Origin of the sequence: Dehalobacter sp., assembly GCF_030063005.1 — a bacterium.
Classification (GTDB): Bacteria; Bacillota; Desulfitobacteriia; order Desulfitobacteriales; family Syntrophobotulaceae; genus Dehalobacter; species Dehalobacter restrictus.
The window spans coordinates 57,672-101,849 of record NZ_JAPDHR010000009.1 but is presented as its reverse complement, the minus strand read 5'-3'; the positions used below and the strand labels follow the sequence as shown (position 1 = coordinate 101,849).

Here is a 44,178-nt window from a genome sequence, read left to right as displayed (position 1 = left end):
GTAACTTTTTCCGTTGTTCTCTTCTCTCGGGACTGATTCTCCTCTTTACCATTAATAAAAAACCTCCATGTGATGCTCTTATCTTACATTACTCTGGAGGTTTACACAAAATCTGAAACGGTCTCTTAAACATGGCTACCTGTACTGCACGATATTTAGAAGTTATATACTTCTGGTTCTTCTGTAAATGAACAAATACTTGCTGTTACATCTTTTAAATAGAACGGCGCCATAATATCCGCTGGGAACATGGTTGCGATTTTCTCGTCCATCCCTAGGAATGTGTTTACTGTTTCTTCTGAGTCTTCAAGTACTGCAGTGCCGTAAAGTCTTAAGAATTTCTCTCCGTCATAAGCAGAAATAGATACTTTATTATCTGCTTCTAATTGCTTAAATACATTCATTGGTTTAGCTGCTACAAAGTATAATTTGTCATTATATGGAATTGCAATTCCCATTGGTCTTACATCAGGTGCTCCTTCACTATTTGTAGCTAAATAAAACACCTTACTCTTGTTTAAAAATTCTACTATTGCTTTCATAAAAAAATCCTCCTTTTGTCTTATGCAACATATTTTATTTATTCTCAATATGATTATAGCATTCACAGCTTTTTTTGTCAATACATCTATTTTTAATAGGTACTATCATTTTTGATACTGACTTAATGAATTGAAAGCCTTTTGTTTTATCTGTTAAAAAAGAAATTTTTCTCTTTACTTCCGATAAAAAATCAAAAATTTGTTTCATTTATCGTTGTTGGCACATTATTTTTAACTGCTTCAATGACATTTACAAATGCTTCAACTGGTTGCGCACCATAAATAACTTCCTTTTCATCAAAGATGAAATACGGCACACCATTGATTCCTTTTGAATGAGCATTCTGTTCAGCTGTCCTTACTTCTTGACTATAAGCCGACGAAGTTAGAATGCCTTTTGCTTTCTCTCTATCTAACCCCACTTCAACCGCAAGGTCTAACAGTGTTTCTAGATTGGAGATATCTAAAGCTTCAATAAAATAGCTTCTCATGACAGCTTCAGTAAATGCACTTAATCTACCCTTTTCTTTTGCATAATAAGATAAACGGTGGGCATCAAATGTATTTGTCCGTTTTAAGTCATCAAAGTTAAACACCAACCCTACTTCTCTTGCACTTCTAACAATGTTGTTATTGGTTTCAATTGCACGTTCAATACTTATGCCGTATTTCTTTGCCATCAATTGATGAATGTCTCCCTCATATTGTTTTTGCGCATTAGGATCTAATTCGAAAGATTTAAATATAATCTCAACGTCATCTGTCATCTTTAATTGTTCAAGCGCTTGTCCAAGCTTTCTTTCACCAATATAACAAAATGGACATACATAATCTGACCAAATTTCTATTTTCAATGTTATCTCCCCTTTATGAACATTATTTTATCTATTATATTGCAATAAAGACATCAATCGCCTCTATAAAAACTGATAATCTATGAACCTTTAGTTTAGAAAGTAATTCATCTGAATGAATCATTCTTCCTACGCATTTTGTAACTCAAACGCTTGAATTTTATAACCTGTTTTTAAAGCATTCTTTGTAGTACCTCTCTTTGCCTGAATTTCAACATCTTTTACTAATACATCTGATAATTCCTTTGATACTTTCTTTAAATTTTCTTCCTTTAACTTTGCTAATTCACGATTTAAACTCATGGTATCTTCCTTGTTATTCACTATGTTTAATACATATCTTTCTTGCTTGTTATTTCATCTCTCAATAGAGTTATATCTCATTTAGTCTTTTAACCTTACAATTTTTTCAGCTAATTTAACCATATGGTCATCATCTATATCAGGGTCCGAATAAAACGGATTATAAATGACGTCTTTACGCTTGATATAAGCTGTTTTCAACCCAGCACTTTTAGCACCAAACAAATCCCAATCATGAGAAGCCACCATTACGACTTCAGAGACATCCAATAGTTCTTCATTTGCTACGAATTTATATATATCTTCAAAGGGTTTGTAGCGGGCTACTGCATCTACTGAATAATACCCATCAAAATATTTGATAATCCCTGCATTTGTCAGCTGTTCTTCCATCATCGTTAGTGATGAATTGGATACTGCAATAACTTTTAAATTATTATCTTTAAGCATCTTCAGCGCTTCAGGGACATCTTCAAAAGCTGGCATACTTCTAAAAGTATTCAATATACTTGCTTTTTCATCTTCTGATAAGGATTTTCCACCTTCATGGAACACACTTTCTAACACGACACCTGCTAGTTCTCCAAAATTCTTATACGCGTTCATGCTAGCCATTACCAGAGACGTCTGAAGCAACTTTGTAAACCAATACTTTAGGACATACTCATCTTTAAAATGCTTATCAAAATGCGTTTTAAGGGGTTCCAGATTAAGTAACGTTTCATTCATATCGAAAAAAACTGCTTTAATCATTTTTTACATCTCCCATCTAAATAATTTGATTATAAAGTTTCACTTGCATAGGACTTCTTTTTTTGTGCTTCAAATTGTGAAACAAATATTGCTGCTAGTATACCAACTATTAAAAATAAATATGATGCAATATTAAAGATAATCGTTGTGTTAATTGTTTCCATTACCCAACCATTGATTGACGTACCGACACCTGCTCCTAAAAACATGTTGAATGCTGCAAGAGCCATTGCTGTACCCTTCATATGAGGTAATTTCTCCTGTGCTGTGGCAATAATTGTCGACTGCATAAAGATAAAGGCTACACCAAACCCAAATAATCCCAATGACTTGATTACTACCTAAATTCCACGTTGTTTTACGAAAACCATTAAAAATCGATATTTTCGCTGAACCTACGAAGAATTCAAGTAGTTACTCCTACATTTTAACATTATTCACACCCCTTCCTCAACACATTTGAATAAGATATACCCATTATTCTCAATTAAGTTGCAAATATCACAATTCTAGGTTCAATTAATAAACCACTCGATTCATTCAAGCGATTCAAGCGCCAATTTATCAATCGTTACGACTCTAAGCAGATACATTTTTTATACACCTCTTGATAAGGATATTTGCTTGAGAGCTTCATAATCACAGACCTAGCTGTTTTGATAATTTTGGCCGCAAGAAAAACGTATTTCAAGCGAAATGTCTTTATCTGCTGCCTATATTCAGACACATCCAAGTAGTCAAATTTGAAGAGTAAAAACAGATTGTATGAAAGCATCATCATTTGGAATACTGCTTCATTTGCCCAGAATGATTTCAAAAGCAAGTGGCCTACTGACATGTCGTATTTTGCTTCTTTGATATAGTTTTCAGCATTGCCACGCTTTTCATAGGAGAGAACCACCGCTTCTGACTCTAGGTCTGTATTGGTGACAAAGAAAAAATAGTCGTACTCTGAACCTTCTAACAGGCTTAACTGAGCTCTTTCTTTTTCGGGTTTCAGAACGCGAGACACGACAAATCTTCTTTTTTTCTTCCACTTATCCAATTTTATAAGCAGCTCAGCGGTTTCTCTGCCGTCTATACCTTTAAGAAACACAGCAGAGGAAGCGGTCACTTGGGAGACAAGTGTTGCATAAGCTTTAGCTTTAATTAAGTATTTGCAACCAAGAGACTCGATTGTTTCAATGATTTCTTCATCGAAGTAGCCACTATCCATACGGAAAAAGATTTCCAAGTTTTGAGCTTTAAGAGTGGCAACAATCTCTTTAATCAGTTCAGCAGCACCATTTGCGGTGTATGCATTACCACTTCTAACAAAACCAGTGACATAGGCTTTGAGTTCATCACAAAAGGCAAACTGGACATTGTAGCATCGATTGCCCAGCTTTTTAGGATTGTAACCTTTAGTAGCGCCTTCTTGGTGGCCTTCTACATTAATGACACTGCTATCGATATCAATAGTGATGGATGTCAATCCACTTTTAGAAAGTAGCTTTTTAAACACTTTGAAGTTGATTTCTCTGAACATTTGCGTCGTTTTGAAGCTGAAGTTGCTTAAAAAACGCGACACGGTTTCAGGCTCTTTAACAGAAATATCGAATTCACGAACAAGGGGATCATTCTTTAAAAGTTTTAAACGTTCGAGCTTATCTATGCCTATAAAATGACCAGAGAGCATGGTTTTAACATGATTCATTTTAATCTTGTTTACAGAAGCGCTTTCAAAAGTGAGGTCATTTTCAATCATCTCAAAAATGCCGTTATTTTTAGTGTTCTCTAGCATCAGAAAAAGTCCTGCATTTGAGGTAAGATTTTTAGCCTTAAACTCGATTTTATTTATCATAAGCCATCTCCTTCACAACACCTCTATTTGTTACATTTTTACCCATCAAACAAGACAAAAAACATACAAATAGATGTTAATTTGCTGCAATTTTCTTTCACCCATTGGGTGAAAGAATGGTTTTGGCTTAACGATTATAAATACTTGCTTAAAGGGTTATATGAGTAGATTGCACGTAGAATCTAGGTACTATCAATCCCGATATCCGCGTTAATTGCCTAACGGCAGATTCAGAATGTACAGAAGGCAATTGTCTTGAATTGCCAGTATGGGCTTTAAGTGCTGATGATTGGGCAGTGCTGTTGCATGCATCGGAAAAAACTCAAATTCCTATCATAAAGAGAGCAATAGATATTGCCAGAATATTTTATGATCCGGAAAACACCGACAATATTCTTAAAAATCATATAGTTGCTTCGACTATTATCGGTATTTTGAACAGCTCAGAATCATCGCCATCAAGCAGTGATAAAATCAAAACTATAATTACCACATTTGGAACTGATGAAATTAAATTAGATAGAAATATCGAGGCAACAGGCAAAAAAGTTAGAAGTCTCTTGAACGTAAGTTATGGACAATTTACTGATATCGAAGGTCTCCAAGTTTTTTGTGAAGACTTTCTTTTGAATGATGTTAATGAGCGTATCACACGTTCGAACAATGTGGTATATGACATTGTTCAATTCAAAAATGCGGTTGATTTTGCTATACTTTATGAGGGGAGTATAAGTTCTCAACGGATTCAAGAATATACAGCTACTCTTTCAACACGTTTACAGGCGCTAATAGATAGTGATCAGGGTAGAATATTGACTAAAACGAGTTTTTCAAGGATAGATGATTATGTTGAAAGTATTCTTGGTACGAATCAAATTGTAAATATTGATATTAGTAGTTTAGATGACTCTTCAAGCGAAGTTGTGGTGAAGGTCATTACGAAACTCTTTTTTGATCATCTAAAGAAAATGAATAAAAAAGCTGATATGCCAGTTAATCTGATTATTGAAGAAGCTCATCGATTTGTGCGAAGTGAAAACCATTCTGGCGCTCTTAATTACAATATATTTGAAAGAGTTGCTAAAGAAGGAAGAAAATACGGCCTGCTTCTTGGAATTTCCTCACAGCGTCCGAGTGAGTTATCGAAGACAGTAGTTTCACAATGCAGCAACTTCATTATTCACCGGGTACAGAATCCAGATGATTTGAGTTATATTTCCAGAATGGTACCTTACATTAGTGAGGGAATCATTAATCGACTTACTTATTTGCAAACAGGGAATGCGCTTATATTTGGGACAGCAATCAATTTGCCAACGCTTGCAAAATTTGAAAGAGCAAATCCACCGACGGATAGCCATAATGCGAGGATTTCTGAAAAGTGGTATACAACGATGTTTACTAATGAAAATCCAGTTGAAGAACTTGTATATGAACCATGTTGATTCTTGATCAAACCGAAAGAACAATCTAGTGAAATCAATCAATTACAAAGCTGGTTGAGCGATATTGAAATTAATAGCGTCTATGATGCTGGACATGTCGAAGACCTTAAAGCGCAAATTAATACATTGAAAGAGAAATCACTTTTAGAAGAACTGAAAGAATTTTAAAAAGTAGAAATGTTGTTAAAGGATATTGATGAGCATAGAAAACAAATTGATTACTTTTTTGGAGAAGTCAAAGCGTTCAATTTGAAAAATATTCATGACAGGAAAAAACAGCTAAATAATTATTAAACTTCTTTACTTAATAGAGAAAATATCTTTTCAAATATGCTTAACGAATTTCGCAGATTAGAAGCATTAGAACGAAAATTAATGAAGCCAGAATATCAACGAGATAAAGATGGAATGGTAACGGTCGAATTTGCTCTATGGTCAAATTCAGACCTTGAATCGCTTGCAGTATATGATGTGGATAATTATTTGGCGCTTGAACAATTATATACAAGTATCGAAAGTATTGCTGTGCCGATTTGAGATTTGAAAAAGCTCCGTGATAAGTATAGTTTTATTGACAAAGAAATCAAATCAAGATTAGATAGCATTATCGAGCTATTAAAGAAATCCTTAAACCAGACTAACTGGCTATTTAAAGGCGTGTAAAACTTCAGCTAACACGGCATCTGATGCAAGGGCTTCGGGCTGCTTTGGTGCAGATTTGGACGGTGGCCCGAATCCACACCCCTTCGTCGGGGAGCAAGTCCCTCTTTGGGGTCATTCTTCTCCTGTCTGGCTCAAGGGCGTCGGAAATGCGGAACGTTGGGTGAAATTGTTATGATAGTTTTGTTCAAAACGGGAACACGATAAGGAGAAAAAACATGGCATACCTATACTCAGATGAAGAGCTTGAAAATTATGAGATTGAAGACATCTTGATAATAATGGATTCAAATGTTTGGCTTGATCTATACACATACCCACCTGCATCAATAGAAAATATTATTGAGTGCTTCAACGAAAACATGGGCTCCTTTTGGCTACCTTATCAGGTTTACATAGAATTTAATAGGCATGTAACGAAAAGCCGTGATGAAGCATTATACCGTTATCAAAACATCAAAGCTGAAGTCTGCAGACTGATATCAGATTCTTCAAATAAAATAAACGCCGAATTTAACAAACATAAGAATAAGGGATTTGCAGATGCGATTGAATTACAAAAGCATCTTCAGGATGAACTCAGCGAAACGATAAAAAAATCAAAATCAGAACTTGATAGCCTGTATGATAGCTACAAAGAGGAAATTGCGTGTGTTGAAAAAGAGAATGACATAATTGCCGGTTTAATTGAGAACCTTAATCAACAACGTGGAGACAGCGGCTTCTTAATAATGGAGCTTCTTGGAATATATGAAGAAGGGGAACGACGATATAAATATAAAATGTCTCCGGGTTTTTCTGATGAGAAGAAGAAAGATAACGTGGAGTCAGAGCAACAATTTTTGCTAAGAAAGTATGGCGACTTAATCATTTGGAAGGAAATTATTAGAAAAACTCAAAACCAAAAAGTTACTTTGATATTTGTTGAGAATGAAAGGAAGTCAGACTGGTGGGATTTGAGTGGAATAAAAAAGATACCACAAGTTCTAAAAGAAGAATTCAGTAATGGAACTTCAGAGGGTTCCAAACTAATTATGATAGATTTTGACGAGTTTCTGCATCATTTTGGGGGGAAGTTCAACATGCTTGCTGGATCTGTATCGGAAATAACAAATAGAGCTAAGTTTAGTAAGCAAGTGCATGCATACATTCAGAACTCAAAACATAATATTGTTGAAATCATGGTTAATGAGTACATGGAGAACAATGGTTATGGAAACGAGCTAACAGATTGTTTGACAGAAATCAGTATATTTGGTGGTTCGGTTGATTCAATTGATGATGTAGAAATTACTCGCATACAAGTGCGTGCATGCGAACTGATTCAAGATAATGATTGGGATACATTGACTATTGCAGCGGTTGTTGAAATAGAATTCGACGCTTCAATATCTGAATATGTACAAAGAGATGTTAGCCATTCGGGTAGTGTACATGCAACAATGCAATTTTCTTTGAATCTGGATTTGTTGGTAGACATAACCGACACAAATATAAGTGAGCGAGACGCTTGCAAAATTACAATAAACTACTTTGAAGACATCGAAATTCTCGCAATTGATCATGATGAGTTCTCAATTGATGTTTCGTTCGATGAAGATATGTTTAGGGACAGATAAGACATTTTTAACGTCATCTGTCGTTAGACTTCTGGCAGCTCTGGGCGGATTCTGACGGTCGTTCGAATCGACACCCATTCGTCAAGGAGCAAGTCTTTCTTTGGTGTCATTCTCCTTCTTTCCGGCTCAATTGAGTCTACAATGTGAGCCTTTATCTTAAATAATTCTTAGTCCTCTGTTGCTAGTTAAAATCCATACGTGGGATTGCCACCATTTCTATCACATCCTAAAATGACTGATTCATTCTGTGGATCACGTTCAATTGTATAAAAGCTACCATCCGTTATCCATTTTTAACAGAGCAGAAATTCATAAAGCGAAAAAATCCTAGGGGGGCATTAAGCCTCTCCTAGGATTATTACCTTACACATGTGATATTTCATTGATTTCGGTGACGCTAACCTTGTGATTAGAGAAATTTTTTCAAAAACTTTTCAATTGAACATAATCCTCTTTCAATAGATTCAGCAACTGATACTTTACTAACTCCTTCAGCCCGTGCGATTGCGGTTTTGCTCATGCCTAAGAAGAAATGGGCATAGATTCGCTTTGCTTGCTTGTCGGGCAATGATGCTATTGCTGCATGGAGCTGTTCTTGCGTCAACTTGCGTTCGTAAAGCTCATCAGGAGAGAGGGAAACGAAAAGAATATCCCGTTCAATACCATCTTCACGGTCAAGGGAGTACGTAGCTTTATAGCGACGCTTTGTTCGTTCATAGGTTTCCTCTGCCTTAGCGTATTCTTTAAATACTTGTGCCAACTCTTCCGGCACGTCAATCAATTTATCTTCTGTGAAGTAATAAGGGTAAATTTCCTTTAGGTTTATGGTTATCATATTTGACCATCCTTTCAATTTTTAAAAATCTGATTGAAAGGACAGTGGGCGGAGATCGCCCGGATTTTAATCTGAAAAACCTATAAATCTGAAGAATAAAAAAACGCACCGAGCCAGAATGGTTCGATGCGTAAAGCACAATAAACAATTTCACCTTAAATTTAGGGCAAAAAGACACCATAACCCTCCTATGAGTTATGGTGTCTTTATTTTTTGGTATATGACGTTTTCCATGGAAGTGCGGAATTCGGCTATATGTTTTGTTTGAGTAAACTCCATTTAGAACCATAGGTATGATGTTTACAAGTGATATAGCTCATTGTGTTACTGACCTCTTTCATTAACACATTGCTCTCCATGTTTTTCACTCCGTTTCTATTGAATGTTTTATTTATCTTCTGCAATACTGCCAGTTGGAATTGCTGAGCAAATATCGCCAATGTCACAGTGTAAAACTTCACAAATTGATAGCAATACGGCAATAGAAACAGGCTCATTTTTATTCAGCTTTGTGATTGTTCCTGCCGATAGTCCGGTTAATTTTCTCAAATCACTTTTCTTAATATCTCGCGTAATAAGCTCAATCCATAATTTCTTATAACTAATATTCATATCTATCCCTCATTTATCGCCGACTTCGCTTTGCAAGCATTGTAATAAGCATTATAATAACAATTACATTATAGATCAAATCTCATAGATTTACAAGATTTTATAACAAATAGGTAAAGAAAATCACACGTTTTTGAGATAAATGCATATTGTTTGATAAAATCAAAGGAATATGAGAGAGGGTACTGTTTGTTTTCTTTGAAACATTCGTGGCAAGCAGGGCAAGGTGGTACACACCTTGCGATTTTGCTTGTTGGGGACTCTCCCCAATCCCCACTAAACACACAATAAATTGTGTGGCTACGCTCCCTTTGGGAGCTGAAAACCATAGGATGGGTTATCTCTGTTCCAGTGGTTTTACTTTCTCTTTTTCAGGCATTTCACTTTGTAAAAGTCGATCAATATTAGCCTTCGCAGTCAACACTTCCTGCATTTCTTTTTTTGCATTGTGGTATGATCCATAGGCTTTTTTCTTTTTGGCAAGTAGCTCAGCATACTCCGCTTGTAAATCTTTAATCGTTGGTAGCTTTTTCATCCCAAGTTCATCGAAAGTCGCTTTAGCTGCCTTGTGTAAAAGCAGGTCGGAAGTGTGCTCTTCATAGAATTTTTTGGAGTAGCCTGCCTTACGGTAGGCAGTATAAACATCACGGGTTTTTGCGTAATTGATGATATGAGCTTTGAGTATGGCGATCTCTGCCATGCGCTTTTCCGCAGTCTTGATTTCTGAAGAGAGCTGATTGAAATTGCTAGTGGCAGTCTGCGATTTTCCCTCTAAATCCTCATAGGCAAGAAGCTTGTTTTCCGTTAAAAAGTTGATAGTATGTGCCATTTGCTTGAGGTTGAAGATTTTTGCCCACTGCTCATAGCCTGTACCCTTGCCGGCTTGCAATTTTGCCTGTATATCTACAAGTAAATTAACACGAGGCTGTGGCTTTTGGCTGGGGTGCTTTTTATTAGTTTGAGATTTCTCGCCACTGATAACCGACTTGATTTCTTCTTCCGAATAATCATTACCGAGAGAACGCAGGCGAATGAATTTCTTTTGATTCTCTCCCTTGAAGGACAGATGGCTGCCTTGTTTAATTTCATAACCTGATTGTTTTATTTCTTCTAAGAACACTGTGAAGTCCACAGGCTTTTTTGCAAGGATTTCGTCAATAATTTGACGCAGTCTTTCAGAGTAGGAAAGTTGTTTCTTATCACCTAACCACTTGCCATAATGGCTTTTCCCACGCTTTGGATTTTCGATAATAGACAGTCTGTTTTCGAGACAAAGGCGATCAGATATTTTGCGGACTGCTTTTCCAGAGCCTAAAAAATCCCTGAACTTTTTTGTGCAGTCCAAGGAAGTGGAATTAAAAATAATATGATTGTGAATATGGGCTTTGTCAATGTGGGTTGCAACAATAAAAGCATGGTTTCCTTTGGTAAAACTCATGCCCAATTCATAGCCGATTTTGTTTGCAAGATCCGGTGATATTTCTCCCGGCTTAAAGGACTGACGTATCTGATAAGCTATCACATCATTCTCTTGCTGCCTGCCTGTAATATCAGAATACTGCCTTTTTGAAAGGAGAAATTCACCCTGTATGGTTTTGGGGTCGCACTCATAAGAGCTGATGAATTCCCCATCGTTTGTCTTGCTTGGGTTTTTCGCATAATCAGTACGATCAGCAAGGCAATCTGCAATGGATTTGCCTTTGTTTTGGTGCATGGAAATTAAACGTGTGGTAGCCAGGATAACACCTCCTTTTTATGAAAAATAGCACTTAGAAATGGAAATCTAAGTGCTAAACTATTTATTTGATACCTGCATGGTATTAAATAGATTTGAGGCGCTCATTTATCCCGCCCATCGTACCAAGGAGCCATGCGGCGAGCATGGGGATTCCATAGGGACTGATGAGGTAGGCAATGAACATTGCTTTTAATCCTTCTTCCATTTCGCCCAAGAATACCATTGCAGCAAAGCCCAGAGCAAACAAGAAAAAGGCTAAAATTGAAAGCAGCATCGAGCTGAATACGCAGAAAAACTGGCACACAAGTAAAATGATAGATACCATAAGTGTTATAGGAAACAACAATATTTTAAGTAGTATTCTCATAAGAACGACCTCCATTTCTTTGGGATAAGCGTACCAAACCTTTTTCTGTATGTCTATGATGTGGATTTCAAATGGCAGAAAGGCGGCAGAGTATTTCATCTGCCGTATCCCAAAGTTTGTCATAGCTTTTTCGTAATTCCTCAATGTCATCGCTGTAAATATTGCCTGTTTCATGCACTCGCTTTGTAAGCTGATTTAAGCTGTTACTGGTGCGGCGAAGGAGACTTACCAGCTCTCGTATATCGGATAAATCAAGCTGTATGACATAGCCGTCCACCGCCATCTTGCGAAGATAGGCTCCTAAATTTTTTGTGCCGAGCTGTTCCATTTTTTCTGTTATAAAACTGCGTTCCTGTTCGCTCACCATAAAGTGGAGTTGAATATTTCGTACTCGTTTTGCCATTATCGCGCCTCCATTTGCTTCTCGTGTTTTACCTTTTGCTCCTTCCCTGCTCTTGGATGCTGCTTTAAGCTGTCTAAGATAGAAGGGCGGTCTTTTTTGCAAAGAGCATCACTAGAAGGGGAATGACCGCCTGCGTCCATATTAAGCTCGGCATCGAGGGTAGAGAGCCTTACAGTTTTCTCCTTAAGCTCTTGTTCTTGTAGGAAAGGCTTGCCAAGCTCTGCTTTTGCAGCCGCTTGTTGATTGTAGAGATTTTCGAGCTGATCTGTCACTGCTTTTAAGCGTTCAGGCATAGCAGCAAGAACGTTGTCTATACGAGTAAGATTGCCCCTGGAATCCGTACCGAGCTTAGCAGGATGGCTCATTGCTCCCTTTAGGGAGAGTTGAAACTCCCTGTTAAAGCTGTCAAAGGATAGATGCATGGAAAAGCCACGGTAACTGCCGATTTCCACGGATTCACTGCCTTTTACTTCTTTGCAGGCTTCTAAAAGTGCTGCGCCTGCGTTGTCCTTATCAGTTAAGGCATCGCTCTTAATAACCATCGGCAGAAATTCGCCATCTTTGAGGGTATGCCCTTTAAGGGTCTGTAAATCCTGCTCAAAGCCTTTAATGTAGCCTTTATTTCTTTCTATGTTCTCAGGAAAGTATTTCAGTAAATTATCTTCAAGGCGATACTGGCTGCTTTGGTGGTTTGCCTTTAATAACTTGAGCCTTGCCACATCAATATCTAAATCCATCTTTTCCTTGATTTTGGGGTTGCCTGCACACAGAGCCTTGATTTCCGCATAAGAGAGAGCTGCCTCGTCTACATCCTCGCAGGAACGGACGGGACTTTTGGAGGTCATGATCTGCGAGATGAATTTCTGCTTGTTTTCTACGGTTTGCCAGAGGTATGCATCAAAGGTTGCTTCGGTTACATAGCGATAGATCCCGACTTCTTCATTAAGGTTGCCTTGCCGCTCAATTCTGCCTGAACGCTGGGTTAAATCTCCCGGACGCCACGGGCAGTCAAGGTCGTGGAGAGCGACAAGGCGGTCTTGGATATTCGTGCCTGCGCCACATTTAGCGGTACTGCCAAGCAATACACGGACATCGCCACTGCGTACCTTTGCAAACAGCTCTTTTTTACGCACTTCGGTATTTGCCTCATGGATAAAGGCTACCTGTTGTTTGGGCATTCCCATTTCCACCAGTTTGTTACGAATATCATCATAAACATTAAAAACAGCAAGAGGTTCAGTCACACTATCCGGAAGACTGTCCTCAAGTGCTGCAAGCTCAACACCGTTAATGGTTTGTGATCCTGCCTTTGCCGCTCGCTCGTCCGGTGACATGATTCTCCCCTTTGGAGTAGAGATGTCGCAAAAAACAAGCTGTGTCAGCTTATCCGCAGAACCTTCTTGCCAAATGCGGTAGATGTTATTTACACAGGCATTGACTTTGCTTGCTTTATCATCGGGGAGGAGTGGGTTAATAATGCGTTGATCTAGCCCAAGTTTTCGACCGTCAGAGGTGATTTTGAGCATATTGTCGATGGAAGGGTCAACTTTATTTGCATGGACTTCGGCAGCTCGCTTTGATAGATCCTTAACCATATCTGATTGAATCTCCGTAGGTTTTACTGCAACTGTTTCATAAATCACTTTTGGGGTTGGTAAATCTAACTGGTCAGCGGTTTTAATATCCGCCACTTCTTTGAACATCGCCATCAGCTCCGGCAGATTAAAGAACTTGGAAAAGCGTGTTCTTGCACGGTATCCGGTGCCTTCGGGAGCAAGCTCTATGGCCGTTACCGTTTCGCCAAAGGTGCTTGCCCAACAATCAAAGTGGTTAAGCCCGTTTTTTTGTAAAGTGCCGTACTGCAAATATCGCTGCATGGTATAAAGCTCCGTCATGGAATTGGATACCGGCGTGCCGGTGGCAAAAACAATGCCTTTGCCGCCCGTTAGCTCATCCATATAGCGGCATTTGAGAAACATATCACTGGATTTTTGTGCATCGGAGGTGGATAGTCCTGCCACGTTTCGCATTTTGGTATAGAGAAACAGATTCTTGTAGCTGTGTGCTTCGTCAACATAGAGCCTGTCAACACCAAGCTGTTCAAAGGTCACGACATCATCCTTGCGCTCTTGAGCCTCTAATTTTTTTAGCCGTTCCTCCAGCCCTTTTTTTGTGCGTTCAAGCTGTTTGACTGTGAAACGCTCGCCACCGCTTGCCTTGATTTCCTCAATGCCATCAATGATTTCATCGATCTGTTCATGGAGTAAGCGCTCCTGCCGCTCTATGGACATGGGGATACGCTCAAATTGGCTGTGGCCAATGATGACTGCATCGTATTCTCCCGTTGCAATCCTCGCACAGAACTTTTTACGGTTTCTCGATTCAAAGTCTTTCTTCGTAGCTACCAAGATATTGGCAGCAGGATATAACCTCAGAAATTCGCTTGCCCATTGTTCAGTCAAGTGATTGGGGACGGCAAAGAGTGGCTTTTGGCATAATCCCAGCCGTTTACTTTCCATTGTGGCGGCTACCATTTCAAAAGTCTTGCCTGCACCTACTTCATGAGCAAGCAAGGTATTGTTGCCATAAAGAATATGAGCAATGGCGTTTACCTGATGAGGTCGTAGGGCGATTTCTGGATTGATACCGCTAAACTTAATGTGCTGACCGTCATATTCACGTGGTCGAATAGAATTGAATTTCTCGTTGTACTCCCTGACAAGGGTTTGCCGCCTGTCTGCATCTTTGAAAATCCATTCCCGAAAGGCGTCTTTGATGGTCTGCTGTTTTTGCTGCGCCAGGGTGGTGGCATCTTTATTGAGAACTCGCCGTTCCTTTCCGTCAGGATCGGTTACCGTGTCGTAGATACGAATATCACGAAGGTTTAAGGTGTCCTCTAAAATGCGGTAGGCATTTGCTCTGTCCGTGCCGTAAGTTACATAAGCAGCCACGTTGTTATAGCCGATACTGTTTTTATTGGTGATGTTCCATTCGGCAGTAAAAGGGGCATATTTCACTTCAATATCGCCTTGATGCCGCCAAGGGGTATCAAACAGCTCATACATGAACTGCTCAATATAGCCTTTGTCAATCCATGTTGCACCAAGACGGACATCTATTTCCGATGCCTCAAGGTCTTTTGGCTGTGCCGCCTCCAATGCGGATACGTTTGAACTGTAAATATCCGATAGCCTTGCTGCCAGTTTTGCAGTGCGGAGCTTTTCACGGACATTCCCAGAGAGATATTCATCGGCAGTCACATAGGTGGGTTTATCCTCATTCTGAAAATCAGGCAGGAGAAAGACAACACCCGTCAATTCCTGAGAAAGCTGTTCTTCCGGCAAACCTGTGAGTTTTGCCATGTATGCCATGTCAACTGCCGCCTTTTCTCCGATGGATACCGCCAAAGCCTCACTTGCAGTATCCACAGAAGTTATGTCAGCACGTTTTTTGATGGTGCGTTTGGTGAACATATCGGCTTTGGATTTCAGGTTGCCGTTTTCGTCTACATCTTCAAGAGAGCATAGGAGATAGTAAGAATTGTCCTCTGAAAAGGCAAGGCTGTTGCCACGGCTGTTAATCAGCCCATATTTTGAGGTAAAGCTTTCATAGAGGTGGTTTAGGCGCGACTGTTCCTGTTTTATCGTATCATCACCATAATCCTCAAGCTGATAACGGATAAGATCATTGACACATTCCCTGAGATTCACCAATCCTACAATGCGTTCTTTGGCAGTTTGGTTAAGTTCGGGACGCACCATGCGGCTATTTTCACGGTAGTAGACCTCGCCATCAACAAGGGTATAAGAAAAGTTTTTTACCGTTGGGTCAGCAGGCAGGGTGGTTGCAGTGGCTACCTCCAAATCGGGCAGCTCTGCTTCAGGGATATTTCCATCAATGTTTGCCATAGCTGTCTTTAACAGCGCAGCAAGGTCGGCATTAGGAACAGGTGTGCAAGTGCTTTCCATGCCGAACTGACCGCTTTTCATCTCCATAGTACCGAGTATCATTTCAGGATGCTCGGCAAAGTATCTGTTTAGGGTAATATCATTTTCGTTGGTATCAAGGTAAATCCAATCCCGATCCACATCAATCGGTCTGTCACGCTTTTGTAGAAATAAGATATCACTTGTGACTTCTGTGCCTGCATTTTTCAAGAAAGCATTATTCGGGAGCCTGACTGCCCCTAAAAACTCGGCTCTCTGAGCAAGATACCGCCTGACTTCGGAAGATTGCTTATCCATTGTACCTTTGGAGGTAATAAAAGCGACCACACCGCCAGGGCGTACTTTATCCAGCGCCTTAGCGAAAAAGTGGTCATGAATGAGAAAGCCTTGGTTGTCATATCGTTTTTCACTGAGCCTGTAATTACCGAAAGGTACGTTGCCGATGGCAAGGTCAAAAAAATTGTCGGGGAACTCGGCTTTTTCAAAGCCTGTGATAGCGATATTGGCATCGGGATAGAGCTGTTTTGCAATTCTTCCTGTGATGCTGTCAAGCTCTACGCCATAAAGCCGTGAATCTGTCATGCTGTCAGGAAGCAAGCCAAAGAAATTGCCTGTGCCACAAGCAGGCTCTAAAATATTGCCTGTGGTAAATCCCATGCGCTCTACGGTGTCATAGATTGCCTTGATAACCGTAGGACTGGTGTAATGAGCGTTTAATGTGGAGGCTCTTGCCATTTCGTACTCATCTTCTGACAATACGGATTTAAGTTGTGCAAACTCGCCTGCATAGCTGTTGTTGTCCTTGTCAAACACCTCCGGCAATCCGCCCCAACCGATGTACTTTGACAAGGTTTCCTGTTCTGCTTTGGCGGCATGGCGTTTTTCCTTTTCAATGCTTTGCAGGGTGATGATAGCGGCGAGGTTACGCTGAAACTTCTCACGCTTGCCACCTTCTCCTAAATGCTCATCGGTAATGCGGAAGTTTTCGCCTTTTTCCTGTGCTGCTTCAGGCTGTGGGTATCGCTCCAAAAGCTGCAAAAAGTTCTCTCGGCTTTCGGCTCTCAGGATGGGGTAGAACAGTGACGGATCACGCAGGGTAATGTCATGCTGCCCGATTTTCTCAATGATAAAGACTGTATTATTTTCTAAATAAACAGTATCGCCTTTGCTGTATGGGATAGGGGACGGATCTGCTATGGTCAGAAAATTATCCTCGGCAATGAGTTGCGCTATACGCCGCTGCACCTTTACCCAAGGCAGCTCTACCGACATATCACCTTGGGTAACGGAAAATGTTGAGGAATTGCCGTCATACTCATCTTTAAGCCATTCGGCTGTGCCACGCTCACGGCTGTGGTCTTGCATATACGACACTACATTTCGCTTGCTCTCTGTATTGCCATTCCAAGCCAGCAAAGCGGCGTCAATGTCTGCCTGTGCGATTTCTTGTGCTATGGGTGCAGGCTGTGGAGACTGTGGTGACTGTGACGATTCATGCTCATGGAAGGTGGTATCCAGTCCGGCGGAGGATCTTTCACGGCTCACAAACTCGTTTTTTTCTTCGGTGGTTAAATAGCGGTCAGCTGCAACCAAAGCACGAAGATGTTTTTCTACATCTGCCCATTTCAAAGTGATATCCTTTTTGGCGGTGTAGTTTTGAATGACCATGCCTTTCGATGGCTGATAATCAATAAATCCGCTTGTACCATCTGTAAAGGTGTGGCTATGTCCATAAAATCCATATTCCAGTTTCAGAAAATTAATGGCAGTTTTGCTATCAGGCATGGATTGATAGAGCTGATGGACACGGAATTTTCCATCCTGCGTGCCTGTACCACGAAAAAGTTCGTGTTCTATCTCTACCAAGGGCAAGGAAAAAGCAGAGGGCATTTCGCTCTCTGCTATACGCTGTATTTGTTCTTGTTCAGTGGGGAAAAGATTTAGCTGTATATAAGCTCCGTCAGTATCATTTCCTCCGCCTGCGCTTTCAGGCTGTTCATGTAGCCTACCCATTCCATCTGCTGCGTCATCTTGTCGGGTGGGGTCTGCGTTTTCTGCAAGTCGGTCATTATCTGAGTGAGTCGCCTGTTCGCTGTCTGATCTATCTCCAGCAGGTGTGGATAAAGTTTCTCGCTCAGGAGCATGGAATTGAATAAGGCTGTCCGATGTTCCTGAAGGTAGGTTTTCCGCATCCTCCCGTATTTGCCCAAGGATTTCTCCGGTGAGGTTATGCTCAGGTTGGGTATCTGATATTCCCCGTTCTTCTGATAGGTGATGCTGTTCATGTTTATCGCTCCTTTCACGTTCCGTTTTTGTAATGGTTATGGCAATCTGCCTGAAAACTTGCTCTGATTGCTCGCTGACAGCCGTACCCAAAAGGCAAACAGCATCAGCGGTATTGAAATCGAAAATGGGGAGAAAGTCCTCATGGCTGAAATATTTTTCGGTATCCAGTCCGCACCGTTTCATCAGGGTGTAAGCTGTGCTAACGGTGACGGCATCCACAAAGGCGGATCGAAGGTTGTCCTCGTCATATTCCGCTAAAAAGCTGTTTTCTGTGAGGTAACGAATATCCTCCCTGTGATTGTCATAATACTCCCTCGAAAGATTTCGTGCAATGATGTCAAATCCTTCGACTAGGGGATTTCCTGTTACATCAAATTTGTCTGTGAGCATTTCTAAAAGCGGCTCGATGTGATGCTCCGTCATTTGCCAGAGGAAAGGGCGGCGCGAATTTTCTCGGCCGCCCGTATCGGAAACGTCAAACACATATTTCAGTTTTGGAGTATCACCTGTGGCATCGAGTAAGGCAATGCCCGTTGAGCCACGGCGGACAAATCGGTTCATCTTGTCATTCCAAAGCTCATAATCGGCACAAGCCGTTGCATCGGGTCTTTGTGCGTGAATCATAAGTTGTTCATGGTAAGGGTATTTATACAGCCGCCCTACGGTAGTAAGAAAGCCAGTCCAGTTGGTGAGGCTACTTGTTAGGTGGGTGGCGGTATCCTCTGCAAGTTGTGCAAAGGCTTGTGCTTTTGTTGGCATTTTTATTCCTCCTGTTCCTCGAAATCGGGGATAAGTTCTGCTGAAAGGCTCTCAAACTCTGTGTCATTCATGGTTGACAGCTTATCCATAACCGTCTTGGTCAGGTCAAGCAGTTCGGTTTCATCTGCCTCAAGGTGTTTTTGCATTTCAGAAAGCTCGGACAATAGGTCAGCCCTTGAGCCTATGTTGTAAATGCACATCAAATTGGTTTCTTCTACGGTAAATTTACTCATAATCATCGCTCCATTTCCGCACCTATAGAGGGTGCCTTTTTTGGTTTTTCTTTCTCTTGTGATGGCTTGGACTTTAGCTGTTCCACTACGGAAGTCCGTTTGTCCTGCTTTTCTGCCTGCACAGCCGTGGCAAGGTCTAAAAGGGAGATAGTACCACCTGCTTTTACGGTCGCCTCAAGCCCTGCCACAGTTGGTTGATTGTTTAAGACATCGTCAATCTGATTGTAGTTCTGCTCAGTTGACATTTCGGCAGTACGAAGGGGATTAGCCTCATTTCTAATGGCAAATGCACGAGTCCCGTTTCCCATGATATGATAGTTGCCATTATCAGAAGCATGGTGAAAACCATACCCGGCTGCTTCCATCTGTTCTTTTGTCATGGAGGCCAAGGAAAAACTTCCCCGTGGTGTATCAATCCGATCTCCGGTTAGGTAATTATCCGGAACAAGGGGGGAAGGCTCTAAAAATTGAGGCAGTTCCTGAAAGCCAAAGCTATCTACATAATGAGAGGATACAACATCGTTTATCTTTAAGGCAATGATGTCGCTGACGGATAGGGAATGTCCTGTAAATCCGTTTGGATGATTAATATTGAACTGTTCATAAATCTGGTTCAAGATGCTGTTTACATTGCCATTAAAATCAGTAAGGGATGCGGAATAGATAAAGTCATAGTTTTCATGCTCTGCTTCAAGTCCGGCATTTTGTAAACGCTCCAGTCCTTCAAAACGATAATCCCGGAGTTCTTCGCCACCTTTTAGCTGATAAATGGCAAAGGCATCATAGGTGCCTTTTATAAAGAGCTGTTCTCGTATTTCGGGAGAGAGTTTGCCATCGCCTTTCATTTCCTCATAGTCCTGGAGGGCAGACCAGTCGGCTTTTTCTATCCCAAATAATCCGCTGTGATTGTCAATGTCCTCACGCTCAAAAGCCATTGCCTCGGTATTGTCCTCATAAAGCAGATACACGGTTAAGTCCTGTTCGAACAGCTCGGCAGCCCGTTCTTGGGAGAGAGGGAGCATTTCATCATCTAAGTAGCCGTAAGAATTGCGGTCTGCAATACTAACACAGGAGTCGGGCATAGGATAGCTGTGTTCCTCGGAAGGTGGCTCCGGTAAGGGGTCTTTTGCAGTATCAACCACAACTTCAAGACTATCAAGATGTTCCTCCAAATCATTAAATCCATTCCAAACATCATCTAAAACAAGCTCGCCCTTAGCATTTATAATTACACTTGCCGCCTCATCGCCGTGCTCCTCATGCTCAAGGAGAAAGTATTCCGTTCCGGTTATTTCGGTAGTATCAATAACATACCAAGTACCGGTATGCCCATTCACCTCAATATTGGTGCTGTTTTGAGAAATAGTCGGTTTTTCCGTTGCTCTCATGCTTTCTTGCCAAACCTGATCCGCTTTGGCGGTCAACTCGTCATAGTCAATGGAGGTCGCATTTTCTCGGTCTGCAAGAGCCGATATGCCACTGATGGGGTCATCTTCAACAATCTGTTCGATTGCCTCATAGATGGTAATGTCGGGATTGTCGTAGACACCACCGTCAAGGAGGTTATAGTCCTTATCATAAATGGAAAAATCATAACCGCCCTCAGTTTCCTGAATGGAGAAATATAGCTCGCCTACCTGATAGGCTAAGTGTTCGGGAGCTTGCTCCAAGTCTTGTTCCTTGGCGAGTTCGAGAAAATGACGGTCAATATCCCCAATGAGGGCAGAGGATGTTTTGTTGATAAGTTCAAGGGAAGAACGCAGCTCGGAAAGCTCTTTTCCCATACTCCACGAGGCGATATATCCAAAACTATTGTCGTCGGTTTTGATACCGTAGTAGGTACATACAGCGAAGGCAATACTTTCTGCTTCGACTTCCTCGGTGCGACGGTCTTTAGGTATGGGAGGTGGTGCGGCTTCATCCTCTTTGACAGCTTGTTTTTCTTTTTCATAATTATGCAGCTTAGAATGGGCAATCTCATGTATCGCCGCCGACACGGTCCGAACCTCGCTCATGCCCTCACGCAGAGCAATTCGCTGTTCACGGCTACTGAAATAGCCATCTTTTCCTGCTTCCATGTGTTCAAAGGCGATGGGAACAGGGGAGGAACGTTTCAAAGCCTCCATAAATATTTTGTACTGACTGACATCACCTGTCAGGTCAGCTGCGAGAGCAGGTAATGGCTCACCCTCGGTTTGGGAGAGATCAAATACGGAAACCACCTTAAACATTGGTATCTTGATTTCAACTTCTTCGATCTGTACTTTGCCGTGTTCATCAAGCATCGGGGCATGGGTTACAGGATCAACCTTTTCCTGCTCCTTTTTCATCTTATAGGGGGTAGGGGCAATGATTTTTATGCCACGTTCACCTTTTTTCACATGGCGGGAAAACTGGTCACGCCACTTGTTGAAGCCTGCCACAAGGGTGGCATCGGGTTTTTGCATAGCAATGAGCAGGGTGTTGTTAAGGGAATAGCTATGAAATCGTGACATGGTACGAAGGTATTGCATGTATCTGTCGCTTTCAAACAGCTCATTGATACCAGTCTCTATGCTGTCAGTAATCTCTTTCAAGCGTTCTTTTGTTGTATTGTTGTCTGCCATAGGGCATTACTCCTTTCGGTTTTTCAAAATGAGGGGGGAATTGGCATAGCGCTTAGGCCTTATTTCTTCTTCACCTCAAACTCCATCGTGAAATTCACATATTTATCGCCTGTATCATCAAGCGAAACAACCGCATCATAGGTCTTACCTGTCTTTTCTGAATAACAGCCTGTGAGCTTTACTTTGCCGTTTTTCAGTAGCTCTGTTGCAACGGATTTGGTAAGGCTTTTTTTCTTTGCGGTAAAAAACTTGTTATCTTTCCAAAGGGCAAAGCCGCAGGTCTTGTTCAGGCAACAAAAGCCTTTCTTATTTTCAACTACATCATTGCCACAGCGAGGACATTTGCCTAAAATTTCCTGAGTGGACGGGAATAGGACATCAGCCCCCTTGATTACCTCATAGATTTTGACAAGACTCACGGTCATTTCAGAAATCTCTTGTAGAAAGCTGACGGGAGAGAGATCCCCATGCTCAATCAGCTTTAGCTTTTCCTCCCATTCGGCAGTAAGCTGTGGAGATTGGATCGTTTCTGGCAATACAGTAATCAGAGAAATCCCCTTTGTAGTAGGCAAAAGGTACTTCACCTTTTTAACGCCTTTACGCTCCAATAATTCGGTTTTAATGAGCTTTTCTAAAATCCCTGCACGAGTGGCAGGGGTGCCAATACCCTTACGGTCAGTGTCCTCCAGTGCGTTGTTGGCATTTTCCATAGCGGCAAGAATGGTATCATCCGTAAAATGTTTTGGTGGACTGGTCTTTCCCTCCTTTACAGCTGCTTTTGAGGTAAAACTATCGCCCTGGTCGATTTTCGGAAGGGCTTTTTCTTTATCTTCCTGCGGCTTTTCTTTTTTCATGGTAAGGTAGAGCTTTTCAATGCCACGAAAGCCGTCTGCAAGGATAGTTTTGCCCTTGGCAGTAAATTCTGCACCGCCTGCATTCGCCTTTACAATGGTTTCTCCATAACGGCAGCTCTCGCCCACAGCACACACCAAACGCAGGGCAATGAGCTGTAAAACTTCACGTTCCCCAAAGGGCAAGGAAGCAATGTCACAGCATTGCAGGTTCATCGTGGGGATAATGGCATGGTGGTCGGATACCTTGCTGTTATCAGTCACTTGCTCCAGAGAAATAGAAAGTTTTATGTTTTGGGGCATAAAAAAGCCTGCGGCGGCTTTTACCACAGCAGGGGTGTTTGCTGACATATCCGAAGTCAGGTATCGGCTATCCGTACGGGGGTAGGTTACGAGCTTTTTCTCATAGAGGCTTTGAGTGTAGGAAAGGGTCTGTTCAGCGGTAAAGCCGAGCTGCCTATTTGCTTCTCTTTGCAGGGTGGTAAGGTCATAGAGTTTGGGTGGATTTTCGGATTTTTCTTTGGTTTCCACACTATAAAGGGTAATGCTCTGACCATCACAGGTTTTGCACAAAGTTTTTGCCGCCTGAATATCTTGGAGCTTTTCGCTGGAGAGCGTGAAACCGCCACAATCAAGTTGTACCGTGTAAAACGGCTCCGACTTAAATACTGAGATAGATGCTTCACGCTCCACAATCATGGCAAGGGTGGGTGACATGACTCTACCCACGTTTAAGGTTTGCCCATAGAGAACGGAAAACAGTCTTGTGGCATTGATGCCCACGATCCAATCGGCTTTCGCCCTGCAAAGAGCAGAGTGGTAAAGATTATCGTAATCTTTACTGTCACGCAGGTTCTGAAAGCCCTCCTCAATGGCCATTTCCTCCATAGAAGAAATCCACAAGCGTTTTACTGGTTTTTTGCAGCTGATTTTTTCGTACACCAATCGAAAAATCAGCTCGCCTTCACGCCCTGCATCGGTAGCGGATGTGATAACTGTTACATCCTTTCGATTTACCAGGTCTTTCAATACTTTCATCTGTTTTTCCTTGCCCTTAGAAATGCTGAATTGCCAGTTTTCGGGAAGGATAGGTAAATCGGCATATTCCCACTTTGCGTAGCGCTTTTCATAGGTATCGGCGGTGGCAAGCTCAACCAAATGTCCTACGCACCACGATACGATAAAGCCGCCGCCCTCCATATATCCGTCTTGTCTTTTGTTTGCGCCGACAACAGCAGCAATGCTTTGTGCTACTGATGGCTTTTCTGCTATAACTAAATTCATTCGCCTGTTTTCCTTTCCTTTTGGAGGAATATAATGCCACGGTAGTGCTGTGACTTATCCTCTTTTTTTGGATGCTTTACAGTAGTAGGGGCAGTAGGGGCAGGTGATTTTTGCCCCTGCCCATAACGTGGATTTTGGTTCGCAATTTTCTTATTGTCGTTGTTAGTAAATAGGCTCACTTTGCATCAGCCTCGCTTTCTGAATCGTTTTCAGTTTCGTATTCTTCCTCGCCAGCATTGTTCTCGTCCTCATCCTCGTCATAGTCATAATCATAATCAAGCGGGTCAGTATTTCCCTTGGTTTTTGACTTGTTCTTTTGTACTTTGAAATAGTAAAATGCACCACCTCCTAAACCACCAGCAAGGAGAAACATAAGGAGAATACTGCCTGTGTTACTCTTTTTCTCAGGTGTTGTCTCAATAGGCGCTGTTACCTTGCCGGTACATTGGTTTAGGTCACTCATGCAGACCGTGCAATCGCTTTTAACATGGCCTGCCTCGCATTTCTCGCTACAACTGCATATTTTGGGCGTTTCTGACTTTTTGTCTTTGTCCTCAATGAGCGCCATTAAGTCGGCTTCGTCTACTAGGTTTAGGAAATATACATTTTCCTTATCGCCTGAACGGTCAATGACTAAGTAAAAGTAGTTGCCATTTTTGGATTGCAGCGTTACAAACTGTTTATCCTTGGACTCTTCACCCTTAATATCATCCACAAGGGTCAGGTTTCCGTCAGGAGTTAAAGGAACAGTGACAGGATTTTCAGTCGCTTTGGGAGATGGAGCAACGTTATTCTCGCCGCCGTTGGCAAAAGCGGTGGTGGGGAATACGCAAAGACACATCATTACTGCAAGCAGCATGGTAAAAAGCCTTGTTTTAATTTTCTTCATGGTGATTATCCTCCTGTGTTGTTGGCATTAAAATAGGCGCATCGTTTTTTTCACGATACGCCTTTAGGAAGATGGAAAGCTCGCCGGTATTCATCTTCATGCTACGGACAAGCTCTACAATTTCCGTATTCTCAATCTCGGTTTTTTGTTGTTCCAATTCACGCAGTTTAGCCTGTTGTTCTGTGATTTTTTGCTTAATCTTGTCAATCTCCATTTGGAGTTTGTTCAGCTTATTATTCATAGAGCCTCCTTTAATTCATTAATCCATATCCCATGATGACATTGCTGTTTAGATCATAATCTCTGATACGGCAGGAATCGCCGCTGTTGCCCTCTATGGTATACACCCGCTTACCATCTGTGCCGATGACAATACCTACATGATCTGAGTTGCCGTCACCCTCCCAATCAAAGAAAATCACATCACCGGGAGCCAAATCCTTGTAATTACCGTTTGCCCACTGTCCGTAATTACGAAACCAAGGAATACCCTGCGAGTGGCAGGCGGCAAACTTAGGTTCGCTGTATCCAGCTTGATTTAAGCACCATGATACAAAGCAGGCACACCATTCTACACGGCTGTTAAAGCCATACCAAGACCAGTAAGGCTGCCCACCTACATTTCCGACTTGATCTTTTGCAATGTTCACAATGTTTTGGTTGCCTTCTCGTGTGCCGTTTTCAAATTTTACACCGCTTAAATCAGTAGAAGGAGCAGAGTTGTTTGTACCACCGCCAAAGATAAATGGCTTGTTGCCCCTTGTTTCGAGATAGATACTGTACATTTCAAGTTGGTCGTTGTTCAAGAGCCTATTTGCGATGGCCGTGACTGAGAAGTTATCAAGTTTTACATTTAAAATGTAGTAATTGTAAGGGACTTGCACGGTATAGGTATCCCTGTGGGTTTTTCCATCTGAATCAGTCCATGTATCCGTCCTTGTTTCAGTACGGTAGCGTACCTCCACCACAGGGGTCAGAGTCAGTTTGTACTGTAAATCAAAGACACGCTGCAACTCGCCCTGCACCTCGTTTGGTTTGTAGGTCTGGAGCAGTGAGGTTAAGTAAGCTGCAAGCTCATGAGGATTATGCCCGATGGTATCAAGGTCATAGCGGTACTCATCATAATCGGGATACTCACTTTCAATCTTGTCAATTCGTTGTTGCAAGGTATTTTCTAAGGCAGTGTAGTTGTTATCGGTGGCGATAATATCCGCATCCTCTGAGGTGTAGGAAGTACCAATAATGCTATTTAACCCACCTTCAAGCATGAGAGAGCAAGAAGAAATCGTACTCATGAGAACGATGATAACAGCGGCAATAGCAAGGAGCATAAAAAAACCTTTTCGGTGACTGATAATAAATTGCATGAGTTTATCCGACGCCTCCGCCACAGTAGTAGCCGCCTTTTTGGTATTGGCAGCAGTCTGATGTGCGGTCTTTGCTCCTTTACCATACCTTGCGGCGAGGTACTCCTTTTTAATCATTCGCTTTTGTTGCCACCTTGAAAGAGGGTTAGAGGAGAGCTGTGGGCTATTTTTCATACTCTTTTGATAGAGGTAGTTGATCTCTGCCTTTGCCGTGCTTTTTTCTGCTTTTGAAAGCTGAAGGTATGGCCTGAGCTTATGACTGCGATAGGCACTTTGCACACGTCTTGTCACAAATTCGGCACCTTCTTCGGTTTTGTGTGCTGCCTCTAAGCCTACATTGTCCTGTTCGCATTTACGGATTTCTTTATGAACTTCAGAGAGAAGCTGCTTTTGGGGAATGGAGTTGATGCCATATGCAAGCTTGGATGGAGGCTTTGGTTTGTCGATTTCTTCAAAATATAAACGCACCTCATTTTTGCCTGTGCTGGCATTTAGGGTGCGTTCTGTGATAAGAGTTTTCTTTTTAGGGATTTTCTCATATGACTTTTCCAGTTTGTCAGCCGCTTTTTCTGCTTTTTTAAGAGGCTTTTCAAGGGTGGGGTCGGCACGTTCCTCTTCCGTAAAGGCAAGGCGAGATACCTTCCCAGCAGGTCGGAAAGGTTTTTGTCTCTTTTTACTCAAATAGTTATCCTCCTTCCACGCAAAAAGCCGCCTGTATCGCTACAAGCGGCTTAAACACAATTATTTTCCTTTCAGTATTGCGATTTTGCTGAGGTCAGCAAAATCGTGAAAATGTGCTATTCATCAAGCATAGGTGGCTCTTTTTTCTCTTTCAGCTTTTTAAGCTGTTCCTTGCCAATTTCGGCAATGCTCTTTTCGGGAGTCGGTAAATCCTCCGGCATTGTACCCTCGTTTTTTGCGATAGCTTCACGGACAGTCTGCCCAACTTGGTAATGGATGCCACTTGCCGTTTCTAGTCCTTTCGGTTGTTCACGGCGGAGTTTTGCTTCGGTCTGCGTAATGCGGAACAGGTTTGCACCGAGTTCTTCACTGCCCATATGGTCGAGGATTTTCTCACTTGTTTTGAGTTTTTTCCGTCTGTGAATATCTGCGGCGGTCAAGCCGCCATACAATCCCATGTAGCCTGCATTTTGAAACTGAGCATATTCCAATTGATCTGTGATGCCCGCTTTATGTGCCGCATCCACTAGCATAGCGTTCCAACTTGTGACCTCACCACGGATAACAAGGCGTTTATTGTCCTCGTCAAGCTCATTAAAACGATCCGCTATTTCCTGTCTTCGGGTCTGTATAGCAAAATAGGTTTGACCGAGAGCGATAGGCTCTTTGCGTGGATCGCCGTTTTGCACGATCAGATAGCAGGCATAGCGTGAAAGCTCAAAATCACTTATCGGCTTGGAGGTCGCACCTGCCTCAACGATTTTCCTGGCTTCAAGAAAATGGTCTGCACATTCAAAACCACTGTTCTGGCAGGACAACATCGCCTTATCAATTACCTTTGTGAAATTACGCCATTGGGTGTAATCAAGGACACTGGCAAGCTCACGGGCATACCAAAACTCAATGCCGTTTTCATCGGTGTGCTTTATATCTTCAAATTGTTTATATTCTGCTGCAATTAGTGTTGCCAATTTTTTCACCGCCTTCCGCTCATTATATCATTTTTTCCCATATTGTGAAATGGAAAGAAAGCTTTGGCTTTGAAAAACAACAGGGGGATAGATTGTCCCCTTGTTGCCTTTTACCTATGCTTTTTCCGTTTCAGTTGGTTTAGTGGTCATAATACGGTACAGTTCAGTATCCTTTGGAAATTTATCTGCAAAAGGTAAAATCACGTTGCCATAAAAAAGCAGACCTTCGCCCTCGCCGGAATGGGTCACATAGGAAAGCTGATGTGGCGAAATATTGAGCTGCTTAGCAAGGATTTGTCTATCACCTGAGGCTTGGTTGAGCATATACACAAAGTCAGAGTTTTCAAAGATGTTTTCTACCTCACGGGAGGAAAGAAGGTCTTTGACATTCTGGGTAATCCCTGTGGGGATGCCGCCCCATTTACGAAATCGTTTCCAAATCTCCACCGAATAGGCGGCAGTCTGTTCCTCCTTCAGGAGCAAGTGAAACTCATCCATATAATAGCGAGTAGAGCGCTTTTCTGCACGATTGACCGTTACCCTGTTCCAAACTTGATCCTGTACCACGAGCATACCCAGCTTTTTAAGCTGCTTGCCAAGCTCTTTTATATCAAAGCAGACAAGCCGGTTTGTGATATCCACATTGGTGCGGTGGTTGAATACATTAAGCGAGCCTGTAACATAGATTTCAAGAGCTGACCTGATATGCTGCGCCTCTTTTTCATCCTGTTCCTTAAGAGCATTATACAAATCCTCTAGAATCGGCATTTTTTCAGGCATAGGGTCAGATAGGTAATCAGCGTAGATAAGACGGACACAGCGGTCGATGATACTTTTTTCCACTGGCATAAGACCTTCTTTTCCTCCGACAATCAACTCGCAAAGAGAGAGGATAAAGTCGGATTTCAAGGATAGCGGGTTTTCATCCTCACTGTAATTTAAGTTTATGTCCATCGGGTTGACAAAGTCGGTACTTGTAGGAGAAATTTTCACCACCTGGCCATTGAGGCGATTAACGAGGGGAAAGTACTCAGCCTCCGGATCACATATAATGATGTCATCTGTAGTAATGAGAAAGATGTTGGTAATCTCACGTTTGGCAGAAAAACTCTTTCCGCTACCCGGTGTTCCTAAAATTAATCCGTTGGGATTTTTGAGCTTTTTGCGGTCTACCATAATGAGATTATTGGATAGAGAGTTCAGTCCATAGTAAAGAGCCTCGCCACCTGACTGGAATAGCTCCTGCGTAGTAAAGGGAACGAAAATTGCTGTTGAAGATGTGGTTAAGCTCCGCTGAATAACAGTCTGATTGAAGCCAAGCGGGAGAGAGGACATAAAGCCTTGCTCTTGCTGATAATCAAGCCTTACCAACGTGCAATTATGCTTTTGGGCGATGCCTGATGCTTGAAACACTATGTTTTCAAGCTGCTGTTTGGTATCAGCCGTGTTCAGGATTAGAAAGGTCATAAGGAACATTCTTTCATTTCGGCTCTGCAAATCCGCAAGGAGTTTTTTTGCCTCACCTCCATAAGTGGCGAGGTCGGAGGGGATAATATCCATATCATAGCCGCTTCGGACAGCTTTTTTCTGTTCCTCAATTTTCATCTTATCCAAATCAGTAATCTTGCGTTTAATGGTTTTGATTGCTTTGGTTTGGTCTACTGATTGAATATGCATGGTTACAAGGAGATTGCTTTCCATGTCGAGAAAGTCTGCTAAAATGCGGTCATTCAGTTCAGGGGCAAGTACCTGTAAAAAGGATACCGCCCCAAACTTAGCACCTGTTTTAAATATTCTGCCCTCACGAAACTCGAAAGAGGACGGTGCGATAAAGTCCTTTACCGATAGTCCTGAAGGCACAAGCCATTTCCAGTCAAAATGAAATGGCTCATTGCCGTCCATTCTCAGGATATTGTGGCAGAGCCTAAGTCTTTCTTTTCCATCAAGGGAGTCTACTGCTGCACCGATCCGCTTAAAGCCGTTCCACAGGTCATTTTCAATACGTTCGAGCCTTGGCTTTGCAATCTTCACGCTGTCAGCCTCTATGCCAAAGGTTAGATACTTGGTTTTCATCAAGCCGTTATTTCCCTTGGAAAGCTGACTATGAAGCATCTCCGTGTATTCACTACGGATACTGTCAAAATCGTCTTGTTGTGGATTAATGGAAACGCTGCTTTCATAGTCATTGGCATTGGCAGTCATGTTAAGGAAAGAAAGCTGAAAGTGAATGGAACTATCAAAGTAATTGAGAAAATCGCACCAGCTCTCAAAGATTGCGGTCTTGTCATCGTTTTGGGCAAGCTGATAGTTGATGTCTTGAAAGCGAATAGTCTTGGTGTAGAGCGTATCCGTCACACGGCAGATGCCATCGGGATACATTTTTTGAAAATGAATGGTGTCTTGTGCTGTTTTCTCTTTTTTGTTTTTTCTTCTTGCCATCAAAATGGCGGCGTTAATTTTCTGCCTTTCTGCCTTTGTTAGCTTTGGGCGAGATTGTTTTTCTACGTTCGACAATGTGCTTTACCTCCTTGTCCAATTTGTCCTGCCGTATGAGAACGGCATAGAAATTTTCAGTTTTATAGGGGCGCTGCTTGGGGTTTAAGAAACGCACCTCAATATAGTGTTTTAGGATAATCTCCAATGGCTGCCCATGTTTTTCGTAAAGGGCAAACATGAATAGTGGGAGCATGGAAAAAATCATCAATAGAGACGATGCACTTGTGCCAACACTGTCCTTTGTGAGGAAAAACAAAGGTAAGCCAACTGCAAGGGCAGCAGAGAAGCAGATCAGCTGTCGTTTGGTTAGATTTAATACCACCTTCGTTTTAACGGTGCTTAAATCTTTGGGTACGGATACATAAGCCATGAAATCTCCTTTCTGCCCTTAGTGGGCATTAAACAGGCTTTTTGCCATTGAACTTGTCTTAAAGAGGGTAAAGCAGAGCAGTACCGTGTAGCCTACACAAGTCCACACTGCCTTGATAATGTCACCATCGGTGGAAATGGACTGCACAAGAACGGCATAAATGCCCACACACACCATGATTAAAAAAGCCTGAAAGCCGAGGGCGAGCATGGCTCTTAAATAGTTCTGTCCCATACTGCCCCATTCACGATTTACCATTGTTGCAAGGGGAATTGCAGCCATTGAGGTCATTAAATAGATCTCTATCATTCTTCCGTAGATGATGACAAAAATGCAAATAGATAGGGCGGTCATGGTGAAACCTATTAGAGTGCTTTGCAACCACAAACCTAAAAGAGGGCCGAGTTCCATTTCTTTAAGACTTTCCTCCATGTTGGCGATTACTGTGGTTATATCAATATTGGTATCTGTGATGATTACACCTGCGGCATTCGATACAACATGCTGTGACATATCAAAAATCCCCATGATGATGTTAAAAGTATTTGTGAGAATCAACACAGCCACAAAGGTCTTGAAAATCCATTTGAAAAACATAAAGGTTTCTATATCGTGGAGGTTATTTTTTTCGATGACCATTTGTATCAGCTCGTAGCACATGACAAAGGTCAGGATAATGCCGGCAATAGGAATAATCACATTATCGGAGAGGCTTTGTATCATAGAAAAGACACCACCGTTCCACGCCGATGGTGTCTTACCCACTTCGCCTGCGATCTCGCCAACTTTGCTGTTGACGGTATCGAACATCCCCGACAAATTCGCTGTAATTCCACTAATAAGCAGTTCCTTGAGCCATTCAGTTATACTGTCGATGATGCTTTGCATAAGGCGTTACCAATTAACCGAACAAGCCAGAGAGTAGGGGTACAAGCGTCATGCCGATGAGTGCTACGCCACCACCTGCCATGAGCTGTTTCATACCCTGAGATTTTGCACCGGGATTATCGTTACCGTAACCTTCGAGCAAATTGATAACTCCCCAAATTCCAAGGCCTGCACCAAGGGCAATAACCAATGTCTGCAATACGTTCACTGCTTCATTAAAAAATTCCATAATTCATATCCTCCTAAATTTTTCTTATTGTTTGTGGATAAAAAATAACCGCTTATTCAGCGCCTTCAGTTTCGCCTGTGAGGTTGATTTCATAAACATCATAGACCTCATCAGGCTTTGGTTTCAGTTTTGTAGATAGATATTTTTCAATATCAAAGGTGTTCCTTTTGTCAAAATCGGATAAGTATTTGTACTGTGGGTGCTTTGTGATATCGTACTTTTCCGAGAGAAACGGTCGAACACCTCTAAGCTGTAAAATGCACTTGCCGCCATCCATTACGGCAAGCTCATCCATACTCATAAGCTCCTTTCCCAGCTTTTGATAATTAAGCCCATAGCTCCTTTGTGTACCTCTGGTGTCGGAAGTGTTGAACATATCGATGGTTTCCTTGCCAAGGGTTTCTGATAAATCCTTGAGGGTGGTTTTCTCCTTGCCTCCAAGGAAAATCATACTGTCACAGTTGCCGATAATCGTATCAGCATTGTCCTTGTAGAGAGCCTTTAACTGACTTTGTGCCTGCAACACGAGGCAGGCAGAAATTTCACGGCTACGGATGGTTGCCATGAGTTTTTCCAGTTTCGGTATTTGTCCGATATTTGCCGCCTCGTCGATCAGGCACCGCACATGAACAGGAAGCCTGCCACCGTACACATCGTCAGCTTTATCGCACAACAGATTAAAAAGCTGTGTGTATGCCATTGATACCAAGAAGTTAAAGGTATCGTCAGTATCACTGATGATGATAAACAAGGCTGTTTTCATGTCTCCCAAGGAATCAAGCTCCATTTCATCGTAAGCAGTCAGCTCACGCAGCTCTTTAATGTCAAAGGGAGCAAGCCTTGCACCGCAGCTGATTAGTATGCTCTTTGCTGTTTTTCCTGCGGCTAATTTGTACTTCTTGTATTGTCTTAGAGCAAAATGTTGAGGGTCTTTTTTCTCTAAAGTTTCAAACATGAGGTCAACTGGATTTTTATAATCCTCATCATCTTCACGCACCTCTGAGGCGTTGATAAATTCAATGAGGGTGGAAAAGTTTTGTTCATTTTCGGGAGCCTCAAAATAGATGTAGCCAATGAGTGCCGTATAGAGCAGGTTTTCTGCCTTCACCCAAAAATCATCGCCTGTCTTGCCTTCGCCTTTGGTGTTAGCAATCAAGGTAGTGACAAGTTTCAAAATGTCCTTTTCACTTCTCAGATAGGCGAAAGGGTTGTAGTGCATGGATTTTTTGAAATTGATGGTATTTAGTATTTTCAACTTATATCCATTACGAAGAAGCATTTTACCACACTCTACAACGATGCTACCTTTTGGATCTGTGACCACAAAGCTCACTGGATATTCCCTGGACTGGCACTGCATCAGATTAGGTTTTAGCCAAAATCTTGTTTTGCCGGAGCCTGAACCTCCAACAATTAACACGTTCTTATTTCTTGCGTGCTTTGGATTTTTGGGGCGGCTTGACATGGTAAGGCTCTCTGTTTGTGTCAGTATTACGTTATTGTTGAAAAGGGGGTCTACAAAAGGGCGAATGTCCTCAGATTTTCCCCAACGGGCAGAGCCGTACTCGATTCCTTTTCGGTACTTTTTAGCGTCTTTGCCTTTGAGATAAACCACAAGGCGAAGAGATGCTCCAAATAAAATGCCTATCACAAGGTCTTGAGAGTGCAAGCTCGGTAAGGGATTTTCAAAAGCACTTACAAAGCCGTCAGGCAGGGTTAGCACCTTGCTGGCAAACTCATAGCCCGCCGCAAGCCGCCATGCCTGCGATACTTTGGTAAAAAGCAGAGCTAAGATGAGGTATGGAATGTTCAGAATAAGGAGCTTTTTTGTCTTTGTGTTCATCTTAAATGCTCCTTATCTTTGTTCTTTACTTTGTCTGAAATAGTGTTTTTCACAAGCTCGGTAAATTTTTTGAGTTGTGCAAGCACTGAAGGACGTGTCGCTTTTTTCACAGCTGTGGCAGTAAACTCGGTAAATGCAGCAGTTATGGCATCGGCATCTCGCCCCTTGAAAAACACAATGTATTTGGGGGGAATCATACTCTTGTCTTTTTGCACTGCAAAATCCACACCGTATTTTCTAGCCACACGTTCAAAGCTCTTGATGTTCTTATCAGTTATTTCAATACTGGTCATGCCTTGATTTTGAGCGGCAAGGGATTTGACGCTCTGCTTGCCGTGGGGGATTTCAGGGCTGTCACGGCTTTTGTTTTTATTTTTTTGTGCTGCTAAGAACTTGAGAATAGCAGCTCTTAGCTCCCTGGCGGTCAGCTTGGTGGTGTTGATAGCAAGTGCCACCGTTTTATTTTCTACTTCTTCCTGCATGGATTAGGCCTCCTTTCATGGTTTTGTGAGATTGATGGTTATGGTCTGCCACCGAAATCGTGATTCACCAGTGCCGAATAATAATGGTCAATGGTCGAGGGGGCATTAAAAAGAGTAGCCAGCAAATATCGCCTAATATTGCGGATATAGGTGGTGTTCTTATCAAGGCAGTGAAACACATACTCGACATGCATACTGTTGATTCGTAGAAGCTTTTCTTTTACAAGCTGTGCAGGATATTCATCGCCTGCAATGTTGATTGTGGGTTTGGTTGAACAGAGTGTTTCCACCATGAGATCAATAATTTCATCGAGGCGATCGTCCCTGTAGCGTTCCCGGATACACTCGTATTCAAGATTTTCTAAAACCAATTCTTTTACTTCTGTAGCATTATCGCATCCTATCTCATCGCATCCATTCTGCTTTTGCGGTTCGTAGTTTAATGGATACGGATTTGATTGATTAGGATTTGATTGATCTATATTTAATAAATCAGGAGTTAATAAATTAGTTCTTGATAAATTAGTACTTAATTGGTGGGGTTTTACCAAGATAGGTTCAGCCTGTTCAGGTTTTTCCAAGATAGGATATTCCAATATTGGCTTAACCAAAGTTGGTTTATCCAGTATTGGATTTTCCGGTTTAGGTTGAAACTCGCTTGTATCAATGAGTTGTGGCCTTTCCAAGATGGTGTACTCTATGCTGGTAAGTTGTCCTTTTTCATTGCGTATCCGTTTGCGGACGACATAGCCTTGTTCCTCAAGCTCTTTAACAGTGGCGTTGATGCTATCAATACCGTCTTTACAGATACATGAAAGCCCTTTTGTTGTGTAATCCCAATTTTCCGGTAGAGAGAGCATGAGGGAGAGTAGGCCTTTTGCCTTTAGTGAAAGCTCGGTATTTCGCAAATGATGATTAGCCATAACGGTGTAATCTTTTGTCTTTTCTACTCTGAAAACTGCCAATCGTATCACCTCCTTTGTGAAATGGCTATTTTATCGTTCCTGCTGTTGCGTTCGCTTTTTGTGCCACCCTTCAAGGAGCTTGATAATAGTAGCCTCCATTTGCTGAGGGGTATAGTTTTTAGGGAAATACTTCTTGATTTTATCGCCTGTCAATGTGACCCTGTCTGGCTCGCCTTTCTTTTCCTCGCTCATAATGGCACACATTGCTTCTAAGTTGCATTTGCCTTCAGCACTGAATTTTTTAAGCCGTTGTGCCTGTGAAAGAGAAGGGGTAGCCTGTTCTGTATCCATTGCTTCAATCAAGATGAGCTGTTCCTCTGATTTTAGATAGGATAGCTCCACGGCAGGATTAAAGGCTATTTTCTTTTCATCGACCATTGAAAGCAATTCGGGGGTTAGTGAGGTCAGGCGAATGTAGCGTTGAACTTGATTGCGGCTTGAACCAGCCTGTTCTGCTACTATCTCATCAGCACGACTTAACTTCGTCCCAAGTTGGGACGAAGTTAAGTCTGTTCTTGAACCTTGTCGCTTAATAGCCTCCAATTTCAATTTGAATGCAAAAGCTCGTTCACTCGGCAGTATATTTTCTCTTTGAAGATTGCTGTCAACCATAATAATTGTGGCAGCATCATCGTCAAGTTTACGAATTATTACAGGCATTGTTTCAAGCTCTGCCAGCTCACAGGCTCTTTTGCGGCGGTGTCCTGATACAAGCTCATAGCCTCCATCTTCACGGGGTCTTACAATTGCAGGCACAAGTACACCATACTGTTTGACACTTTCAGCAGTATCAAGCATCGCCTCGTTGTCAATCACCTTAAAAGGGTGGTCTTTGAAAGCATATAGTTCTGATAAGGGTATTTCTACAATTTTTTCTCGCTGTTCATCGGCACGGCTTTCTTCAGTAGAAAACAAATCATCTACTGATGTCAGACTTATTTTTTTGGCGGAGCTTTTCAATTTTCAACACCTCCTTCGTCAACTCTTTATAACCTTCAGCAACTTTGCCTTTTGGGTCATGGGCAAAAATACTCTTACCTTCGGCACTTGTTTCAGCAGCTCGAACAGAATGGGGGATTTCAGCTGTAAAAATCTTCATGCTGCCTCCGTATGTTTCTCGGAGCAAGGAACCGATGTCCTTTGCAAAATTGGTACGGTTGTCTACCATTGTCAGCAGAACACCGTCTATCTTTAATTTGGGATTAATCTGTTTGTTTACCTTATGAATAGTCTGCAACAGCTGCTCCAATCCTTTTACAGGCAAATATTGAGCTTGTACAGGGATAATTACACTGTCTGCCGCTGCAAGTGCATTGACGGTCAGCATACCAAGTGAAGGCATACAGTCCAAAAGGACATAGTCATATTGCTTTCTTACTGTTTCAATATATTGCTTCAAGATGCTTTCTCGGCTCATGGCATTGACGAGAGATACCTCCATGCCGGATAGTTCAATGTTGGCAGGGAGCAAGTCCACTCCCTCTGCATGAGTTAAGATGCCTTCTTTATTTTCTATAGGCTCATCCGTCATCACCTTGCTCATAATTGTAGAGAGGGTGATGGGGAGTTTGTCAGGTTGCGGATGCCCTAAGCTAATAGATAAACTGCCTTGTGGATCGGCGTCTATCAGCAGAACCTTTTTGCCCTCAAGGGCCAAGCCTATGCCTAAGTTGACACAGGTGGTTGTTTTGCCTACGCCGCCTTTTTGGTTGGTGATGGCGATTACTTTTGCGTTCAATTTTGTTCCTCCTTTCGAGTTTCGCGATAAAAAGATTGATAATGTACCGGCTTGTACAAACAGAAATAGCCCTTTGCAAAATGCAAAAGGCAATTTCTGTTATCTAAATGACTTCAAAATAAATGAGAGCTTCTTTAATTGCTGTTACTTGAATCGGAGTGGGGTGCTTTCTGGGATTTTTCAGAGTCTCGACTGTGTTAGGCGCATCGAACATAGTAAGCCCTAAACTACGTTTGACTTCAGCAATGTAGGCAGTGTGAACATTAAAGCTGTGCTTCTCACAGATATATTCTTTTATCATTTTGTAAGTTGTTCTTGGTTTTGGCTTGTATGCTTCTGCTTTTGAGGCTATATTATTAAGTGTTAGCCCATTACGGATAGTATCAATTTTACCCAAAGGTATCATTCCCTCCCCGTTACCAAACTCTACATTTATATTAATGTAGCTATCTGGAGCTTTGTGGGACTTTGGAATGCACGTTGAGTGTATAATTCTGATGACGAATAGTGGTTCTAAGGCAGAAAGGTAGGTTCTATCACAAGATGTAGTGGTTAGAGACCGATTTTGAAGCGAAAAATGAGCAAAAAAGACTTTTAGACAGACATAAGCGGAGCTTTTGGGTCGGGATATCGTCACGAATATGTAAAACTACCTTTTTCCTGGTTTGCCGTTTAAGAAGTTTGGAAGCATTGTAAGCGTACTATCTTACTCCGTTTGGACATTGAAGCAACAGGTGAAAAAAATAAAAGGTGGATTGATAGGGCATTTGGTGTATAATTCTCTGTCTTTGAATGTATAATACGCATAATAATTGGGTCGAGTTTACAGGGGTGATTACCATGAACGATAATATCATCAGTATTTTAGATATTGTGCTCAGAAGCATACTTTCAGTTATTATCTTATTTTTGTTAACTCACTTACTGGGAAAAAAACAACTCTCTCAATTAAGCTTTTTTGATTACACAATAGGCATTTCTATTGGTTCTATTGCTGCATCTTTAGCAATAGATAATGAAATTCCTTATTTACACGGAATACTCGGAATTCTTATTTATGGCAGCTTTGTATTACTGTCTTCTTATGTATCCCGGAGAAGTATCCGGGCCAGAAAATTTTTATGTGGAGTGCCGACGATTTTAATACAGAATGGCAAATTGATCGAACAAAACTTAAAGAAAGCCAGATTTCATATCAATGAAGTAATGGAGGAATGCAGGAACAAAGGTGCATTTAGTATTAGCGATGTAGAAAACGCAATCCTTGAGACAAGCGGCCAAGTCAGTATTCAACTTAAAGCACAAAAACAACCTTTAACACCTGAAGATATGAATATAAATACTTCCGCTAAAGGTATTGCTGCCAACCTGATTATTGACGGAACAGTCTTAAAAAAACATCTCAGCCTTGTGAACCGGGATGAAAAGTGGTTAACTCATGAATTGAAGAAACAAAAGATTAATTCGGTGCAAGAAGTTTTACTGGGGTCTCTTGATTATGACGGCACATTGCATATAGACCTAAAAAACAATGATCCAGTCCCTTTTGACGTACTCGAATAAGCGTTATTCTGTTCGAGCTTTGAATAAACATAGCTCCATATAAACTCCGTATAAACAAGGTAATTGACAAAGTCATTACATCCATAATAGAATGTCGGTAAGCTTCCAAGACTGGCGGACATATGGGTTGAACCATAAGGGATTGGAAGAGTTCAAACGTCGACCGCCTGGGCAGTATAAATATTGTCCAGGTTTTTTTATTTTCTGAGTCACCCTCATAAAATTCAGAACCTGGCAAATCAGGAGGGTTAAAATGATGAATAATACAGGATGGGAAAACTTCAAAGGCGGCAGATGGCAGCAGGAAATTGATGTTAGGGACTTCATACAAGCAAATTACCAGCCTTATGAAGGTAATGAAACTTTTTTAACGGAGATAACGAATCGAACGCAGCATATCCTAGAGAAACTTTCAAGGCTGCAAAAGCTTGAAAAGGAATTCGGCGGCGTGCTGGATATCGATACCTCAACGGTTTCTTCATTGCTAAGCTATGCGCCGGGCTTTCTGGACAAGGAAAAGGAACTCATCGTTGGCATTCAGACCAACAGGCCGTTAAAAAGAGGAGTCAATCCTTTTGGCGGGATCAATATGGCCAGGAAAGCCTGCAAGGCTTATGGCTATACCATGGATGAGAAAATCGAAAGAGAGTTCTTTTACAAGACGACGCACAATGACGGCGTTTTCCGTGTTTACACCGATGAAATGAAGGAAGCCCGCAGGAGCGGAGTCATTACCGGATTGCCGGATGCCTATGGACGGGGAAGGATCATCGGGGACTACAGGCGTGTAGCACTATATGGCGTTGACAGGCTGATTGCAGGGAAAAAAGAAGATAAGCGCAAAAAAGGTCAGTTACTGATGGACATGGAGAATATCAAAGTAAGCGAGGAATTGTACAAGCAGATCGATTTTTTAGAAAAGCTGAAAAAGATGGCGGAGCTTTATGGTTTCGATATATCCCAACCAGCCGCAGATTTTAAAGAGGCGGTTCAGTGGTTATATTTTGGCTATCTTGGCGCGATTAAGGAGCAGAACGGCGCCGCCATGTCCCTGGGAAGGGTCAGCACATTTCTGGATATCTATGCTCAGCGGGATATTGATCAGCAAAGATTGACCGAACAGCAGGTCCAGGAGATCATAGACGATTTCATCATTAAACTGAGAATGGCCCGGCATCTTCGGACACCAGAATACAACGAGCTTTTTGCCGGGGATCCCATGTGGATCACAGAGGCTATCGGAGGTATGGGCGAGGACGGAAGGACGCTGGTTACTAAAATGTCCTACCGTTTCTTGCATACGCTATATAATCTGGGACTGGCACCCGAGCCTAACCTAACTGTGCTGTGGTCCGCGGTGCTGCCGGAGGCTTTTAAACGTTATTGCGCCAAGGTGTCTATCGATACCGACTCTATTCAGTATGAGAACGACGATGTAATGCGTCCTTTATATGGGGACGACTATGGGATCGCCTGTTGCGTATCGGCGATGAAGATAGGCAAGCAAATGCAGTATTTCGGAGCACGCTGCAACCTGCCAAAGATGTTGCTTATGGCTTTAAACGGCGGAAGGGATGAAATCACCGGCAAACAGGTTGGGCCTGTATCCGAAGGGGTTAAGGACGGTTTGCTGGAATACGAGGATGTCATGAAGCGGTTCGCTTTTTATCAGGGATGGCTCGCCAGGCTGTATGTCAATACCATGAATGTCATCCATTATATGCATGACCAGTATGCCTACGAAAAGCTGCAGATGGCATTGCATGACACGGATGTCGAACGCTTTATGGCTTTCGGAATAGCCGGAATTTCCGTGGTTGCGGATTCTTTGAGTGCGATCAGGTATGCCAAAGTCCGGGCAGCCAGAAACGAAAAGGGCCTGATCCAGGACTTTGAAATAGATGGGGAATACCCGCGGTTTGGCAATGATGACGACCGTGTGGACTCGATTGCTGCAGAGCTAACAGAGGATTTTATCGGGGAACTGAGAAAGACGCCTGCTTACAGGAACGCCGTACACACCCTTTCGGTGCTGACAATTACCTCCAATGTGGTCTACGGCAAAAAGACAGGTGCAACCCCGGACGGAAGGAAAAAGGGCGAAGCTTTTGCTCCCGGTGCTAATCCGATGCACAACAGAGAGGCAAACGGGGCGCTTGCATCATTGAATTCTGTTTCAAAGCTTCCGTATGAAGCCTGCCGGGACGGGATATCCTGTACTTTTTCCATAACTCCTTCCACCATCGGCAAGAACCCTGAAGAGCAGAAGAGCAACCTGGTAGCGGTCTTAGACGGCTATTTTGATATGAAGGCCCATCACATCAATGTTAACGTTTTGAATCGGCAACAACTGATTGACGCTATGGAGCATCCGGAACGCTATCCCAATCTGACGATACGCGTATCGGGCTATGCAGTCAACTTCAACAAGCTCAGCCGTCAGCAGCAGCAGGAGGTCATCAGCAGGACCTACCATGAAAGGCTATGAGGCAGTAAGCAGATGAGCGGCAAAGCGGAAGAGATAGGAAAGACGGGAAGGATACACTCCTTTGAGACCCTTGGAGGAGCGGATGGACCTGGATTGAGAATGGTTATTTTCATGCAGGGATGTCCATTACGCTGTATCTATTGCCATAATCCCGATACTTGGGACAGGAATGGGGGGAGGGAGTTCACTGCGGGAGCTTTGGTGCAAAAAGCGATGCGTTACCGCACTTACTTTGGCCGGGAAGGCGGTGTCACGCTTTCCGGCGGAGAGCCGCTTATGCAGCCCCTTTTTGCGGCAGAACTGTTTAAACAGCTTAAAAATGCCGGTATCAACACGGCTCTGGATACTGCCGGTACGACACCGTCGGGGGAGGTAGCCGAGGTGCTGGCAAATACCGACACGGTCCTGCTGGATATCAAAATGCCGGATCAAGAGCGGTATGATCAATATATCGGAGGCAGTCTAAGTGCGACAATGAATTTTCTGCAGGCAGCTTCGGCGGCAGGCTGTCGGATATGGATACGGCACGTAGTGATACCGGGCATTAACGACAAGAAAGATGATATCAGCAGCCTGTGTAGCCTTATTCATGATAGCGGAGTAGCTGTGGAACGAATGGAACTGCTACCTTATCACAGGATGGGTATTGAAAAATATAAGCTGCTGGGACTGTCATACCGGCTTGCCGATGTTCAGGAACTCGAAGAAGGAAGACTTGCCGAGTTGCTGAAGTATTGCTCCAAAGAGCTGCCGGAAACTGCTCTGGGCTATTAAAAAATGAAAACGTTAAACGGAGCTCTTCTAATATCCGAATAGTTTAATGCCTTAATGGATATCCTAAGCTTGCATATAATATAAAGGGGATTGCAGTAATGCCAATTTTTTTGTTGCATCCGTTCTATGCTGCGACTTTTATTTTACTCTTAATCGTTATTGTGCCAAAAAAAGATATTCAGCGATTGTCCTTGTTTGGTGTTGTCTTAGGCGGGATGATGGATTCTATTGTCCACGCTTTTGGATATTTTACCGGACTATTTTCTTGGACGAATTTTGGCCCTTTTGGCTTCATTGGTGTTCATCTTTTTGCCAATATTGCCTGGACAGCGTTTTTCATTATTTATCTTTATTATTTACCAAGACAAAGGCCGTTTTATTATATTTCTATAGCAGCAGGAGTCTTTGCTTCGATCTTATACTATAATTTATTGCTTGATATAGGAATTTTCAAGGCTTCCAGCAGATTAATTCTGCCGCTGATCGGTTTCACGGTCTGGTTTTTTGTTGCCACCTGGGCATTTTTAAAATGGAGCCATTTTGTCGAGGATAAAAGCAGAGAGAAAATGTATCCCTACTAAGCATTGCGATTAAGCAATGCTTGCGGCTTTTTCATATTAATAATTCATTTTGCAGAGGGTGGGTGATTGGCCTTGGAAAATACCCATAATTTTTTTATTCCCAAAACCAATCTGATCGGCGTTGGGGCAATTAAGGATCTTCCTAATCAATTATTGTCTTGGAAACTAAGTAAAGTGTTAATCGTCACGGATAAGAATATGATCAAACTTGGGTATGTTGAAAATATTGAAAAGATACTAAAGAGTCTATTTATTTCCTATGATATTTTTGACGGGATTTTACACCCCAATCCGACAGTATCTTTTGTCGAGGACGGATTAAGATATTTTAAGCAGGGCTGGAATGTCTTTAAACGAGACTATAAATTAATTATATCCATCGGCGGCGGTACAAATCATGATTGTGCAAAAGCAATTGCTGCAGTTGCTGTAAATGGTGGCTCGATCATAGACTATGAAGGATATAACAAAATAACCAAACCGATGATCCCTCTTATTACAATCAACACAACGGCTGGTTCTGCAGCAGAAGTAACACATACTGCAATCGTCACGGATAATACAAGAAAGGTAAAAATGGTAATTACCTCAGCTTTATTGACACCGTTTATATCCGTAAACGATCCAATTTTTATGACCACGATGCCGAAGGAAGTAACATCCAGTTCTGGAATAGATGTTGTCTCGCATGCGATAGAAGCGTTTGTTTCGACAGAGGCGTTTCCGATTACAGATGCTTTGGCTTTGGATGCACTGAGATTGTCATTTGAGTACTTACCGAGAGCCTATGAGAACGGCAATGATTTGGAAGCCAGAGAAAAAATGATGTATGCCAATATTATGGCAGGGCTTGCCTTTAATAGCGCAGGTCTAGGCTATGTGCATGCAATGGCGCATCAGCTGGGCGGTTTTTATAATGGGGCTCATGGATTCAATAATGCTGCGCTGCTGCCTCATGTTTTTAGATTCAATTCCACGGCGATACCGGAACATCGGATTTTGAAATTATGTGAAGCTATGGGGACTGTTACACATCATAAGGAGCAAGCGATAAATATTATTATCGAATCGATTAAGAATCTGTCTTCTGTAATTGGTATTCCCGGAAAGCTATCTATGATGGGTCTTGAGGAAGGTGATATTGAAGAACTGGCAAATAATGCGATGAAAGACATTTGCACGTTAACGAACCCCAGGCAGGGATCGGTTGAAGATATCATCGATATCTACCAAGCTGCATTATAAAAGCAGAGTAGGAACTCTACTCTGCTGAGTTTTAAAGATTTTGACAATCTTCTTGTACAATATCACGACGGCGGTATGACAGACCCAATACCATCCGCCTCTTATTGTTTACGACAAAAATAACGAAGGTCATCTCGAAAGGGGAGGCTTTTTCCTTACCATCACATGAGGAACCTCAAAAGGGATATGTCAGTAGAATCAAGGTTTCTTAAGCTTCTTTGGTCTTGTCTAAACCAAACTGCTCTGCGTATTTGTTGTATAAGATTAAATCAAATCTGCCATTTTTTTCAGCAGCGGGTTTGATATCGATCAGAAACTGAAGCTTCTGTTTTTTCGATAAATAACTAAAATCATACCAAGTATATGGTTTCAAATTATTTTACCTCCTGAAATTCTACATCTAAAACGTTGGCTGCTAACACTGAATCTAATAAATCTGTTGCTTTCTCTTTAGTCATACATCTTACTTGCATCAGTTCACTGATAAATATATTCCGGGCACCCTCCAACATTTTGGAATCTTCTTTTCCCAATTTACCAAGGAGGTTTTTCCGCGTTAAATCACGGATTATTTCTGTCCCTTTGAAAATATCGCCGCTTCTCATCTTTTTTGTATTTAAATCAGTGCAGTATTTCTGGTTTTTATAAAGCAGGGGATCGGTAATTCC

The 44,178-nt window shown here is 42.1% G+C and carries 40 protein-coding genes and 1 riboswitch (1 of these 41 cut by a window edge); of the genes, 9 read left to right on the top strand and 31 right to left on the bottom strand.

What is annotated here, in order from left to right:
• Window positions 1-155: 155 nt before the first annotated feature.
• The 6 genes from OKX56_RS02900 to OKX56_RS02875 all read right to left on the bottom strand — a co-directional run bounded on the left by OKX56_RS02900 (window position 156) and on the right by OKX56_RS02875 (window position 4,295).
• Window positions 156-542: a pyridoxamine 5'-phosphate oxidase family protein gene (locus tag OKX56_RS02900; RefSeq protein WP_015045062.1), complete on the bottom strand. Its 387-nt coding sequence runs from the start codon at window positions 540-542 to the stop codon at window positions 156-158.
• A 191-nt stretch (window positions 543-733) separates the two neighbouring features.
• Window positions 734-1,396, bottom strand: coding sequence for a DsbA family oxidoreductase (locus tag OKX56_RS02895; RefSeq protein WP_015045061.1), 663 nt, complete (start codon window positions 1,394-1,396; stop codon window positions 734-736).
• Window positions 1,397-1,525: 129 nt separating this feature from the next.
• On the bottom strand, window positions 1,526-1,699 hold the full coding sequence (locus OKX56_RS02890) for a hypothetical protein (protein ID WP_015045060.1): 174 nt from the start codon (window positions 1,697-1,699) through the stop codon (window positions 1,526-1,528).
• Between the two features lie 81 nt (window positions 1,700-1,780).
• The gene (locus tag OKX56_RS02885) at window positions 1,781-2,452 is read right to left on the bottom strand and encodes a haloacid dehalogenase type II (RefSeq protein ID WP_015045059.1); all 672 of its coding nucleotides are present in this window, start codon (window positions 2,450-2,452) and stop codon (window positions 1,781-1,783) included.
• Between the two features lie 29 nt (window positions 2,453-2,481).
• Window positions 2,482-2,697, bottom strand: coding sequence for a hypothetical protein (locus tag OKX56_RS02880; protein ID WP_021315111.1), 216 nt, complete (start codon window positions 2,695-2,697; stop codon window positions 2,482-2,484).
• A gap of 326 nt (window positions 2,698-3,023) precedes the next feature.
• On the bottom strand, window positions 3,024-4,295 hold the full coding sequence (locus tag OKX56_RS02875) for an IS1380 family transposase (protein ID WP_015045058.1): 1,272 nt from the start codon (window positions 4,293-4,295) through the stop codon (window positions 3,024-3,026).
• A 260-nt stretch (window positions 4,296-4,555) separates the two neighbouring features.
• On the opposite strand from OKX56_RS02875, the gene OKX56_RS02870 reads away from it, so the two are divergent.
• The 4 genes from OKX56_RS02870 (at window position 4,556) to OKX56_RS02855 (ending at window position 8,019) form a co-directional block, all read left to right on the top strand.
• A complete protein-coding gene (locus OKX56_RS02870; RefSeq protein WP_021315117.1) occupies window positions 4,556-5,740 on the top strand; it encodes an ATP-binding protein in 1,185 nt (394 codons plus the stop codon).
• 3 nt (window positions 5,741-5,743) lie between these two features.
• A complete protein-coding gene (locus tag OKX56_RS02865) occupies window positions 5,744-5,908 on the top strand; it encodes a hypothetical protein (protein ID WP_021315119.1) in 165 nt (54 codons plus the stop codon).
• 207 nt (window positions 5,909-6,115) lie between these two features.
• Window positions 6,116-6,277, top strand: coding sequence for a hypothetical protein (locus tag OKX56_RS02860; protein WP_207636814.1), 162 nt, complete (start codon window positions 6,116-6,118; stop codon window positions 6,275-6,277).
• A 341-nt stretch (window positions 6,278-6,618) separates the two neighbouring features.
• Window positions 6,619-8,019: a PIN-like domain-containing protein gene (locus tag OKX56_RS02855; protein ID WP_021315097.1), complete on the top strand. Its 1,401-nt coding sequence runs from the start codon at window positions 6,619-6,621 to the stop codon at window positions 8,017-8,019.
• Window positions 8,020-8,428: 409 nt separating this feature from the next.
• Here OKX56_RS02855 and OKX56_RS02850 read toward each other — a convergent pair whose 3' ends face one another.
• From OKX56_RS02850 to OKX56_RS02730, 23 genes are all read right to left on the bottom strand, one after another.
• The gene (locus OKX56_RS02850) at window positions 8,429-8,854 is read right to left on the bottom strand and encodes an RNA polymerase sigma factor (RefSeq protein WP_021315102.1); all 426 of its coding nucleotides are present in this window, start codon (window positions 8,852-8,854) and stop codon (window positions 8,429-8,431) included.
• 387 nt (window positions 8,855-9,241) lie between these two features.
• Window positions 9,242-9,466 carry a helix-turn-helix domain-containing protein gene (locus OKX56_RS02845; RefSeq protein ID WP_021315105.1) on the bottom strand — a complete coding sequence of 75 codons (225 nt, stop codon included), beginning with the start codon at window positions 9,464-9,466 and terminating at the stop codon, window positions 9,242-9,244.
• 337 nt (window positions 9,467-9,803) lie between these two features.
• On the bottom strand, window positions 9,804-11,204 hold the full coding sequence (locus OKX56_RS02840; RefSeq protein WP_034377799.1) for a relaxase/mobilization nuclease domain-containing protein: 1,401 nt from the start codon (window positions 11,202-11,204) through the stop codon (window positions 9,804-9,806).
• Between the two features lie 82 nt (window positions 11,205-11,286).
• The gene (locus tag OKX56_RS02835; protein WP_052152852.1) at window positions 11,287-11,670 is read right to left on the bottom strand and encodes a CD1845 family protein; all 384 of its coding nucleotides are present in this window, start codon (window positions 11,668-11,670) and stop codon (window positions 11,287-11,289) included.
• Entirely contained in the window at window positions 11,639-11,974 is a 336-nt protein-coding gene (locus OKX56_RS02830) for a plasmid mobilization protein (RefSeq protein WP_021315124.1), read from the bottom strand. The genes OKX56_RS02835 and OKX56_RS02830 overlap by 32 nt, the downstream gene beginning before the upstream one ends.
• Complete coding sequence (locus OKX56_RS02825) at window positions 11,974-18,966, bottom strand: helicase-like domain-containing protein (protein WP_021315116.1); 6,993 nt, start codon at window positions 18,964-18,966, stop codon at window positions 11,974-11,976. The genes OKX56_RS02830 and OKX56_RS02825 overlap by 1 nt, the downstream gene beginning before the upstream one ends.
• 2 nt (window positions 18,967-18,968) lie before the next feature.
• Window positions 18,969-19,199 carry a transposon-transfer assisting family protein gene (locus OKX56_RS02810; protein ID WP_021315123.1) on the bottom strand — a complete coding sequence of 77 codons (231 nt, stop codon included), beginning with the start codon at window positions 19,197-19,199 and terminating at the stop codon, window positions 18,969-18,971.
• 2 nt (window positions 19,200-19,201) lie between these two features.
• Window positions 19,202-21,805, bottom strand: a complete 2,604-nt coding sequence (locus OKX56_RS02805) for a YodL domain-containing protein (RefSeq protein ID WP_021315110.1) — start codon at window positions 21,803-21,805, stop codon at window positions 19,202-19,204.
• A gap of 59 nt (window positions 21,806-21,864) precedes the next feature.
• Window positions 21,865-23,940, bottom strand: a complete 2,076-nt coding sequence (locus tag OKX56_RS02800) for a type IA DNA topoisomerase (protein ID WP_021315120.1) — start codon at window positions 23,938-23,940, stop codon at window positions 21,865-21,867.
• A gap of 175 nt (window positions 23,941-24,115) precedes the next feature.
• A complete protein-coding gene (locus tag OKX56_RS02795; RefSeq protein WP_021315098.1) occupies window positions 24,116-24,829 on the bottom strand; it encodes a DUF4366 domain-containing protein in 714 nt (237 codons plus the stop codon).
• On the bottom strand, window positions 24,816-25,070 hold the full coding sequence (locus OKX56_RS02790) for a DUF4315 family protein (protein WP_021315104.1): 255 nt from the start codon (window positions 25,068-25,070) through the stop codon (window positions 24,816-24,818). The genes OKX56_RS02795 and OKX56_RS02790 overlap by 14 nt, the downstream gene beginning before the upstream one ends.
• 10 nt (window positions 25,071-25,080) lie before the next feature.
• The gene (locus tag OKX56_RS02785; RefSeq protein WP_021315099.1) at window positions 25,081-26,877 is read right to left on the bottom strand and encodes a CHAP domain-containing protein; all 1,797 of its coding nucleotides are present in this window, start codon (window positions 26,875-26,877) and stop codon (window positions 25,081-25,083) included.
• A 116-nt stretch (window positions 26,878-26,993) separates the two neighbouring features.
• Window positions 26,994-27,857 (bottom strand): DNA damage-inducible protein D, encoded by an 864-nt coding sequence (dinD, locus tag OKX56_RS02780; protein ID WP_427846760.1) that lies wholly within the window; start codon window positions 27,855-27,857, stop codon window positions 26,994-26,996.
• A 105-nt stretch (window positions 27,858-27,962) separates the two neighbouring features.
• Entirely contained in the window at window positions 27,963-30,287 is a 2,325-nt protein-coding gene (locus OKX56_RS02775; protein WP_021315109.1) for a VirB4-like conjugal transfer ATPase, CD1110 family, read from the bottom strand.
• Window positions 30,288-30,300: 13 nt separating this feature from the next.
• Window positions 30,301-30,714 carry a PrgI family protein gene (locus OKX56_RS02770; protein ID WP_034377793.1) on the bottom strand — a complete coding sequence of 138 codons (414 nt, stop codon included), beginning with the start codon at window positions 30,712-30,714 and terminating at the stop codon, window positions 30,301-30,303.
• Window positions 30,715-30,732: 18 nt separating this feature from the next.
• Window positions 30,733-31,602: a VirB6/TrbL-like conjugal transfer protein, CD1112 family gene (locus tag OKX56_RS02765; protein ID WP_021315113.1), complete on the bottom strand. Its 870-nt coding sequence runs from the start codon at window positions 31,600-31,602 to the stop codon at window positions 30,733-30,735.
• A gap of 13 nt (window positions 31,603-31,615) precedes the next feature.
• Entirely contained in the window at window positions 31,616-31,831 is a 216-nt protein-coding gene (locus OKX56_RS02760) for a Maff2 family mobile element protein (RefSeq protein ID WP_021315107.1), read from the bottom strand.
• Between the two features lie 52 nt (window positions 31,832-31,883).
• A complete protein-coding gene (locus tag OKX56_RS02755) occupies window positions 31,884-33,674 on the bottom strand; it encodes a VirD4-like conjugal transfer protein, CD1115 family (RefSeq protein ID WP_287895589.1) in 1,791 nt (596 codons plus the stop codon).
• Complete coding sequence (locus OKX56_RS02750; protein WP_021315125.1) at window positions 33,671-34,156, bottom strand: PcfB family protein; 486 nt, start codon at window positions 34,154-34,156, stop codon at window positions 33,671-33,673. The genes OKX56_RS02755 and OKX56_RS02750 overlap by 4 nt, the downstream gene beginning before the upstream one ends.
• Window positions 34,157-34,194: 38 nt before the next feature.
• Complete coding sequence (locus tag OKX56_RS02745; protein WP_502850657.1) at window positions 34,195-35,130, bottom strand: DUF6017 domain-containing protein; 936 nt, start codon at window positions 35,128-35,130, stop codon at window positions 34,195-34,197.
• Window positions 35,131-35,151: 21 nt separating this feature from the next.
• Window positions 35,152-36,081: a ParB/RepB/Spo0J family partition protein gene (locus OKX56_RS02740; protein WP_021315103.1), complete on the bottom strand. Its 930-nt coding sequence runs from the start codon at window positions 36,079-36,081 to the stop codon at window positions 35,152-35,154.
• Window positions 36,038-36,859, bottom strand: coding sequence for a ParA family protein (locus tag OKX56_RS02735; protein WP_021315108.1), 822 nt, complete (start codon window positions 36,857-36,859; stop codon window positions 36,038-36,040). Before OKX56_RS02735 ends, OKX56_RS02740 begins: the two co-directional genes overlap by 44 nt.
• A gap of 103 nt (window positions 36,860-36,962) precedes the next feature.
• Entirely contained in the window at window positions 36,963-37,256 is a 294-nt protein-coding gene (locus OKX56_RS02730; RefSeq protein WP_348980695.1) for a hypothetical protein, read from the bottom strand.
• Between the two features lie 443 nt (window positions 37,257-37,699).
• Between OKX56_RS02730 and OKX56_RS02725 the strand changes: the two genes are divergently transcribed.
• The 5 genes from OKX56_RS02725 to OKX56_RS02705 all read left to right on the top strand — a co-directional run bounded on the left by OKX56_RS02725 (window position 37,700) and on the right by OKX56_RS02705 (window position 43,510).
• Window positions 37,700-38,422 (top strand): DUF421 domain-containing protein, encoded by a 723-nt coding sequence (locus tag OKX56_RS02725; RefSeq protein WP_019225456.1) that lies wholly within the window; start codon window positions 37,700-37,702, stop codon window positions 38,420-38,422.
• Window positions 38,423-38,519: 97 nt separating this feature from the next.
• Window positions 38,520-38,602: riboswitch (ZMP/ZTP riboswitch) on the top strand.
• Between the two features lie 73 nt (window positions 38,603-38,675).
• A complete protein-coding gene (gene pflB, locus OKX56_RS02720) occupies window positions 38,676-40,910 on the top strand; it encodes a formate C-acetyltransferase (RefSeq protein ID WP_287895583.1) in 2,235 nt (744 codons plus the stop codon).
• 12 nt (window positions 40,911-40,922) lie between these two features.
• Window positions 40,923-41,684 (top strand): pyruvate formate-lyase-activating protein, encoded by a 762-nt coding sequence (pflA, locus tag OKX56_RS02715; protein ID WP_287895582.1) that lies wholly within the window; start codon window positions 40,923-40,925, stop codon window positions 41,682-41,684.
• Between the two features lie 98 nt (window positions 41,685-41,782).
• Entirely contained in the window at window positions 41,783-42,265 is a 483-nt protein-coding gene (locus OKX56_RS02710; protein ID WP_019225459.1) for a hypothetical protein, read from the top strand.
• A gap of 66 nt (window positions 42,266-42,331) precedes the next feature.
• Entirely contained in the window at window positions 42,332-43,510 is a 1,179-nt protein-coding gene (locus OKX56_RS02705) for an iron-containing alcohol dehydrogenase (RefSeq protein WP_287895580.1), read from the top strand.
• 208 nt (window positions 43,511-43,718) lie between these two features.
• Here OKX56_RS02705 and OKX56_RS02700 read toward each other — a convergent pair whose 3' ends face one another.
• On the bottom strand, window positions 43,719-43,883 hold the full coding sequence (locus tag OKX56_RS02700; protein WP_287895579.1) for a hypothetical protein: 165 nt from the start codon (window positions 43,881-43,883) through the stop codon (window positions 43,719-43,721).
• 1 nt (window position 43,884) lies between these two features.
• A protein-coding gene (locus OKX56_RS02695; RefSeq protein ID WP_019225462.1) for a CarD family transcriptional regulator crosses the window boundary here: on the bottom strand, window positions 43,885-44,178 show its 3' portion. It continues 225 nt past the right edge of the window; the window shows 294 of its 519 coding nt (coding positions 226-519); the start codon falls outside the window, past its right edge; its stop codon occupies window positions 43,885-43,887.

Coding starts and splice junctions, on each gene's coding strand:
- OKX56_RS02710 (WP_019225459.1), top strand. CDS start 41,783: ATGCCAATTTTTTTGTTGCATCCGTTCTATGCTGCGACTTTTATTTTA.
- OKX56_RS02885 (WP_015045059.1), bottom strand. CDS start 2,452: ATGATTAAAGCAGTTTTTTTCGATATGAATGAAACGTTACTTAATCTG.
- OKX56_RS02750 (WP_021315125.1), bottom strand. CDS start 34,156: ATGCAGGAAGAAGTAGAAAATAAAACGGTGGCACTTGCTATCAACACC.
- pflB (WP_287895583.1), top strand. CDS start 38,676: ATGATGAATAATACAGGATGGGAAAACTTCAAAGGCGGCAGATGGCAG.
- OKX56_RS02835 (WP_052152852.1), bottom strand. CDS start 11,670: ATGAAATACTCTGCCGCCTTTCTGCCATTTGAAATCCACATCATAGAC.
- OKX56_RS02830 (WP_021315124.1), bottom strand. CDS start 11,974: ATGGCAAAACGAGTACGAAATATTCAACTCCACTTTATGGTGAGCGAA.
- OKX56_RS02770 (WP_034377793.1), bottom strand. CDS start 30,714: ATGGCTTATGTATCCGTACCCAAAGATTTAAGCACCGTTAAAACGAAG.
- OKX56_RS02900 (WP_015045062.1), bottom strand. CDS start 542: ATGAAAGCAATAGTAGAATTTTTAAACAAGAGTAAGGTGTTTTATTTA.
- OKX56_RS02800 (WP_021315120.1), bottom strand. CDS start 23,940: ATGAATTTAGTTATAGCAGAAAAGCCATCAGTAGCACAAAGCATTGCT.
- OKX56_RS02795 (WP_021315098.1), bottom strand. CDS start 24,829: ATGAAGAAAATTAAAACAAGGCTTTTTACCATGCTGCTTGCAGTAATG.
- OKX56_RS02765 (WP_021315113.1), bottom strand. CDS start 31,602: ATGCAAAGCATCATCGACAGTATAACTGAATGGCTCAAGGAACTGCTT.
- OKX56_RS02760 (WP_021315107.1), bottom strand. CDS start 31,831: ATGGAATTTTTTAATGAAGCAGTGAACGTATTGCAGACATTGGTTATT.
- OKX56_RS02755 (WP_287895589.1), bottom strand. CDS start 33,674: ATGAACACAAAGACAAAAAAGCTCCTTATTCTGAACATTCCATACCTC.
- OKX56_RS02880 (WP_021315111.1), bottom strand. CDS start 2,697: ATGAAGGGTACAGCAATGGCTCTTGCAGCATTCAACATGTTTTTAGGA.
- OKX56_RS02890 (WP_015045060.1), bottom strand. CDS start 1,699: ATGAGTTTAAATCGTGAATTAGCAAAGTTAAAGGAAGAAAATTTAAAG.
- OKX56_RS02790 (WP_021315104.1), bottom strand. CDS start 25,070: ATGAATAATAAGCTGAACAAACTCCAAATGGAGATTGACAAGATTAAG.
- OKX56_RS02875 (WP_015045058.1), bottom strand. CDS start 4,295: ATGATAAATAAAATCGAGTTTAAGGCTAAAAATCTTACCTCAAATGCA.
- OKX56_RS02775 (WP_021315109.1), bottom strand. CDS start 30,287: ATGGCAAGAAGAAAAAACAAAAAAGAGAAAACAGCACAAGACACCATT.
- OKX56_RS02825 (WP_021315116.1), bottom strand. CDS start 18,966: ATGCCAACAAAAGCACAAGCCTTTGCACAACTTGCAGAGGATACCGCC.
- OKX56_RS02845 (WP_021315105.1), bottom strand. CDS start 9,466: ATGAATATTAGTTATAAGAAATTATGGATTGAGCTTATTACGCGAGAT.
- OKX56_RS02850 (WP_021315102.1), bottom strand. CDS start 8,854: ATGATAACCATAAACCTAAAGGAAATTTACCCTTATTACTTCACAGAA.
- OKX56_RS02860 (WP_207636814.1), top strand. CDS start 6,116: ATGAAGCCAGAATATCAACGAGATAAAGATGGAATGGTAACGGTCGAA.
- OKX56_RS02725 (WP_019225456.1), top strand. CDS start 37,700: ATGAACGATAATATCATCAGTATTTTAGATATTGTGCTCAGAAGCATA.
- OKX56_RS02855 (WP_021315097.1), top strand. CDS start 6,619: ATGGCATACCTATACTCAGATGAAGAGCTTGAAAATTATGAGATTGAA.
- OKX56_RS02805 (WP_021315110.1), bottom strand. CDS start 21,805: ATGGCAGACAACAATACAACAAAAGAACGCTTGAAAGAGATTACTGAC.
- pflA (WP_287895582.1), top strand. CDS start 40,923: ATGAGCGGCAAAGCGGAAGAGATAGGAAAGACGGGAAGGATACACTCC.
- OKX56_RS02810 (WP_021315123.1), bottom strand. CDS start 19,199: ATGAGTAAATTTACCGTAGAAGAAACCAATTTGATGTGCATTTACAAC.